We start from the raw sequence: 57,671 nt of genomic DNA, 5'->3' as shown, positions 1-57,671 counted from the left end.
CACAATTTCGTGGTCATTCATGACGGCTATTTCTCCGCCGCGCAGGAGCCGGAGATCATTGGCCGGATCGCGGCGCTGCGGCCCGATATGCTGCTGGTCGCCATGGGCGTGCCCCGCCAGGAACTGTGGATCGCCCGCCACATCGACGAACGCCACTGCACGATGCCGGTCGCGGTCGGCGCACTGCTCGATTTCCTGAGTGGCTCGGTGCCCCGCGCGCCGCTGTGGATGCGCCGCATGCGCCTGGAATGGCTGTTCCGGCTGGCGGTCGAGCCGGGCCGGCTCTGGCGCCGCTACGTCGTCGGCAATCCGGTGTTCCTGTGGCGGGTCGTCAAGCAGAGATGGTCGCGCGGCGCCGAAACGGCCGGAGAGCTCCGTTGAACAAAAGGTTCGTTCCAGACGCTCTCGTCGGCCCGGGCCTGTTGCCGGAGACGCCGACGGCGGCGGTGGTGACGGCGAGCTACGCGCCGGATTTCGAGCGCTGCCGCCTGTTGTGCGAAACGCTTGACCGGCATGTTTCCGGCGCCGCGCACCACTACATCCTGGTCGAACACCGCGACGTCGCGCTTTTCCGGCAGCTGGAGACCAACCGGCGCACAGTTGTCGACGAGCGTGACCTGCTGCCGCGCTGGCTGCGCGCTTTCGACGATCCGCTTAGCCTGTTCCGCCGGCGTGTCTGGTTCAGCCTGAAGACGCAGCCGCTGCGTGGCTGGCACGTGCAGCAGCTGCGCCGCATTGCCATCGCGGCGCATGCCCGGGAAGACGTTCTGGTCTTCTGCGATTCCGACGTCGCTTTCCTGAAGGCCTTCGACTGCGGCGCCTTCTGGCGCGACGGCAAGGCGCGGCTGTTCCGCCGCGACGGCGTGCTTGCCGATGACGGTCACGACGAGCATCGCATCTGGTCGCGCAATGCGGGTTCCGCGCTCGGCATCGACCCGTCGCGCGCGTCGGCCCACGACTATATCTCGACGCTGATCGCCTGGCGCCGCGACACCGTGCTTGCCATGTGCGGCCAGATCGAGAAGGCCCATGGCCGCGCCTGGGTCGAGGTGGTCGGCTCGGCGCGCAGATTCTCCGAATGCATGATCTATGGTCGCTATGTCGACGATCTGCAGGACGGTGCCGGCCACTTCCACGGTTCTGAGGAATTCTGCCGCGTCCACTGGACGGGAGAGGCCTTATCGGACGACGAGTTTCGCCGCTTCGTTGCCGGCATGGCGCCGCAGCAGGTGGCGATCGGCATGCAATCCTTCATCGGCACCGATATCGGCCGCATCCGTCGTCTGATCGGGCTGGGTTAGCCTGAGCAGGAATTCAGGTCAGGACGAGCCGAAAACAGTGGCTTCCGAGAACCGGAGCGGAGCGTACTACTGTACGTGAGCACCGGAAGCGCAGGGAGCCGCTGTTTGCAGGCCGGCCTCACCTGAATTCAGATTGCTTTCGCCGGCCTGCGCAGCGCCGAATAGGTCAGCAGCATCGAGGCGAGATAGAGCAGCAGGAAGACGATGTTGAGCGACAGCACCAGCGTTGACGTATCGGTGATGGTGGTTAGCACATAGGTCAAAAGCAGCGCCTTCAGGGCGGCTAACAAGCCGAGATTGAGCGCCCGCACCGCCGTCTGGCCGCGCGCGAACAGAAGCTCCGCCTGGTATTCGACCAGATTGCGCAATCCCGGAACGCAGATTGCCAGCGCCACCAGCGGCGCGGCCTCGGAGACGTTCCTGCCGAGGGCGTTGGGGAAGAAATGCAGCACGATGCCGAGCGCCAGCAGCGCCAGCGTCGAAACCAGGAACACGCCGCCTTCTATGCCGCTCTTGACCGCCAGCCGCGACAACAGGTCCGGCGCGCGCATCATGCGTTGTACCAGCATCATCGAGAAGGTGCGGATCGGGATCGCGGTCAGGTCGACCAGCCGCATGATGATGGCATAGATGCCGGCCAGATGCGGGCCGCCGATCGCCAGCACCAGCAGCTTGTCGAATTCCGATTGCAGGTAGAACAACACTTCCGCGCCGGCGACGTAGATGGAATCGGCAAGCCGCCTGAGATAGAGCTCGATGCGCAGCCGCAGTCTTTGGCGCGGATAGAACCAGCCGAAAGCCAGAACCAGCGAGGCGGCGTTGGCGCCGATATAGAACCACGACCAAGCCCAGATGCTGTGTTGCGCCGAGACCATGAACAGCACCGCGCCAAGCGCCCGCAGTGCCGTCGCCATGATCGCCAGGATCGCAGCGCGGCCGAACTTGCCCAACCCGTTGTTGACGATCAGCGCCACCTCGACCGGCCGCCACAACAGCGCTTCGGCAAACACGATCGCCGAAAACACCGACAGCGGCACGGTGCCGGCGAAGAAGATCAGGTAGACCCCGAACGAGGCCAGCGTCAGGAGCGGCAGCGAAACGACGCCGAGCAGCAGGAAGCCGGCCGTGAAGGTGCCGATCAGATTGGGGCGGATGGTGGCGGTGCGGTAGAGCGCCGAGATGAAACCGAAGGCCAGGATCCGCGACAGCATCACGCCGGCCGCCGAAGCGGTGGCGAACATGCCGAATTCGGAGATCGACAAAGTGTTGGCAAGGGCGATGAAATAGGCCAGCGAAAACACCAGTCGCCCGCCGGCGCCGCTGATCGCCGAAAAATAGTCGCGCACCAGCCCCCGTCGCTCGGCCACGAAAGTGCCGATCCGGGCGAAAGTGCGCCTTTGCGGTATGCCGCGAGCTTCGGTCATGTGCCGGGAAGCCATAGGCGGGAAAGCTTAACGTGCCGTTCTGAGGCCCGAAGGCGCTGAAATTCCGGCGCTTGAGGTTATGGAAAGCTTACACGCCGGCCTGCCGAAATTAACCTTTTGTTTCCTATGCTTGTTTAGCGTGGCTTAACGAATAGCCGACCGCCGCTGCCCAGCGGCCAAAGAGTGAAGCTCCAAGACAATGGTCGACAGGGAAAACCGTGAAGACTGGAGGCGCGAGCGTTCGTTGCTGGCGCTCGGCCAGGCCATGCGCGGTGAGGACGACGCATCCCTGGTCTCGATAGGCGATCGCGCGGATTCGGCATGGCGCGAGGATGCCGCCACGCGCCATCGCCTTGCCCGTTCACGGCGCGAAGCGCGGACGAACCCAACGCCGTCCGCCGCCGCCGGAACAGAACGCTTGCGGCCAGAGCGGGAAGCGGCTGCACAAGACGACGCCTGGCGCTCGCAAGAGGACGCCGACAATCTGCAGCCGGCCATGCCGGATTCAAGGCAGTCCGCTGAAGAACCTTCCGGCAGCACTCGCTCGCATGACACGGCCGGATCCCGCCAGGCAGGCGAGGCCAATGCATCCTTTGACGATCGCAGGGACGATCAACAGTGGAAGCCGCTGATCGATCCGATGCAGGTCGTGCGTGGCATTGCCAGATCGAAACTGCTGATCATCACCACCACCCTGATCGGTGCCGGGCTCGGCGTCGCGATCGCGCTGTCGACACCGAAGAAATACGAATCGATGACCGAATTGGTCGTCGATCCGCGCGACCTGAAACTTTCGGACCGTGACCTCACCCAGATGGCGGTTGTTCCTGACGCGACACTCGTCAATGTCGAAAACCAGATCAGGTTGCTGACCTCGGGCACGGTGCTGGGCAAGGTCGTCAACAAGCTCAATCTCGCCGACGATCCGGAGTTCAATGGCCAAGGCTCGGGCGGCCTGGGCGCCATGTCACTGATCCGCTCGATCCTGTTGCGCCACGACGGACCAGGCGGTGCCGATGAACCGCGTCGCCTGTCGCTTGCCGTCGGCAATCTGGCTGAAAGCCTTTCGGTCGAGCGCGCGGGCAAGACCTCCACGATCATGATCGGCGTCACCACCCAGAACGCCCAGAAATCGGCGCGCATCGCGGAAACGATGACGGATGTCTTTCTGCAGACCTCGGGTGAATTTCAATCCCTCACCGCCGGCCGGGCCAACAACGAATTGACGGCAAAACTCGAGGAGATGCGCAAAAGCGTCGAGGCGGCCGAGCGCAAGGTCGAGGATTTCAGAGCCACGCACGACCTTGTCGACGCGCAAGGCCACCTGATCAGCGATGATCAGATGCTCAAGGTCAACGAGCAACTGTCGGTTGCTCGCGCGCGTACGGCGGAACTGAACGCCCGCGCTGCCTCCGCCCGCTCGATCAATGTCAATTCGGTGCTTGGCGGTACTTTGCCGGAAGAAATCAATTCCAACACGATGAGCGATCTGCGCGCGCAATATGCCACGCTCAAGCAGGAGGCCGATCGTGCCGCGGTCCGGCTGGGTCCGCGCCATCCCGAACTCCAGGCGCTCAACGCGCAGCTGGCCGGCGCACGCGATCGCATTGCCGCGGAACTCAGCCGCATCGCCTCGTCGCTGCAGGTTGACCTGAAACGCTCGATCCAGGTCCAACAGGACCTTTCGTCCCAACTGGCGCAGATGAAGGTCCGCAGCGGCGACGTCAACAGCGACCTGGTCTCGATGCGCGAACTGGAACGCGACGCCGCGGCCAAGCGCTCGGTCTATGAACAATATCTTCTGCGCGCCAAGGAGATTGGCGAGCAGAAGGGCATCAATACCGCCAATATGACCGTCATCTCGCCGCCCTCCATTCCGCTCGAGCCGAACGGTCCATCGCGGGTCGTGATGGCGCTTGCCGGCCTGTTCCTGGGCTTTGCCTCCGGTGTTGGTCTCGGTGCCATGCGCGGCGCCTATGAAAGCCTGCGCGAGACCGCCACATCGCGCTCGCGCCGCGACCGCAAGGCGCCTGTCGAAGACCAGGCATTCCGGGCAGCACCGCCGCCCGCGTCGCCAATGCCGGCAGCGCCCGTGCCGCCGGTGCCACCCCCGCCACCAGCACCGCCACCGCCCTTGGCACACGCCGAAGCCGCTCCCGCCAAGCGGCCCGGGCGGGTCGCCGCGCTCATGGCGAAATTGCGCAATGCTCTGTCCCGCAAGCCATCCACTGAGGCGGACGATGACAGCGAATTCGCCGCCTTTGGCGACAAGGCGCGGCCGGCGGATGCTGCTATGCCCTCCGGCTTCCCGAATCCGGATGCCGCCTTCATGCCGCGGTCGTCGGACTACTCGCGGCCGCCTTTCCCGCCAGGCTTCGATGCCACCTATTCCCAGCCGATGGGACCGCCGTCACGGTCGCCCCTGATGCCGCCACTGCCGATCTATCCGGCTCCGCCGCCCTATCCCCCTGCATTACAGGCCGGCTCGATGCAGCCCTGGCAGGCGCCGCCGCCTGCAGGTTACCCCTATACCCAAGCCATGGCGCCCTATGCCGGGCACATGCCGTATCCGCCGCAGCCCGCGCCGCCGCAACCACCGGCCTATCCACCGCAGCCATCGGTGGAGCCTTCGCCGGTTGAGGAAGGCGCCGAACAGGCGCCGATCGAGGAAATTCGTGCCAGCCTGCGCGAATTCCGCGAGGCGGTCCGCGAACTCACCGAGAGCCGCGCCCGCCGCCGCTACTTCTGAGCCACAAGATACATCACCGAGGCCGAATAAAACCCTCCCGGTTTTCGCGTAAACGGCATTGGACGGCGCTTTGACGGGATTGCGTGCCGGAATTTTCGTGACAATGCCGCACTGCATGTTGCCGGCGCCGGGACATCGCGTCTCGAAAGCGGCGTTGCGCGAAACAGGGTTGAGGATGGTTCATGGCCGAAGTGATTGACGGAAAGAGCGTTGCCGAGGATGTGGTGCGGACGGTCAAGGCGTTGACCGCCGAGCTGGTCGCCAAGGGCAACGCCAAGCCTGGTCTGGCCGTGGTCATCGTCGGCGAGGATCCGGCCAGCCAGGTCTATGTCGCTTCCAAGTCGCGCACGGCCAAGGAATGCGGCTTTCATTCGCTCCAGCACACGCTGCCGGCCGAGACTTCCCAAGAGGCGTTGCTCAAGATCATCGCTGACCTCAACGCCGATCCGGCCATCAACGGCATCCTGGTGCAGCTGCCGCTGCCCGCCCATATCGACGCCGGCAAGATCATCCAGGCGATTGCGCCTCAGAAGGATGTCGACGGCTTCCATTTCATCAATGTCGGCAAGCTCGGCACGGGCGAGCTCGACACGGCCTTCGTTCCCTGCACGCCGGCCGGCTCTATGCTTCTGATCGAGCGCGTGCGCGGCAAGGACCTGTCCGGCCTCAACGCCGTCGTCGTCGGCCGCTCCAACATTGTCGGCAAGCCGATGGCCAATCTGCTGCTTGCCGCCAACTGCACCGTCACCATCGCCCACAGCCGCACCAAGGACCTGCCGGCGCTTGCCCGCACGGCAGACATCCTGGTCGCCGCCGTCGGCCGGCCGGAAATGATCAAGGGGGATTGGGTGAAGCCGGGCGCCACCGTCATCGATGTCGGTATCAACCGCATTCCCGCGCCGGAGAAGGGCGAGGGCAAGTCGCGCCTCGTCGGCGATGTCGCCTATGCCGAGGCGGCCAAGCAAGCCGGCGCCATCACGCCGGTGCCCGGCGGTGTCGGGCCGATGACCATTGCCATGCTGATGGCCAATACGTTAGCTTCTGCCTACCTTGCGGCCGGATTGAAGCGGCCCTCTTTCTGAGCCCGGGTTGACCCTGAAAGCGCCAGTTTTGCCGAACCCCACCATTTCCCCGGAACGGCCGGTCACGACTGATCCCGTTCAAGGTGGCCGGCAGTTCGCCTTCCTGCTGGTCGACAAGTTTTCCATGTTCTCGTTGGCCGCGGCGATCGACACGTTCCGGTCGGCGAACCGTCTGCTCGGCCGCGATTTCTATGGCTGGACCACGGTGTCGGCCGATGGCGATCCGGTGATGGCGTCCAACGGCCTGCCTCTCAAGATCGACTATGCCGTCGCCGACCTGCCGCCGGTCGACATCCTCTTCGTTTCGGTAGGGCTGACAACCGAATTTCCCGGCAAGAGCAAGGTTCTGGCGGCGTTGCGCAGCTGGGGCCGGCGCGGCAACGCGCTCGGAGCACTGTCGGTCGGGTCCTACCTATTGGCCGAGGCCGGCCAGCTCGACGGTTACCGCTGCACCATCCATTGGGAAAACCGCGCCGGCTTCATGGAGCGCTTCCCCGACATCAACTGCACCGGCAATGTCTTCGAGATCGACCGCAAGCGCTACACCTGCGCCGGCGGCACGACCTCGATCGATTTGATGCTGGAGATCGTGCGCGGCGATTTCGGCTCGAACCTCGCCAATGGCGTCGCCAACCAGTTCCAGCACGAGCGCATCCGCTCGGCCGGCGACCGCCAGCGCGTCGGGCCGGAACGCGATCTGACCGGCAAGTCGGAGAAGCTGAGGCGCATCGTCGAGCTGATGGCCGACCATCTCGACGAGCCGCTCTCGGCGGTGCAACTCGCCAAATCGGCCGGCCTTTCGGTGCGCCAGGTCGAGCGTCTGTTCCTGCGCCACCTCAACGTCACGCCGGGCCGCTACTACATGCGGTTGCGGCTGGAGCGGGCGCGCGAATTGCTGCGCCAGACCAACATGCCGATCCTCGACGTGGCGATCGCGACCGGCTTCACCTCGCACTCCTATTTCGCCCAGAGCTACCGGCTGCAGTTCGGCAGGCCGCCTTCGGAAGAGCGCCGCACCACCTACTGAGCCGGGGCTTCGGTCTGGCTCCAAGACGCCTGCTGCTCGGGCGATCCTGCCGCATGAACGCTTTTTTCCCCGCCCAGAGGCCTGAGCGACACGGCCGCGCCGGGCTTGTGTCCTGACGCCGCCTCAAATAGCTTCCCTGTGCGGATTAGGGGGCTAACTCAGGAGATTTCGATGGCGGTATTTGCGCGGAGCTTCGCTGCGGCGATCCTCCTTTTGTCGATGACGACGTTCGGCTTTGCCGCAAACAAGGTCATCATCATTCTTGATGCGTCCGGCTCGATGTGGGCGCAGATCGACGGCAAGCCCAAGCTCGAAATCGCCAGGGAATCTCTGAGGACCGTGCTTCAATCGGTTCCCGCCGACGACGAGATCGGCTTCATGGCCTACGGCCATCGCGAAAAAGGCAGCTGCGAGGACATTCAGCTGATCGTGCCGCCTCAGGCAGGCTCGGCAAGCGCCATCACGGATGCCGCCGACAGTCTGAAATTCCTTGGCAAGACGCCGTTGACGGCGGCCGTCAAGCAGGCGGCGGAAGCGCTGAAATACACCGAGGACAAGGCAACCGTCGTCCTGATCACCGATGGGCTCGAAACCTGCGGCGGCGACCCCTGTGCACTGGGCAAGGAACTCAAGGCATCCGGCGTCGACTTCACCGCCGATGTCGTCGGCTTCGGATTGACAGCCGACGAGGGCAAGCAGATCGCGTGCCTGGCTGAAAACACCGGCGGCAAATACATCCAGGCCTCCGATGAGAAGGCGTTGCAGGAAGCCTTGGTCGAAACCGTCGCTGCGCCGGCGCCGGCACCCGCGCCTGAACCGGCTCCCGCACTGGCGCCTGCGCCGAAAGCCGCCGAGGTCGACTACAACCTCATCCCGCAAGCGTTCTTGAAAGAGGGCGGCGAGGTGCCGAAGATCGACGTCTACTATGAAGTCTTTCCGGACGATGCCAAAGGTGTCGGTGGAGACCATGTCAATGACGGCTACAATGCTGTCAAATTCCACGTTCCCGCTGGCAACTACATCGTCGTCGCCTCGAGCGGCGGCGCCAAGGCCGAGCAGAAGGTCACGCTGACGGCGGACAAGGCAACAGAGCTTGCGCTCAATCTAAACGCCGCCGAGCTCTCCATCCACGCCCGGCCGGCGCCAGGCGCCGATGTCGACCGCAATGCGCAGATCAGCATCGCCTATCCCGGCGGCACGTCGGACAGCAACTATGGCGAGGTCAAGTTCGTCGTTCCGGCCGGCGAGACCAAGGTCACCGTGAAGCTGGGAGCCGGCGAGGCAAGCGAAACCATGCAGCTTGCCGCCGGCCAGGTCGTCGACAAGGACATGATCGTCGGCGTCGGCAAGGCCAAGGCAAACGCCTTCTACACAAAGGGCGGCGAGAAGGCCGAAACCGATGTGGGTTGGAAGGTGTACAAGGCGGCCAAGAAGCTTGATGGCAGCCGCGATCAGGTGACTTACGCCTACGGCCCCGACAGCCAGTTCGATCTGCCTCCGGGCGACTATGTGATCGGTGTCGACGTGCAGGCCGTGTCCACGGAACAGCCTTTCAGCGTGACGGTCGGGCAGATGACCGATGTCAACGTGACGCTGAACGCGGGCGTCCTGGCCGTCGACGCGCCAGGCGCGGATGGCTTCAAGATCTACGAGGCCAAGAAGAACATCCAGGGCGAACGCAAGCAGGTGACCTACGCCTATGGCGAAAAGATGCAGTCCACGCTGGCGGCGGGCGACTACGTGCTCGTGACCAACTTCACCACAGACAAGGCCGACAAGGAAACGCCCTTCACGGTCAAGGCCGGCGAGCGGAGTGAACTCAAAGTCGAGTAGCATCCGGCAGGACAAACAAAAAAGGGCGGCTCAAGGCCGCCCTTTTCTTTTGGAAGTCAGGAATATCAGGCGGTTCCGAAGGCGCTGGCGCCATGGTCGGCACGGCCCACCAGCTGCCGGAAGCCGGCGAAAAGCTCGCGGCCGAAGCCGAACTCGTTGCCGATGAGGTCGGCTTCGGCGGTGCGGCGCAGCGCGAACTCGGTTCCCGGCACCAGCACCTCCAGCGTTCCGGCATCGGCGTCGAGGCGGATGATGTCGCCGTCATGGATCCGGGCGATCGGCCCGTCCTCGACGGCTTCCGGCGTCACATGGATCGCCGCCGGGACCTTGCCGGAAGCGCCCGACATGCGCCCGTCTGTCACCAGCGCGACGCGCTGGCCTCGGTCCTGCAGGATGCCAAGCACGGTCGTCAGTTTGTGCAGTTCCGGCATGCCATTGGCCTTCGGACCCTGGAAGCGGATGACGGCGATGAAATCGCCAGTGAGCGTGCCGGCCTTGAACGCATCGTTCAGGCCCTGCTGGCTGTCGAACACCTTCGCCGGCGCCTCGATGAGGCGTCGTTCCGGCTTGACGGCGGAGGTCTTGATGACGGCATGGCCGAGATTGCCCGCCAGCACCTTCAGGCCGCCTGTCGGCTGGAACGCCTTGTGGAACGGCGCCAGCACCTTTTCGTCGCCGCTGGCCTGCGGCGAGGCCTCGCGCACCACAGAGCCGTCGGCACCGAGCTTTGCCTCGACCGCATAGGGCCGCAGTCCTTCGCCCCACACCGTCTGCACATCCTCGTGCAACACGCCTTCGTCAAGCAGTTCGCGGATCAGGAAGCCGAGCCCGCCGGCGGCATGGAAATGGTTCACGTCGGCAAGCCCGTTCGGATAGACGCGGGCCAGAAGCGGCACCGCTTCCGAGAGGTCGGAAATATCCTGCCAGGTCAGTGCGATGCCGGCTGCCGCCGCCATGGCGATCAGGTGGATGGTATGATTGGTCGAGCCGCCGGTGGCATGCAGGCCGACGACGCCGTTGACGATGGACCGCTCGTCGATCATCCGCCCGACCGGCGTATAGGCATTGCCGAGCGCGGTGATGGCGAGGGCCCGCTTCGTCGCTTCGCGGGTTAGCGCATCACGCAACGGCGTGCCGGGATTGACGAAGGAGGCGCCGGGCGTGTGCAGGCCCATGATCTCCATCAGCATCTGGTTGGAGTTCGCCGTGCCGTAGAAGGTGCAGGTGCCCGGCCCGTGGTAGGATTTGGACTCGGCTTCCAGCAGTTCGGCGCGCCCCGCCTTGCCCTCGGCATAAAGCTGGCGGACCTTGGCCTTCTCGTCGTTGGGAAGCCCGGTCGTCATCGGTCCGGCCGGGATGAACACCGCCGGCAGATGGCCGAAGGTCAGCGCCGCGATCACCAATCCCGGTACGATCTTGTCGCAGACGCCGAGAAAGACGGCGGCGTCGAACATGTTGTGCGACAGGCCGACCGCCGCCGACATGGCGATCACGTCGCGCGAGAACAGCGACAATTCCATGCCGGGCTGGCCCTGCGTGACGCCGTCGCACATCGCCGGCACGCCACCGGCCACCTGGGCGATGCCGCCGGCCTCGCGCGCGGCCTCCTTGATCAGGGCAGGGAAGGTTTCGAAGGGCTGATGCGCCGACAGCATGTCGTTGTAGGAGGTGATGATGCCGAGATTGGGCACCTTGTCGGCGCCGAGCGCCAGCTTCTCCGAGGGGCTGCACACCGCAAAGCCGTGGGCGAGGTTGCCGCAGGATAGAACCGACCGGTTGGCGGTCTGGTTCGACGCTTCGGCGATACGGCCGAGATAGCGCTCGCGGCCCGCCTTCGAACGTTGGCGGATGCGCTCCGTGATGGCTTCGATGTCGCGTCTTGCGGTCATGGCGGTCGGTCCTTTCAGGCGAGGTCCCGGAAACATCCTCCCGCCGTTGCCGGGACCACTAAATATAAGAAATCAAGGCGCCCAGAAAACCTCTACGGGCCTGGGCGCGGCGTCGAGCACGGCGCGGATCGGCTTTCGCGGCCCGGGCGCGACCGCGCCGTCGAAGGCGGCGCGCTTGTCCTCGCCCTCTATGTGCAGCGCGATGAAGCCGGCATCGATGATGCGCGCCAGCGTCAAGGTGAGCCGCGGCTCGCCCGCACTGGCCGCGTGGACCGGCAGGATGATCCGGTCCGAGGCCGGGTCGAGCAGCTTGGCCAGATCGTCGGCATCGGGAAAGAACGAGGCGGTGTGGCCGTCCGGCCCCATGCCGAGCACCACGACATCGAGCGGCCAGGGCAGGGAGCGCAGCGCCGCATCGTCGGATGCCGCTGCATCCTCGATGCCCGATGCCTCATGGTAGAGGGGCACGAAGCGCGCCGCCTTGGCCGCGTTCTGCAAGAGATTGGCGGCCACCAGCCCGGCATTGGAGCGCGGCGAGGAGGCGGGCACGAAACGCTCGTCGACCAGCGTCACGATCACCTTGTCCCAGGCGATCGGCATCGCCGAGAGGGCGGCGAAGAATTTTGCCGGCGTCGTGCCGCCGGAGACGGCCAGCACGGCCGTGCCGCGCACGGCGATCGCCTTGGTTAGCCGGTCGGCCACGCGGCCGGCCAGCGCCGCTGCCAGTTGCGGACGGTCGGGGAAAGCGTTCCAGTTGTAGCTGGCGCCGTTCAATTGCTCTCGTGCCATGTCCGCCCGTCACGTTCGATCAGCGCTATCGAGGCCGACGGCCCCCATGTGCCTGCCGTATAGCCCTGCGCCTCCTGCTTGGCGCCTTCCCAGGCATTCTGGATCGGGTCGATCCATTTCCACGCCGCCTCGACCTCGTCGCGGCGCATGAACAGCGTCTGGTTGCCGCGGATGACGTCCATGATCAGCCGTTCATAGGCATCGGGCGCGCGGCCGTCGAAGGACTGCGCGAAGCTCATGTCGAGCGAGATCTGGCGCAGCCGCATGCCGCCTGGGCCTGGATCCTTGATCATGATGAACTGCTTGACGCCCTCGTCGGGCTGCAGCCGGATGACCAGTTGGTTGGCGAAGATCGGCCCGGCGCTGTCGCCGAAGATCGAATGCGGGATCGGCTTGAACTCGATAACGATTTCCGAAACCCGGGTCGCCAGCCGCTTGCCGGTCCTGAGGTAGAACGGAACGCCAGCCCAGCGCCAGGTGCCGATCTCGGCCTTGATGGCCACGAAGGTTTCGGTGTTGCTGTCCTTGCCGAGCTCCTCGACATAGCCCTTTACCGGCCCGCCGGCCGATGCACCGGCGCGATACTGGCCGCGCACCGTGTGCTTCGGCGCCTCGTTGCCGTTGATGCGCTTCAGCGCCCGCAGCACCTTGAGCTTCTCGTCGCGCACGGCGTCGGCGTCCATCGACGACGGCGCCTCCATGGCGACGAGGCAGAGCAGCTGCAGCATGTGGTTCTGCACCATGTCGCGCAGCGCGCCGGCCTTGTCGTAGTAGGTGACGCGGTCTTCCAGGCCGACGGTCTCGGCCACGGTGATCTGTACGTGGTCGATATGCGCGGAATTCCACAGCGGCTCGTAAAGCGCGTTGGCAAAGCGCAGCGCCATCAGGTTCTGCACCGTCTCCTTGCCGAGATAATGGTCGATGCGGAAGATCTGGCTTTCGTGGAAGTCATCGCCGACCAGATCGTTGAGCGCCTGCGCCGAGGCAAGGTCGCGGCCGATCGGCTTCTCCAGCACGATGCGCGAGTTCGGCGTGATCAGCTTGTGCTCTTTGAGCTTGTGCGAGATATCGCCGAACAGCGCCGGCGCTACCGCCAGATAGAAGGCGCGGATGCTCTCGCTCTCGCCGATCGCTTTCTTAAGCTTGTCGAAGCCGGCGCCGCTCGTCGCATCGGCCGAGACATAGGAAAGCCGCGCCAGAAAGGTCTTCAACTCCTTGGCGTCGATATCGGCCGGCTTGACGTGGTCGGAGATCGCCTGGCTGGCGAAGGCCCGGAATTCCTCGTCGCTCATTTTCGAGCGCGATGTGCCGATGATGCGTGTCGGCTCGGAGAATTGGTGGTCGCGCTGGCGATAATAGAGCGACGGCAGAAGCTTGCGTTCCGACAGGTCGCCGGTGCCGCCGAAAATGATGAAGTCGAAAGGGTCGACGGGAATGATTTGGCTGGTCATGGTCTGTCCGCTTTGACGCCGGTCGCGAGTACGCGGCTGATATATTCTAATCGATTTAAATTTTCCAGTGCCATGGTGTCACATCGAGGACCAATCGCTGGATATTGATTGGATCCACATGTGCGCTTGACACTGGCGCTTGCCGGAGGCTTGTCGGTGAACGAAGACTCCGGAAGCTTTCGCAGTTGCAGCATAGAACGTGAATGTGACGAAAGCTAAGGGAGAAATAGCGCCTTGTCTGTCGCGGCATCGGCCGCGCCGGTCAGCCGCTCTATTGGTTCCAGGAAGACATCGATGAGCGGGAAAAGCATGCGTCTGGAAAACAAGGTCGCCATCATCACCGGCGCGGCATCAGGCTTCGGCGAAGGCATGGCCAAGCGCTTCGCGCAGGAAGGCGCCAGGGTCGTTGTGGCCGACCTCAACGCCAAGGGTGCGGAGCGCGTCGCCGGTGAGATCGGCGAGGCGGCGATCTGGACGCAGACCGATGTCTCGCTGCGCTCCGAATTCGACGAGATGGTCTATTCCGCCAAAAGCGCCTTCGGCCGCATCGACATCATGGTCAACAATGCCGGTTACACCCACCGCAACGGCGACATGCTGAAGGTCGACGAGGAAACCTTCGACCTGATCACCGCTGTCAATATGAAGGCTATCTATCACGCGGCCCTTGCCGTGGTGCCGATCATGGAGCGGCAAGGTGGCGGCGTTATCCTGACCACGGCCTCCACCGCTGGCCTCAGGCCTCGACCCGGCCTCACCTGGTACAATGCCTCGAAAGGTTGGGCGATCACCGCCACCAAGTCGATGGCGGTGGAACTCGCGCCGAAGAACATTCGCGTCAATTGCCTATGCCCGGTCGCCGGCGAAACCGGCATGCTGGAGAAATTCATGGGCGCCGATACGCCGCAGATTCGCGAGACTTTCCGCGCCTCGATCCCGCTCGGCCGGCTTTCGACGCCGCTCGACATCGCCAATGCCGCACTCTGGCTGGCGTCGGACGAAGCTGCCTTCATCACCGGCGTGGCGCTGGAGGTCGATGGCGGCCGCTGCATCTGAAGCGCATCGTCATTGTGGCGCAGGTCGGTTCGACCGAGCCTGTGACTTCAAGTTTGACTTGTACCGGCAGGGCGCAAATCGTGCGGTGGCGAGTCCGGCCTCAGCCGCAAATGCGCCGGTACATCAGCCGCCGGTCTTGATGTAGCTCTTGTAGACCCAGCCGGTCTTGCCGTTGTAGACGATCTGGCACCATTGCTTGCAGTTCATCACCTGCACCGAGGTTCTTGCCGGCACAGTGCCGATGGCGGCTGCGTTCTTCTTCGGGCCGCTGCGCATGGTCACCGGTCTCAGGATGCGCCCGTTGCCGGCCGCCGCCACCTTGCGTGGCTTGGCCTTGGCCTTGCTGCCATCATCACTCGCCGTCGGCTGCTGTTCGGGCGCTTGTGGCTGCACTTCAGGGATCGCGGCGGTCTTGGCTCCATCCGGATTGCTGCTTGCCGCTGGTGCCGGCGCGGCAACCTTGGCAAGTTCGCTGGCGGCATCGGTATCGGTCGCCGATGGCGCGAATGCCGCCGCGACGGCCGGCTTGTCTGGCGTCGGCTTGGCCTGATTGGCCGCCTGGCTGGGGGCAGCCGCCTGATCGGGTGCCGCCGAAGCGGCCTTCGGCTGCGCTCCAGTCCAGCGGGGATCATTGGCCGCTAGCGTTTGTATGGTTGCTTTCGCCGTCGCCATCGTCGGTGAGACCTGGTCGGACTTGCGGGCGGGCTGTGGCACGGTCGCCGCGGCCACCGTGGTTCCGGCCGGGACGATCTTCGTCGTTTTCACCGGAATGGTCGGAATGCTCTGTTCCTGGCTGGCGGCTGCTTGCCGCTCGCTCGTCGGCAATGCCAGCCAGAGCGCCACCGCGGCCACGCCGAGCAGTGCGGCGGTGCCGACCGCGGCAATCACCAGATGCGAGTTCGAACGGACTCCCTGCCAGAAGGACGGCCGCATGTCGTATCCAAACTGCATGGCAAAGCGCCGACGTTCCGGGACACCGAAACTGAAGGGCTCTCTCACTCTCGCCACCTCCATACGCGGGCCGATGTTCTTTCGATCGTTGCCGGAAGTCCGGCGTCTAATCGGCATCGGTCCCAAAAATCAACACGGGCAAGCCCGCAGCAATCCCCGAATAGTCGCCCAGAAGCGCGAACCTTTCGCCCCCGATTGTGGCATCAGTACGCCATTATAAGCGATTCTGCGCCTTTGCCGCCATTTCCGCAATGTGTCGCAAGGGCAATGAATATTACAATATTACATCAGATCGTGATGGCGATTGGATCCAGCACGAGGCGCGTCGCGTCGAAACGGGTCCATGCGACTCACTTCAGGCCTATATAGTTTCCCCTAAGCGGGGGGCATTTCTGGCCAATATGCCCCTAGATCCGGTCGCGTAGCGCGAACCAGTTGAGCGCCAGGAAAAGCAACGGTGTGCGGAAACGGCGGCCGCCGGGAAATGGCGGAATTTTCAAATCCTCGATCAGTTTCAGCCGGTCGCGATTGCCGGCAACGGTTTCGGCATAGAGCTTGCCGAAGAAGTTCGACAGCATGACACCGTGGCCGGAATAGCCCCCGGCCGAGATCACATTGGGCATCACTTCGCGCACGAATGGTTTCCTCGGCACGGTGATGCCGACATAGCCGCCCCAGCCATGGGTGATCTCGATGTCTTTCAGCGCCGGATAGAGCTCCACGATCTGGCGGCGGATATGGATGTGGATGTCCTTCGGGTCGTTGACGCCGTAGACCTCGCGTCCGCCGAACAGCAACCGGCCGTCCCGCGATTTGCGGAAATAGCGCACCACAAAGCGGGAATCGTCGACGGACTCGCCGCCGGGCAGCACTTTCGAATCTGCCCCCAAAGGCACGGTCGCACCGATGAAGGAGCCGATCGGCATGATGTGCGCGGCACTCACCGGCTCGAGCGTGCCGCCATAGGCGTTGACCGCGATCAGGCATTTCTGCGCCGTCACATTACCTCTCGGCGTGGAAACCCTGACCTTGCCGCCGGCGGAAACGATGCCGGTCGATGGCGTCCCTTCGAACAACTGCGCGCCGGCATGCGCCGCCACCCGCGCCGTGCCGATCACCAGCTTCATCGGATGGATATGGCCCGTGCCGGTGTCGCGGGTGCCGCCGAAATAGGCGGTCGAACCCAGCCGCTCCGCCGTCTCGGTCTTATCCATGAAGGAAATATGCGGATAGGAGAAACGGCTGGCCATGATCTCGGCATGCGCCTTATAGTCGTCGACATAGCGCGGCTTGTGCGCCACCGAGAGCTGACCCGGCATGTAGTCGATATCGATCTGGTTGGCGGCGGCGAATTCGATGAGATGCGCCTTCGCCTCTTCGGCGAGATCGAACAGCGCCTTGGCGCGGGACAGACCGTATTCGGCCTCCAGATCTTCTGCCCAGGCGCGCTGGCCGGTGCCGAGCTGGCCGCCATTGCGACCCGATGCGCCGTCACCGAAGCGATAGGCTTCGATCAAGACGACATTGGTCCCCGCCTCGGCTAGATGGACCGCCGCCGACAGCCCGGTAAAGCCGCCGCCGATGATGACGACATCGCAACTCCGGTCGCCATCGAGTGCCGGATATTCTGGTCTAGGTCCGGCCGTGTCCTCATACCACGAGCGGCCGGGAGAAATGGGGGATTGGTAAGGCATGGTGCTCACTGGGCAGTAGGGCAGTAGGGCAGTAGGGCAGTAGGGCAGTAGGGCAGTAGGGCAGTAGGTAGAACTATTCAGGGGACAATTTGCGGATGAGAGGCCGCAAGAGCGTTCCCACGCTCTCACTTCGGTTCATCAATGGTTCGGTTGCCTGATGGGAGGTGATTCCGACGCGCTGCGCGATCAGCAGATGGGTCTCCAACTCTTTGAGAGATCCCTGTGCAATTCTGAGAAACTGCTGATATGAAGCTCGGCTTTCTCGCCCATAACCCTCGGCAATGTTGGCGGGAACGGAGGTAGCTGCACGACGTACCTGAGCCGTCAGCCCGTAGCGCTCATCCTTTGGCCAGGCTCTGGCTGTTTCGTAGATCGAAACCGCCAGATCCATAGCTTGCTGCCAGACAATCAAATCTCTGTACGATTCAATCTTGGCCGCCATCCTTGCCCTACTGCCCTACTGCCTTACTCCCCTATTCCCCTAAACATTCAGCAGAAGATACTCCCGCTCCCACGGGCTGATCACTTCCATGAAGGTCTCGAATTCCGCCCGCTTGATCGCCGCATAGGTGGCGGCGAAGGATTTGCCCAGCAGCGCGCAGAGTTCCTCGTCGCCCTCGAACAGGTCGACGGCTTCGAGCAGACTGCGCGGCAGGTCGATCTCGTCCGCATTGGCGGTCGTCAGCACCGGCGGCTCGGCCTTGATCTTCCTGGTGATGCCGATCAGCCCGCAGGCAAGCGAAGCCGCCAGCGCCAGGTAGGGATTGGCATCGGAGGACGGGATGCGGTTTTCGACACGCCGCGCCGCCGGATCCGAACGCGGCACGCGGAACGCCGTGGTGCGGTTGTCATAGCCCCATTTGTTGTTGACCGGAGCCGAGGCCGCCTGCGTCAGCCGCCGGTAGGAATTGACATAGGGCGCGAACATCACCAGCGCGTTCGGCACGTGCTTCTGCATGCCGCCGATGAAATGGAAGAACGCCTCGGTCTCCGAGCCGTCCTCGGCCGAAAAAATGTTCTTGCCGGTCTTCTTGTCGATGATCGACTGGTGGATATGCATGGCCGAACCCGGCTGGCCCTGGATCGGCTTGGCCATGAAGGTGGCGTAGATCTCGTGCTTGAGCGCGGCTTCGCGGATGGTGCGCTTGAACATGAACACCTGGTCGGCGAGCTCGATCGGGTCGCCGTGGCGCAGATTGATCTCAAGCTGGCCGGCGCCCTCTTCATGGATGAGCGTGTCGATCTCCAGGCCCTGGCTTTCGGAGAAGTGGTAGATGTCGTCGATCAGTTCGTCGAACTCGTTGACGCCGGCGATCGAATAGCCGGCGCCGCCGCCGATTGCACGGCCCGAGCGACCGACGGGCGGGGTGAGCGGATAGTCCGGGTCCGGGTTCTTGCGCACCAGGTAGAACTCGATCTCGGGCGCCACCACCGGCCTCAGCCCGAGCTTGTCATAGGCGGCAAGCACGCGCTTCAACACATTGCGCGGCGTGAATTCGACCGAGCGGCCGTCCTGGTGAACGAGGTCGCAGATGACGGCGGCCGTCGGGTCTTCTTCCCAGGGCACGACTGTCAGCGTCGACAGGTCCGGCATCAGCTTGAGGTCGCCGTCGTCTTCCGGATAGTGGAAGCCGTTGCCGTCTTCGGGATAGCCGCCGGAAATCGTCGTCATGAAGACGGCCGAAGGCAGCGCCAGCGAGGTGTTGGAGGTGAATTTCTTCGACGGCATCATCTTGCCGCGCGCCACGCCCGCCTGATCAGGGGTGATGCATTCGATGTCCTCGATGCCGCGCCATTCCAGCCAGTCGCTGACTTCCTTCCAGTTCTTCACACCACGCAGGTTTTTCACGAAGGCAGGCGTACGCGCTCGTCCTCCGCGGCTCGACGGACGGACTTCCTTTTTTGCAGGCGGCATCATTCACCAGATTGGGTTGCGGATTTGCGAGTATAGCCGTGCCCCACTGTGTAAGGGAAGGGGAGGTGCCGCCGGCAGTCCTCGTTCCGGTTGAAAATCACGTCGGTCGGCCTAGGTTCGTACGGCTCCCAACCCGGAAGGCATCGATGCGAAACAACAACGAACTGACGACCATTGGCTTCGACGCCGACGACACGCTTTGGCAGAACGAACAGTTCTTCCGCATGACGGAGAAGCGTTTCGCCACCATGCTTGCCGATCATGGCGAGGAGAAACAGATTTCGGCGCGATTGCTCGAGGCCGAGCGGCGCAACCTTGCCGTCTATGGCTTCGGCATCAAGGGGTTCACCCTGTCGATGATCGAAACGGCGATCGAGGTCACCGACGGGCGTGTACCGGCTTCGGTCATAGCGGAGATCCTCGAGGCTGGCCGCGAGATGCTGAGCCACCCGATCGAGGTCTTGCCGCATGTGCGCGACACAGTGGAGAAACTTGCCGGCGCCTACCGCCTCGTGCTGATCACCAAGGGCGACCTCTTCGACCAGGAGCGCAAGCTGGCCGGGTCCGGCCTCGGCGACCTGTTCGACGCGGTCGAGATCGTCAGCGACAAGAATGCCGCGACCTATTCCCGCCTTTTCAGTCGCCACGGTGACGGCCCCGCAAAGAGCATGATGGTCGGCAATTCGCTGAAGTCGGACGTGGTGCCGGCCATCGAGGCCGGCGGTTGGGGCGTTCATGTGCCGCACGAACTCACCTGGGTGCTCGAGCATGTCGAGGCGCCGCTCGCCGAGCCGCGGTTTCGCCAGATATCCAACCTCGGGCAATTGCCCGAACTGGTCCAAACCATCGCCAGAGGGAGTTGATCGCGCTCTGCACGTCGCCCAAAAGTAACCTCGGTTTGGGGAGAACGATATGCATGGAACAACGACCCGAAGCGCGCCAGGTGACGCGCTTAGCGGCTTATCAGGCGATCGATCACCGGTTGCAGCCGCTCGGGCGTGATCGGCTTGGCGACGACGACGTCAATCACGTTCGACAGGCCCAGGCTCTCCGGCGTACCGGTCTTGGTCGAAAGCAGGATCACGGGAGGAAACGATTTTCCCGAAGCCCGTCGCAATGTTTCGATGCCGGACATCAGGATGTCGCAGTCCTTGTTGTCCGCGCCGCCATCCAGCACGATCACGCCTGGCACGAGTGTCCGCAAGGTCTTCGCCGCCATGTCGGGCGATTCCGAGATTGGCTTGAGCCCGGATCGCTCGACGATCTTCGACACCACCACGCGATTGATCGGCGATTTCCCGACAACAAGCACTTGCGAGGGACTGCGTATCGTCTCGGTGCTTGAATCCTGGGTCACCAGATTCGGATGTTTTGCGGTCTCGCCCTCGTTTCTCACTGGGCACCCAAGTCGGCCAAGAAGCTCGCCCCTATTTCAATGCAGAGTTGAATCTGGGCGACAATTGGCGTGAGATAGCAGCCCATGTCAAGTTGAAATAAAAGCCTTCCGAAAACGCTCCTGCGATAGTGGAGTCAAGCAACAGTACTGTACTGCCCTGTCCACGGATTGGTTGCGTAAAAATAAAATTCACCTGCGCATACGCTGCGCAGGTGAAGGGCCGGTTGCAACGATTTCCGGTCAGCCATGGCTCTGTTGTGTGACGATCACCGGGATCAGAAGGTCGCCCCAATTGCCGTCGCCGCCATGGTGCCTCGCCGAGCGCACCAGCTCCACCGAGACGCCGGCCTCGACCGCCTTCATCACCGACTGGTTGAGCCTGTGCAGATCGTTGGCCAGCATGCGGATCGTCGCCTGCTGGTCGACGCTCATCGTGGTCGATTGTTCTTCTGCCCGTTCCTTGACGCGGCTTATCGATGCCATTGGTCTTCTCCTGTGTGTGAAGCCCTGTTGGGCGTTTCCTCGGTGTTTCTGATCCGCTATTCGGCGGCCGGCCTGAACTGTGCGTGCTCGGTCGATTCATGCATGGCGGTGGTCGACGACTTGCCGCCGGTGATTGCCATCGACACGGCGTCGAAATAGCCGGTGCCGACCTCGCGCTGGTGCTTGGTCGCGGTGTAGCCATTGGCTTCCGCCGCGAATTCGGCCTCCTGCAATTCGGAATAGGCCGCCATCTGCCGTTCCTTGTAACCACGCGCCAGTTCGAACATGCCGTAGTTGAGCTGGTGGAAGCCGGCGAGCGTGATGAACTGGAACTTGTAGCCCATGGCGCCGAGTTCCCTCTGGAACTTGGCGATCGTCGCGTCGTCAAGATTCTTCTTCCAGTTGAAGGAGGGCGAGCAATTGTAGGCGAGCAGCTTGCCCGGATGGTGCTTGCGCACGCCCTCGGCGAATTTTTTGGCCTGTGCGAGGTCCGGCTTCGAGGTCTCGCACCAGATCAGGTCCGCGTGGGGGGCGTAGGCGATGGCCCGCGCGATGCAGGGCTCGATGCCGTTCCTGACCTGGTAGAAGCCTTCCACCGTGCGTCCGGCATCGTAGTCGACGAAGGGCTGGTCGCGCTCGTCGATGTCGGATGTCAGAAGCTTCGCGGCTTCGGCGTCGGTGCGTGCCACGACCAGGGTCGGCGTGCCCATCACATCCGCTGCCAGGCGCGCGGCGTTGAGGTTGCGGATATGCGCGGCGGTCGGGATCAGCACCTTGCCGCCGAGATGGCCGCACTTCTTTTCCGACGCCAACTGGTCCTCGTAGTGAACGCCGGCGGCGCCCGCTTCGATGAACGCCTTCATGATCTCGAAGGCGTTGAGCGGCCCGCCGAAGCCGGCTTCGGCGTCGGCGACAATCGGCGCGAACCAGGTCTCGACCGAAAGCCCGTTGCCCTCGGAGGTCTCGATCTGGTCGGCGCGCTGCAGCGTCCGGTTGATGCGCTTGACTAGCTCCGGCGCGGCATTGGCCGGATAAAGCGACTGGTCGGGGTACATCGCCGAGGCGGTGTTGGCGTCGGCGGCGACCTGCCAGCCCGACAAATAGATCGCCTTCAGTCCGGCGCGCACCTGCTGCATAGCCTGATTGCCGGACATGGCGCCGAGCGCGTTGACGAAATCCTCCTCGTGGATGAGCTTCCACAGCCGGTTGGCACCCATTTCGGCGAGACTCTGACGGATCTGCACCGAGCCGCGCAGCCGCTTCACATCCTGCGGCGAATAGGGACGTTCGATGCCGTCGAAGCGGCCTTCCGGCGCCGAGGGAACGAGATTGTAAAAATCGGTCATGAGTCACTCCGAAGGATTGCTGGATTTTGTCCGCGCGCCAATCTTTTGGCGCATCGGGATGTGACTGAATTTACATTGCGGCGCAAAATCGGCCAGAAAAATCAGGCGATACGGCCGAAGATTAGGGAAAACCTGTGTTGTGTTTGACAGAGACTTGCTGTAAATTTGTCATAGTTGTAAAACTCACTGGTAATGGGATACCGCGAGTGTCGTGTAAATTCCTGTCAAGAGCAGTCGATGGCTGAGCAGAAGATTTTCGCCGGGCCGCGCATCCGCCGCATTCGCAACGCCAAGGGCCTGACCCAGACGGCGATGGCCGAAGGGCTCGGCATCTCGCCGTCCTACCTCAATCTGATCGAGCGCAACCAGCGGCCGCTGACGGTGCAGCTGATCCTGAAACTGGCCTCAGTCTACAAGGTCGACCCGCATGAGCTGCAGGGCGAGGCGAGGGGGTCGGTCGCGGCCTTGAAGGAAGTGTTCACCGATCCGCTGCTGGTTGGCGAATTGCCGGGAGACCAGGAGTTGATCGAACTTGCCGAGGCAGCGCCCAATGCGTCCGCGGCGGTGATAAAACTGTTTCGCGCCTATCGCGAGCAGGCCGAGCGACTGTCAGACCTCAATGAACTCCTGGCGCGCGAAGGGCGGGCGACCGCGCTATCCGGTGCTCGCCTGCCAATCGACGAGGTGCATGAGACCTTCGAGCGGCGGCCGAACCATTTTACGGCACTTGAGGAAGAGGCCGAGGCGTTCACCGCGGTGCTCGATCCCGGCGACGATCTGTTCGGTGCGTTGAAGGCATGGCTGAAGCGCGAATACGGCATCGTGGTCAAAGTGCTGCCGGTCGCCACCATGCCGAACTGGCGCCGTCGCTACGACCGCCATTCGCAGCGCCTGTTCCTGTCCGAGAGGCTGTCGCCGTTCGACCAGCTACGCGAAGTGGCGATGGAGGCCTGCCTGATCCGCATGACGGTCGCGGTCGCCGGCGAGATCCAGGCGCTCAAGCTGACCACCGACGAAGCCCGCCGCCTCGCCCGTTTCGAGCTCGGCCGCTATGCCGCGCATGCGCTGATGATGCCCTACCAGGCCTTTCATGCCGCCGCCATCCGTGCCCGCTACGACATCGATGTCCTGCGCTCGCGCTTCGGCGTCTCTTTCGAGCAGGCCGCGAACCGGCTGACCATGCTGCAGCGGCAGGGCGCACCGGGCGTGCCGTTCTTCATGCTGGAGGTCGACAATGCGGGGAACCGCTTTCGCAGGGCCGGCAGCCAGGGCTTTCCGCACAGCCGCTTTGGCGGCGGTTGCCCCAAGCTGCCCGTGCATGCCGCCTTCACCCAGCCGGGTCAGGTTTTCGTCGAAGCGGTGGAAATGCCTGACGGCGCCGAGTTCCTGTGCATCGCCCGCACGCTGGAAGGGCCGCAGGGCGCGTTCGCCGAGCGCCCGCGCCGCACGGCGCTGCTGCTTGGTTGCGACATCGGCTTTCGCGACGACATCGTCTATGGCGCGGCGCTGCCCGGCGCCGTGGTCGGTGCAAGGGCTGGACAAGGCGCCGTCGCGGCGACGCCGGTCGGACCCGCCTGCCGGCTTTGCGAGCGCGTCGGCTGCCTAGCGCGGGCCGAACCGCCGGTGACGCGTCCGCTTGGCCTCGACGAGATGGTGACGGGCCTGAGCGCTTTCGACTTCCAGTAATGCGAGAACAAAGGTGCCACAATCGTCGCCGGTGTCTGGATCACCCGCGGCCTTAGTCTTTGCGTTACGCGAACAGAGCAGTTTTTTGTCGTCCCTTGCGCATCGTCCCGTCCACAAAAGCTCGACAATCGCGCCCATGACAGACGCAGCATCATCGCCGGGCCTTGTTGCATCGACCTCCTCGCCGCGCGAGGAACGTGTCGGCATGCTTCTGGTCTTCCTGTCGGCGCTGATGTGGAGTTTCGGCGGCACCATCGCCCGCTTCATCACCGTTGGCGACAGCTGGACGGTTATTTTCTGGCGCTCCGTCTGGGCCGCCGCCTTCCTGCTCCTGTTCATGACCTGGCGTGACGGCTGGCGCGGCATGCTGAAATCGTTTCGTGACATGGGCCTGCCTGGCCTTGCCGTCGGCTTCTGTTTCGCCATCGCATCGACCGCCTTCGTCGTGGCGCTCGCCTACACCACCGTCGCCAATATCCTTTTGATGCAAGCCGGTGTGCCGCTTCTGGCGGCGCTGTTGGCCTGGGCCTTGTTTCGCGAACGGGTCAGTGCCGTGACTTGGGTGGCGATTGCCGCCGTCATTGCCGGCGTTGCCATCATGGTGTCGGAATCACTCAATGGCGCCGTCTCGCCCATAGGCGACGGGCTGGCGCTGCTGATCGCGTTCATGTTCTCGATCGCGACCGTCATCACAAGGCGGTTCGCCAGTGTGCGGATGACGCCGGCGACCTGTCTCGGCACGTTCCTGGCCGCGGGCTTTGCCGCCTCGCAGGCGTCGACCTTCACGGTTTCAGCGGGCGACATGGGTTTTCTCTTCGCTTTCGGCGTGGTCAATCTCGGCATCGGTCTCGCCTTCTTCGCAACTGGCGCGCGGCTGATCCCGGCCGCCGTCGCGGCACTGCTCGGCACCTTCGAGCCGATCCTTGGGCCGATATGGGTCTGGCTCATCCATTCCGAGGTGCCGTCCGGCCGCACCATCATCGGCGGCGCCGTGGTGGTCACGGCGCTGCTCGTCCATATCGGGCTCGAATTCAAGCGCCAGGCACGGCCGCGGCGGGCAGGGGTCACCGGAGTGCCGTCGCCGAATTGATGCGGGCCGCTGAAGCTTTGCCATTGACAATGTTGCTGCCGCCCGGGCAGGCTGGGTCCACAGCAACAACAAGACAGGCGTATCTTGCCAAGTCTCCCCGGCGGCCCGATCGAGACCGCTCCATATTTCTGTATTTCTGTCCGCGCGGCGGCGAAAGCTTCTGACGGCACCGCGATTCCTTCCAGCCTCGGACGATTGCGCGGCCGCGGCCGTCGCGCCAATCGGCGCTTGTTGTCCCCTGGAAAGCTCAAAAAGTCTGAAACAAATGCCCGGTCGCGCACATGTCGCGACGAGCCGGCGATGGAACACTCACCAAAGGAGAATAGCATGATCCGCAAAGCGCTCTGGCTTTCGGCGACCTCGGTATTTCTGACATTGTTCACACCTGCCGGCCATGCCGAGGACCGTGTCGTCAACGTCTTTAACTGGTCGGATTACATCGACAGCTCCGTCATCGAGGACTTCACCAAGCAGACCGGCATCAAGGTCGTCTACGACACCTTCGATTCCAACGAGATCCTGGAAACGAAGCTGCTTGCCGGCGGTAGCGGCTACGACGTCGTCGTGCCCAGCGGCAATTTCCTTGCCCGCCAGATCCAGGCCGGCGTCTTCCAGAAGCTCGACAAGTCGAAGCTGCCGAACATCTCCAACATGTGGGACGTCATTTCGGAACGCACCGCCAAGTACGATCCCGGCAACGAATACTCGGTCAACTACATGTGGGGCACCGTCGGCATCGGCTATAACGTCAAGAAAGTGCAGGCCGCTCTCGGCACCGACAAGATCGACAGCTGGGATGTGTTCTTCAATCCCGAAAGTCTCGCCAAGCTGAAGGATTGCGGCGTCTATGTGCTGGATTCGCCGGCCGACATCATTCCGGCGGCGCTGAAATATGTCGGCCTCGACCCGAACAGCACCTCGCCCGACGATATCGCCAAGGCCGAGGAAGCCCTGATGAAGGTCCGCCCCTTTATCAGGAAATTCCACTCGTCCGAATATATCAACGCCTTGGCCAACGGCGACATCTGCCTGGCTATCGGCTTCTCTGGGGACGTCTTCCAGGCCCGCAACCGCGCCCAGGAGGCCAAGCAGGGTGTCGAGATCGGCTATTCCGTGCCGAAGGAAGGCGCCCAGATATGGTTCGACCAGATGGCGATCCCCGCTGATGCGCCGCATGTCGCCGAGGCGCATGAATTCATCAACTACATGATGAAGCCCGAAGTCATCGCCAAGTCTTCAAACTTCGTGCTCTACGCCAATGGCAACAAGGCTTCGCAGCAGTTCGTCGACAAGGCGATCCTGGACGATCCGTCAATCTATCCGGACGAAGCGACGGTGCAGAAGCTCTATACGGTCCAGCCGTACGATCCCAAGGCCCAGCGCGTCATCACGCGCACCTGGACCAAGATCGTCACCGGCCAATAAGCATCTGAAGCGACCTCGGCGGACAGCTGCCGGGGTCGCGTTTTTTTGGGGCACGAAGCAAGAAACAGAACGGAGTGGGGATATGAAATCGCTTGGCAGCATCCGCAGGGATTTCGCGCCATGGAACGACCCGAACGCCAAGCCATACATCCAGTTCGACAACGTCACCAAGAAGTTCGGTGACTTCACCGCCGTCAACAATCTGTCGCTGACCATCTTCGAGCGCGAGTTCTTCGCCCTGCTCGGCGCCTCGGGTTGCGGAAAGTCGACGCTGCTGCGGATGCTCGCCGGTTTCGAGGAACCGACGGCCGGCCGCATCCTGCTCGATGGCCAGGATCTGCGCGGCATCCCGCCCTATCGCCGGCCGGTCAACATGATGTTCCAGTCCTATGCGCTGTTCCCGCATATGACGGTGGAGAACAACATCGCCTTCGGCCTCAAGCAGGAAGGCATGCCCAAGCCCGATATCGAAAAGCGCGTCGCCGAGATGCTGAAGCTGGTCAAGCTCGAGCAGTTCGCCAAGCGCAAGCCGCACCAACTCTCCGGCGGCCAGCGCCAGCGCGTCGCTCTCGCCCGCTCGGTGGCCAAGCGGCCGAAGGTGCTGCTGCTCGACGAGCCGCTCGGCGCGCTCGACAAGAAGCTGCGCGAGGAGACCCAGTTCGAACTGATGGACCTGCAGCAGGAGCTTGGTCTCACCTTCGTCGTCGTCACCCACGACCAGGAAGAAGCGATGACCATGGCAGATCGCATCGCCATCATGGACAAGGGCGAGGTCATGCAGGTGGCGACGCCCGCGGAAGTCTACGAAGCCCCGGCCTCGCGCTTCGTCGCCCATTTCGTCGGCAATGTGAACATGTTCGAGGGCAAGGTCGCCGAGCGGTCGGCCAATACCACCCGCATAACCGGAGCGAGCGGAGCCCAGATCGTCGTCGAGAATGGCGGTGCCGTGGCCGCGCCCAATGCCGATATCGTCTTCGCCATCAGGCCGGAGAAGATCAAGGTCTCGTCGAAGAAGCCGGCCGATGCCGTCAACGCGATGGAAGGCGAGGTCTATGACGTTGCCTATCTCGGCGACATGACCGTCTACCACATCAGGCTCGACGATGGGCAGATCGTGCGGGCAAGCGCCTTGAACGCGGCGCGCGTGACCGAGGATCCGCTGACCTGGAACGATCGCGCCTGGGTGTCATTCCGGCCCGATGCCGGCGTCGTGCTGGCGCGGTAGGGGGCTGATATGTCCAACATCGCTGTCGCCGATGCCGCCGCGCCATCGACTGCCAAGCCTTTCCTGACGCGGCTGGGTGCCGGTTTCGTCAATCGGCTCGTCATCATCGTCCCCTACCTGTGGCTGCTGTTCTTCTTCCTCATCCCCTTCGTCATCGTCTTCAAGATTTCATTGTCGCAGACGGCGATCGCCATGCCGCCCTACACGCCGGTGCTCGACTTCAGCGACGGCGTCTCCGGCTTCTTCGCCGGGTTTCGCGACCTCAACTTCGACAACTATGTCTGGCTGACGCAGGACGCGCTCTATTTCAAGGCCTATGTGACGAGCGTCATCATTGCCGCGATCTCGACCGTGCTGACGCTGATCGTCGGCTACCCCATCGCCTATGGCATGTCACGCGCGCCGGCGACCATCCGCCCGACCTTGCTGATGCTGGTCATCCTGCCGTTCTGGACGTCGTTCCTGATCCGGGTCTATGCCTGGATCGGCATTCTGAAGCCCGAGGGCCTGCTCAATCAGCTGCTCTTGTCGCTGCACATCATCAACCAGCCGCTGGTCATCCTCAACACCTATACGGCGATCTTCATCGGCATCGTCTATTCCTACCTGCCCTTCATGGTGCTGCCGCTCTATTCGTCACTGGAAAAGATGGATTACTCGCTGATCGAGGCGGCCAAGGATCTGGGCTGCCCGCCGACCGCGGCTTTCTGGAAAATCACCTTCCCGCTGTCGCTGCCGGGCGTCATAGCCGGCTGCCTGTTGGTGTTCATCCCGGCCGTCGGCGAGTTCGTCATTCCCGACCTGCTCGGCGGATCGCAGACGCTGATGATCGGCAAGACGCTGTGGAACGAGTTCTTCGCCAACCGTGACTGGCCGGTCTCGTCGGCCGTCGCCGTCATCCTGCTTCTGCTGCTCACCGTGCCGATCATGCTTTTCCAGCAGGCACAGGCGCGTGCGCAGGAGCAGGGCAAATGAACGCGACCTGGAGCCGCTTCAACGTCACCTCGATCGTGCTTGGCTTTGCCTTCCTGTACCTGCCGATCGTGCTGCTCATCGTCTTCTCCTTCAACGAATCCAAGCTCGTCACCGTCTGGGGCGGCTTCTCGACCAAATGGTACGTGTCGCTGTTCCACAATCAGGGCTTGATGGACGCCACCTGGGTGACGGCGCGTGTCGGCGTCATTTCGGCCACCGTGGCGACCGTGCTGGGCACGCTGGCGGCGCTCACCCTGACGCGCTACACGCGGTTCCGGGGCAGGGTGCTGTTTTCCGGCATGGTCTTCGCACCGCTCGTCATGCCGGAAGTCATCACCGGCCTGTCACTGCTGCTGCTTTTCGTTGCCGTCGGCCTCGACCGCGGCTTCTTCACGGTGACGCTCGCCCACATCACGCTGACGATGTGCTTCGTGGCGGTCGTCGTGCAGTCGCGCCTGGTCTCCTTCGACCGGTCGCTGGAGGAGGCGGCGATGGATCTCGGCGCAACGCCGGCCAAGACCTTTTTCCAGATCACGCTGCCGGTCATCCTGCCGGCGATCGTATCCGGCTGGATGCTGGCCTTCACGCTGTCGCTCGACGATCTGGTCATCGCCTCCTTCACCTCGGGACCGGGCGCCACGACGCTGCCGATGAAGATCTACAGCCAGGTCCGTCTCGGCGTGACGCCGGAGATCAATGCCGCCTGCACCATCCTGATCGCCGTCGTCGCGGTCGGCGTCATCATCGCTTCGATCGCCAACAAGCGGCGTGAGGTGCAGCGCCAGCTCGACGAACAGGCGGCGCAACGCGGCTGAGCATGATCCCGAAAAGCACGCCCTCGGGCCTAACCCGAGGAAGCCGGTTTTCGGGCAAGATCATGCTCAACTGAACGGAAGCATGATCCCGAAAAGCATGCCCTCGGGCCTGACCCGAGGGTGAAGCCGGTTTGATGCCCAGCGAAACGTAAGCGCGCTTCTATTCGCCCGAAACGCCACGGCTTATCGGCGAAATGAACGGCGTGCTCCAGGTTCCGCCGACGAAGAAGGACGACTGGTTGGGGCCTTGCTGGCCGGTCTTCTGCGCCGCCGCCTGGTCCGGCTGGATAACGCCGCCGGACAGCGCCAGCCCGCGCCCCGCATAGGAGGCGATGCCGGAAAGCCAGATCTTGTATTTCGCCGAATTGGCCTCGGCCTTGTCCAGCCTCGCCACGCCGCGCGAAATGGTCGCTTTCACTTCGGCGCCGTCGATCGGCAGCGTGCCGTCCGAGACGTCGTCGAGCGCGAAGAAGCCGCCCTGTTCGGTATGCTTGAGAAAGGCCGGCAGGTTGAACTTGCTGAGTGCGCCGGGACCGAAGGTCGCCGAGACCGAGCCGTCGGCGTTTTCAAAGATCGAATCCCAGGTCCTGCCCGGTCCCTTGAGGATGACAGAAACGGTGCCTGTGCCGACCGGCACCAGCCGGGTCATGCCGGCCGCCGTGCCGAACGCGCCGCCATCGACATCGGACGCAAGCAGCCGGATCTCTACCTGTGTGCCCTCGGGCTTGCGGTCGAAACGAAGACTGGTCTGGATGTTGCCGCCAAAGGCCGAGGCGTCGGAGATATCGAAGACGGAAAGACCGTCCTTGACCTGGGCGGTGGCGGCGACATCGGCAAGCTGGATCGTGCCGGCCGTGGCGTGCGCCGCCGACAGCCTCAGATCCAGATTGACCCGGTCGGCGAAACTTGCCTCCACGTCACCTGGGCCGGTCCCGCTCGCCGGTCCGAGCGGGGTAAAGGCGGACAGAAACGATCTGAGGTCGAGCGTGTCGAAGGCGAGCGTGCCCGAGATCACGGGTTGGGCGTCGCCAAGCGACAGGTCGAGCGCGCCCATGCCCGGATTGTTGTCCAGCGTCAGCGCGGTGTTCTCGAACTTGACGCGTCCGGCTGACGCCGTGACCTTGCTCGAAATGCTGACCGAGCCGATCGCGGCACTCGGCGCGATGCCGGCCTGCGACCATTCCAGCATGCGGCGCAGCGAGGGGGCCGCGAACTTCACCTGGCCGTCGAAATAGGCGTTGTCGGCCATGCTGGCCGTGCCGTCGAATGAGAAGGTGGCGGGAGCTGCCTTGAAAGACAGGGTGAGCGGCGCCACACCGCCGGCAAACAGCACAAGCGGCTTCTGTGAGGCGGCGTCGAGGGCGACGCTTTCGCCGCGCCAGATCCCGGTTGCCGACAGCGTCGCATTGCTGTTCATCGCCGCCCAGGTCGCCTGACCGCTGAGGCTGCTCAGGATCTCCACGTCCTTGCCGTTGACGGAAGCCACCATGCGGCCGTCCCTGAATTCAACCGTGCCGAAGGCGTCTGTCGGCAGCTTGTCGAGGTTGGGCTTGGCAGGATCGGCACTGACCACGCCGCGTGCCGTGTCGATGGAGCGCGCGATACGCCCACCGGTCGGCGCGGTGGGCAGGAACAGGCCGTCCGCGGTCCGCTGGACCCGGATCGTCGGCCGCACCAGCCGCGCCGTGGAAAACACCACATCGCCCTGCAACGCCGCCATCGCCGATAGATCGATTTCGACGCGTTCGGCTTCGACGACCGGCGGCGCGTCGGCGTCCGTCCATTTCGAAAGCGTGACATCGGTCAGGATCGCCCGGAATTTCGGCCAGACCTCGATGCGCGGCGAGCCTTCGATGGCGACCCGGAAGCCGCTCCAGGCGCTCATTTCCCAGGCGATGCGATCGCGCACGATGCGCGTCGAGGCGATCAGCGGCAGGGCAGCGACCACCAGAGCGATGACGATCACGGCAGCGCCGATCGCCCATACTCCGCGGCGGATCAAGGATGATGGCATCTCGCCCTGCTTCCGTTCCGATTAATCGCCTGACGTAAAACCCCAGTCGTCACTACGACTTAGGACTGAGGCATTTCAAGTCTTTATGGCCCGGCGATGGCATTTGCGCACACCTGAGCGCTTCGGCCCAACAAAATCTTGCTCTGCTGCGCTGCAATATGCATAAGCGATGACGACCGTGGGAGGATCGATCATGGCTGCCGAAGTACCGCTCTGGACCCCGACGCAAGACCGGATCGACGCTTCGCCATTAACTGCTTTCCTGAAGGCGGCGGAGGCGGAAGCCGGCGCCACATTCGCTTCCTACGGCGACCTTCACCGCTGGTCGGTCGAGGATCGCGAAGGGTTCTGGAACCTGGTCTGGGACTTTTCCGGCATTGTCGGTGAAAAGGGCGAGCGCCTGCTGGCCGATGGCGACAGGATGCCCGGTGCCTCCTTCTTTCCCGACGCGACGTTGAATTTCGCCGAGAACCTGTTGAAGAAAGCCGGCGCGGGCGAGGCGATCGTCTTTCGCGGCGAGGACAAGGTGGAGCGACGGCTGTCCTGGAACCAGCTGCATGGCCTGGTCTCGCGCCTGCAGCAGCTTTTCCTGTCGCTCAAGGTCAAGAAGGGCGACCGCATCGCGGCGATGATGCCCAACATGCCCGAGACCGTCGCCGCCATGCTGGCCGCGGCCTCGATCGGCGCGGTGTGGTCGTCCTGCTCTCCCGATTTCGGCGAGCAAGGCGTGCTCGACCGGTTCGGCCAGATCGAGCCCGTCATCTTCATCGCGCCCGACGGCTATTGGTACAATGGCAAGGCGATCGAGGTCGCCGACAAGGTCGCCGCGGTCGCGGCCAAGCTCGGCAGTGTCCGCAAGGTGCTGCTTGTCGATTATCTCGGCACTTCGGCCGATGTGGCGGCAACCATCGACAAGGCGGTGGCGATGGAAGAGGCACTGTCGCCCTTCGCCGCCAAGCCAGTCAGCTTCGAGCCTCTGCCGTTTTCGCATCCACTCTACATCCTGTTTTCATCAGGAACCACCGGCATCCCCAAATGCATCGTCCATTCGGCCGGCGGGACGCTGATCCAGCATGTCAAGGAACATCGGCTGCATGCCGGTCTTGTCGACGGCGACCGCTTCTTCTACTTCACCACTTGCGGCTGGATGATGTGGAACTGGCTGGTGTCGGGCCTGGCTTCCGGGGCGACGCTGCTGCTCTATGACGGCTCGCCCTTCTACCCCGACGGCAATGTGCTGTTCGACTTCGCCGATGCCGAGAAGATGACCTTCTTCGGAACCTCGGCCAAGTTCATCGATTCCGTGCGCAAGGCCGGCCTCAAGCCGATCCGCAGCCATGACCTGTCGACAGTGCGGGCGATCTCCTCCACCGGTTCGCCGCTGTCGCCCGAGGATTTCCGCTTCGTCTATGACGGCATCAAGAAGGACGTGCATCTCGCCTCGGTTTCCGGGGGCACCGACATCGTCTCCTGCTTCGTGCTCGGCGTGCCGACGCAAGCTGTCTGGACCGGCGAGATCCAGGGACCTGGCCTTGGCCTGGCCGTCGATGTCTGGGACGACGACGGCAAGCCGATCCGGCAGGAGAAGGGCGAACTGGTCTGCACCAAGGCGTTTCCGTCGATGCCGATCGGCTTCTGGAACGACCCCGACGGCAAGAAATACCAGGCTGCCTATTTCGAGCGTTTCGACAATGTCTGGTGCCATGGCGATTTCGCTGAATGGACGGCGCATGGCGGCATGATCATCCATGGCCGCTCGGATGCCACGCTCAATCCGGGCGGGGTGCGCATCGGCACGGCGGAGATCTACAACCAGGTCGAACAGATGCCGGAAATCCTCGAAGCGCTGTGCATCGGCCAGGATTTCGACAATGACGTGCGTGTCGTGCTGTTCGTGCGGCTGGCCGCGGGCGCCGAACTGGACGAGGATCTGGAGAAACGCATCCGCGCCAAGATCCGCAGCGGGGCGAGCCCGCGTCACGTACCGGCCAGGATCGTCGCCGTCACCGACATTCCGCGCACCAAGTCGGGCAAGATCACCGAACTCGCCGTGCGCGACGTCGTGCATGGTCGCGCCATCAAGAACAAGGAAGCGCTCGCCAACCCGGAAGCGCTGGAGCAGTTCAGGAACCTGCCGCAGCTTGCCGAATGATCCCGACCGGCATGGTTAACGAAACATGTCGCGGGAATTTACCTAGATTTCACGAGTGGTACACATTCGTAAATTTTTCGGCGAGCCGGTAAGGACTTGTTAAGGCCCGGCCCCGATAGTCGCATGTAACTTGAGGGAGAAATCCCGTTCCTCAGCCCCCGGAGGATCTGAATTCGCTCAAGCCCCCGTTGTGACAGCAATCCCATCTCTTAAGGCGTCCTCCAGGGCGCCTTTTCTTTTGGGCTTGTTAGAGCGGTTCGCCATTTCACGGAAACGGCGAACCGCTCTAACTCATTGTTTTGACGCAATTCCCAAGGGAAAAGCGCTACGCGCTTCTCCCAGGAAAACCGCTCACACTTTTCTTGGAATTGCTCTACTCCGCCAGCACCCGGGTCGAGGGGAAAGCCACTTCCACCAGCGTGCCTTCGCCGGGCGTCGAATTGATGGTGAAGCGGGCGCGGTTTGCTTCCACCATCGCCTTGGTCAACGGCAGGCCAAGGCCGGTGCCGTCGCCGCGGCCGCGCTTCAGCGCGTTGATCTGCTTGAACGGCTTGAGCGCCTGTTCGATCTCGGCCTGGCTCATGCCGATGCCGGTGTCGCGCACCCGCATGACGACGTCGCCTGAAGTCTCATAGGCGGTCGAGACGATCACCTGGCCGCCGGCCTGGGTGTAGCGGATGGCGTTGGACAGGATGTTGAGCGCGATCTGGCGCACGCTGCGCAGGTCGGCCACCACCTCCGGCAGCCGCGAGGCGAAGCTGGAGCGGATGATGACGCGTTCGCGGTTGGCCTGCGGCTGCATCATCGCCACGGTCTCGGCCAGCGTGTCGTTGAGCGAGACCGCCTCATAGGCCATTTCCTGCTGGCCGGCCTCGATCTTCGAGATGTCGAGCAGGTCGTTGACCAGGTCGAGCACATGGTTGCCCGAGCGATTGATGTCGCGCAGATAGTCGCGGTAGCGGTCATTGGCGACCGGCCCGAACTTCTCGTCGACCATCAATTCGGAAAAGCCGATGATGGCATTGAGCGGCGTGCGGATCTCGTGGCTGATGCGGGCAAGGAAATCGGTCTTCTGCGAGGACGCCCGTTCGGCCACCGCGCGCGCCTGGGTGAGGTCTTCCTCGGCTCGCTTCCACTGCGTGATGTCGCGCACGACGGCACAAAAGCCGCTGTCATTGGGCAGCCGGCCGATGGTCATGAACAGCGGGATGAAGCGCCCCTGCGCCTCGCGCCCGATCACCTCGCGGCCGTCATTCATGACGCTCGCCACGCCGGGTTCGGAAAGCCCGGCGAGATAGTCGCGCGCCGCGCGCTGGCTTTCGATGGCAAACAGCGAGGCGAAGGGCTTGCCGGTCACCTCGTCGCTGTCGAAACCGAACAGCGCTTCGGCCGGGCGGCTGATCGAGCGGATGGTGCCGTCGCTGCCGATCAGCACGACGCCGTCGGTGGCGGTGTCGATGATGGTGCGCATCTCGGCGATGCGGGCCTTGAGCTCGGAAATGTCGGGTTGCGTCGGCTCTTCGCCGACCAAGTGCAGGGCTGCGGGCGCGTCATCATCACCGGAACGGCGCACGACCAGCATCAGCGCCTTGCCGTCGCGCCAGGGAACGGAGCGCAGGATGGCGTCGATCGGGAATTCCTGGCCATCGCGCGTTTTCAGCCGCAGTGCCCGGTCGCTGCCGTCGGAGGTGCCGTCATCGGCATAGGGATCGGCAAACAGCGCACCGAGGCCACCGGCATCCTCGAGGTCATCGAGCGTGTCGTAACCGGTCAGGTCGAGGAACTCCTCGTTGGCATAATGCAACTGATCGCCCGAATGGATGAGCAGCGGCACCGGCAGCTTGCCGAGCAGCGAAGTGTCTGGAGTCTTGCTTTCGTCACCGACGGAAAAGGCCGACGGCACGATCCCTTCGGTCTTGAGCGGCGGCACTTTCAGGCGCGGCCGTTCGGCCGGGCTCCCGACGGCGTTGGCCGCTTTGGCGGTTTCGCCGCCGAATGTTGCGGCCTGCTCATCGGCGGCAGCGGTTTTCGCGCCGTCGACCCAGTCCTCACTGTCCTCGGCATCGCGAAAATCGGCTGACGTCATGCTGTCATCGTCGTCGGTCCCGACATGTCCGGCCTCTGCAACTGCCGGTTCATCGTCGATTGCGGCGGGCTCGGCACTTTCCGATTCTGTGGGGACCGGTTCAGAGGCCGTGGGCTCGTCATTGTCCGCGACGGGGCTCGCCTCGGCATAGCTGAGCAGCGAGCCTGTCGCGCCGGCCGGCGTGTCACTATCCTCCTGGCGAACCACGTCGTCGGGATGAGCGCCGTCGAGCCGTGCGAGATCCGCCTCGTCCTCGGCGTCGGTCTCGAATGGCTCGGCCGGTACCGCGTCGCTCTCCGGTTCCGCCACCGGGATTTCGCCGGTCTCGGCCGGCGCCTGATCCGGGGCGGCGTCTGGCGTCGACGCAACATCGGAGACCGCCTCGATCGGAGTTTCCGTCTTGGCGGCCGGGGCCTCCACGGCTGTTTCAGCCGCTGGCTCAGCCGGTGTGCCGGGCTCCGGTTTCGGCGGGCTTTCGATGCCGGGCTTGTCGGCTTCCGGCGGCTCGGCCGGCGCACTGTCCTTCTTCAGCCGCTCGCCGATCTCACGGAAGGCGCTGCGTTCCAGCGTCGACAGCCCCTTGTCGTTGGCCGGCTGCCGGTGTTCGGCCAGGCGGATGACCTTGTCGGCAAAGCGCCGTTCCTGTTTCGGCACGATGGTCAGCGCGGGCACCTCGCCCTTGAACGGGTCCGCTGCATCTGGTTCCTCGGCCTTCGACTCGTCCGCCTTCGGCTCTTCAGCGGGAGGTTCGACGGCTTCCGGTTCCGGCGTAGCCGGCTGCTCGCCATTGGGCACCAGGGCCATGCCGATGGCTTCCGGATCGACGATCGCATCGCCGGTCCGGGCAACGCCGAAGCCGCGAAAACCTTCGAAGGCGCGGCTGCGGCCATAGACAGGCAAAGCCGCCAGGTCGACGGGGATCTTCAGGTCGGTGCCGACGACAGGCCACAGCACGGAGCGGCCGGACCATGTATCGCGCCGCTCCAGCAGGCCGGCGATCTCGCCGGATGCGTCAAGGCCGAAGGCCGCTGCGACATCCCTGAAGCGCCGGCCAATCACGTCGGCCGCCGGCTTGCCGACAATGTCGGCGAATTCCGGCGACAGTGCGCTGAACTTGCCTTCGGCGTCGGTGCGCCAGACGAAGCGCAGCGGCGCTGCCGAGCGGTCTATTGTCCGAACTGGGGGCATGGTCTGGGCTGCCGGGGAGGCGGGCTTGCTCTCCTTCGCGCTGTCCACGGGAGCCTCGGCGCCGGTCGCTTGGACCGCATTATTCGCTTCTGGCGCGGCAGGTGCGGGTCGCGCGTCATCCTCGCCGACATTGAAGTACCAGTGATCGTGCTGTGGCGGCGTGCCGCCCGCTGTCGGCTGATCGTTGTCGGCGGCAACCGGTGTTGGCCCGGTCGGCTCCGAAATCTCTTGCGTTGCCCGTTCCGGCCGATCTTCAGCGACCGGCTTGGAAGGGGCGGGCTCGGGCTCGATCTCGGCAGTGCCAGTTGACCGTTCGACGGCCTCCGCCTGCGAAACATCCGCCGTCGGTTGATTGTCCTGATGAGGATCGGGTTGTGCGGCGGTGCTTTCCGTTACCTTATGGGCGGCTTCTGCCGAAGCCTCTGAGATAGACGCATTGTCCTCGAGCTGATCCTCATCGATCACAACCAGGAGATGCCGCTCCGGCGTCAGCCGCGCGAGCCCGGCGGGGTAGGAGGTGTTGCCGCCCGGAACGAGGCGCTTGACGATGCGTTCGCCCTCGGCGGCCACATCGGCGACCAGGGCGGCCAGCGTCGCGGGCTGAATGCCGAGCTTCGAAAAGCCGTCCGACGCGGCCTCGACATTGCCCCCGGCGTCGATGAAGGCGATGAAATGGCCGTCTTCGGTGAAGCCGCTGATCGCCCGGCTGGCGATTTCGGCGGCTCCGCGCGAGCCTGTCTGCGCCGCCGGCACCGCCAGCATGATCGCCTTCTCGCCGTCGGGCAGCGTCACGGCACTTGCCTGGAAGCCGACGGTCCTGCTGGTCATGCCGGTCGCCAACCTGACGGTGATGCCGCGATCGCTGCCGATCTCGGGAAAGCCGCTGGTCGCCATGATCTGGCGGCGGGCGATCAGCGGCAGCTGTGCCGAGGCCCCGATGATCGCCTCGATGTCGGGATAGCCGAACACGGCGGCGCCCGGCCCATTGGCCCAGATTACCTGCTCCAGATCCACCGACAGGATCGCGATCGCGTCGCCGGCGGCAAAACGCTGGCGCACCGCGTCGAGCACGGCCACGTCGAGGAAGGAATATTCGGACGGCATGCGCTTGGCGAACCCTCACGGAGCGGCGAAATTTGCAGTTAACGCTTTGTTAATAAAAGCCGCAGCCGCGAAGGTCCACAAGCCAGAACGTGCAAAGGCTGGTTTCTGGGCTTTTGGTTAACGGCCGGAAAGAAATTTATGGTGCACTGCAACAAAGATATTGCAATGCACAAAATTTGCCTTTATATTGCCATCATAACTGAACGAGACGGCTTTCCGTCAAAGCCGCTGCCGCTGAAAAGGATGGAAAATGTCCAGGACCAAAACTGCCGAGACGATCGAAAACGTTGAATTCCCGAGCTTCGACGCTTCCAAGGCCACCGACCAGATCCGCGCCTTCGCCGAAAAGGGCGTTGAGCAGTCGAAAGAGGCCTATGCCAAGCTCAAGACCGGCGCCGAGGAGACCCAGAAGGCTCTGGAGTCGACCTACGAGACCGCCAAGACTGTTTCCAGCGACCTGTCGCTCAAGACCATCGCGGCGCTGCGCGCCAACGCCGAAGCCGGCTTCTCGCATCTCGAAGCCCTGATCGGCGCCAAGTCGCTGTCGGAAGTCGTCGAGCTGCAGACCGCCTTCCTGCGCAAGCGCGTCGAGTTGACGGTCGAGCAGGCCAAGGACTTCCAGGCTGTTGCCTCCAAGGCGGCGGAAGACGTCTCCAAGCCGATCAAGACCGCCTTCGAGAAGGCGATCAAGGACATCAAGGCTGCCTAATATTTGCGCATGATCTGAGGATGCAACAAAAGGTCGCATTTTCTTAAAAACGATCAGGCGTATGATGGTAGCCATCAAGAAATACCCGGCGAGTGGAACCTCCTCCCTCTGCTCCCCGGGGTGACCAGCCAGCTCCTCCTCCCGCTGGCTCGTAACAGGAAAAGGCCGGCACCTCCTCCCGCCGGCCTTTTTCTTTGCCCTGCGAAACCGCCGCCGTTGCGGCACATGTGGGGAAGTGGTCTTTGCTTCGCAAAAGCCTTGAATTAAAATCCATAAGCCCGTATGGACGCATCGCCGAACGACAGAGCGGATCGCTTAGGACGAGTTCCCGAAGAGATTCTGCTCAGGCAAATGTGCCGTTGTAGCTCAGCTGGTTAGAGCGCCGGATTGTGGATCCGGAGGTCGCTGGTTCGATCCCAGCCAACGGTACCATCGGCATCTCCGACAAGTTATTGGTTTTGCTGAAGGGTTTCCTGCAAGGCCGTGGAATGTAGCCTGCCTTGTGGGTGGGCGGACTTTCCTGGTGCAATGAAGGCCGGCGTTCGGTTCGGGCGCTTATCGGCGGCTGCGACCTGCAAATAGGGATGGCTCTCTGCTCGTGGGGGATGATGGCGGGAGAGCGCTACCGCCTTTCCCCCACCCATCGAACCACCAGTTCCGGCTTCGCTGCCATGGCTGGCCGAAGCGAATGACGGATTCAGTGAGCCCTGTGTGGAATAAACAGGTGATCCGAACCGGTGCCACTCGATACCGTCGAACAAGTCGTCTCTCGAAAAAACCGAAACCAACCGTGATCAATGCCGCTAGCAAGAAATATCCAAGAGCCGCGGCGAACAGAGGCTCGTAAACCCGAAAGGTCTGCGCGAACGAGGTTGGCCGCCCCCATAAGTTCGAAGACTGTGATCGTCGAGGCCAGGGCAGTTCCCTTCAACAGCAGGATGTTCTGACCGCCGATCGCCGGCAGCGCCGACCTGAAAGCCTGCGGGAGAAGGACGGAAATCATGATCCGTGTTTCGACAGGCCAAGCCATCCGGTCACGTAATCCCAAGGAAGCGGAAGCCGCAGCAAGGCGGGATGTCGAATCCGCTTGGCGAATTGCAAAAGAAAGCTCCGCGATGGCTGAGGGCAACCGAGATGCCGAAGGAGATCGTGTGGCCGCGCGGCGCGGTGAGAAATGCAGCGACGAGGCGCACGCAGTCGGCGAAGGAAAGGTACGACCAGCATGCGCCGGTCCGCCGGTTCGGGGAAAGCCCTGGCCAAACAACTCTGCTCTTCATCTCATCATACCAGTTGACATGATGATGGTTGCCGCTAAGGTTGGTCAGGGCTCGGCGGATGCGGGTACACGGTCAAGGGAGGAGACTATGCAGACATCGAGGAAACTTCGGCGCGTAGCGCTTTTTGGCGCCATCGCCATGGTGGTCGCCAGCGCGGCGTCCGCGCAAGAGGTCAAGGTCTGGACCCTGACCTTCGCCAATGATTCCGCCAACAAGGCATGGGCTGACATCGTCAAGGAATTCGAGGCTGCCAATCCTGGTGTCACCATCAAGGTGGAAGGCCGCGGCACCGATGAACACAAGTCGGCGCTGCGGGTCGCCTCAGGTTCCGACCAGGGACCGGACATCTATTTCATGTGGGGCGGCCTTGGCCTTGGCGGCGAATTCGTCAAGGCGGGACTCAGCCTGCCGCTCGACAAATTCTACGCCGAATACAAATGGGACGATGAACTGCTCTCACCGGCGCTTTCCTTCTCCAAGCAGTATGAGGGTGGCAGGCACGGCGTGCCCTACACATTCCACGGAGAGGCGCTCTATTACAACAAGGCGTTGTTCGAGAAGGCCGGCATCACCACGGCCCCCGCGACCTATGATGAACTTGTCGCGGACGCCGAGAAGCTGAAAGCCGCCGGCATCCCGGCAATCACCTTTGGCGGAACCGTCAACTGGCACGTCATGCGTCTCATGGACATGATCCTGGAAACCAAATGCGGGGTCGAGAAGCATGACCGTCTGATGGGGATGCAGGTGAGCTGGGCAGACGAGGCCTGCGCCACGGCCTCCTTCGAGGAGTTCCACAAATGGACATCGAATTACACGCTGAAGCCGTTCATGGGGATCGATCAGGCGCAGTCGTTCAATCTCTTCCTCGGCGGTCGAGCCGCCATGATGCTTGAAGGCGACTGGCTGGTGGGTCAGCTTAAGGGCGAAAACCGCACTGCGGATTTTGGTCTGTTCCCATTCCCGACCGGTACTGACCGCCTCTACGGCTTCGCCGAGTACAACTACATTTCGACCAAGAGCAAAGTTCCCGACATCGCCGCCAAGTTCCTGAACTATCTCGAATCCACCGACGTGCAGCAAAAGCACCTTGGCGATTTCGGTTCGATCTCGGTCAACAAGAACGTCAAGTACACGAGCGCCGAACCGCTCGACCAGAAATGGATCGAGATCTTCGGCAAGTTCCCGTCGACGTTCGTCAATGGCGACCAGGCCTTCCCGCTCGACGTCACCACCGAATATTTCCGGGTGATCAACGAGGTTGCTAGCGACACTCTCGATCCCAAGGCGGCAGCCGCCGAGCTGCAGAAATTCATCGGCAACCGCAGCTGATATTGAACCTCGCGATGGCCGGCCCCGACAAGCCGCAGGCCGGGGCCGGCCAGCCGATTCTCTTGCACCGCTCCTGGGACGATACATGGCCGTGAACATTTCCGCCGCCGATCGCCATGCGCGAATGCCTGCCCGGTCAGGCCAGCTTCGCCGAAAACTGCAGGATCCGACCCTGCAGGGATTGATGCTGTTGGCGCCCGCGGTGCTGGCCTACGCAGTCTTTGCCTTCTATCCGATGATCGACGTCATCCAGCTCAGCTTCATGAAATGGAATGGACTGAACGCGGACAAGCATTGGGTGGGGCTCGACAACTACCGCTACGTGCTGCACGACGATCCGGTGTTCTGGGTCGCCTTCAAGAACACGCTGATCTGGACTTTCCTGTCGGTCATCTTCCCGCCGCTGATCGGCTTTGGGCTGGCGCTTGGCCTGAACCAGAACATCCCTGGCCGCTCGCCGCTACGCGCCCTGTTCTACATGCCCGTGATCATAGCGCCGATCGCCGTGGCAACCATGTGGCGCTGGATGTTCGACCCTTTCTTCGGGTTGTTCAACAGTTTGCTCTCCGCGGCCGGATGGCCCAACCTGATCCAGGATTGGCTGGGCGACCGCAACGTCGCGCTCTATTCGGTCTTCATAGGCTATGTCTGGGAGGTCGCGGGCTTCTCGATGGTGTTGTTCCTGGCCGGGCTGCAAGGCGTCTCGCAGACGCTGGTCGAAGCCGCCCGCATCGATGGCGCAGGACGCTTCCAGCTGTTCCGCTATGTGACACTGCCGGCGCTGAGGCCCACCATAACCATCGTCCTGATCCTGTCGCTGATCAACTCGCTGAAAGCCTTCGACATCGTCTACGGGATGACCGGCGGCGGACCGGCGCAATCGACGCAGATGCTCGCCATGTGGGCCTATACGCAAGCCATGCAACTCGGTGACTTCGGCCGTGGCAGCGCCATCTCCGTCGTACTCTTGCTCATCACCGTTGCCATCGTCATCCCCTATCTGCGCTGGACGCTCAAGCGGCAGGAGGCCTATCAATGAGCGGCGTGGCCAGCCCCTTTCGCCAGGCCGGCGCGGAGCGGGTGGATCCGCTGCTGGTGGCATTGTGGATCGCGCTGATCATCGTCGCCGTGGTCTGGATCGCTCCGTTCATCTTCATCATCTTCACGTCGCTGAAATCGAACGCCACGGTGATGGGGACCGGCGCATTCTCTCCGCCCACCAGCCTCGCCTGGGAGAATTTCACCAATGCCTGGCGGCGCGGCGATTTCGGCACAACGGTCGTCAACAGCACCATCATCACCGTCATCAAGGTGCCGCTCGGGCTGATGATATCGGCCATGGCCGCCTATTCGCTGAGCCGCATCCAGGTCTGGGGACACAAGGTGGTCTTCCTTGCCATCGTGTTTGGCACGATGATCCCGTTCCAGGTGATGCTGGCGCCGATCTTCAAGCAGGTGAACAGCTTCGGGCTGATCAACACCTATGTCGGCATCATCCTGCCTTATCTCGCCTTCGGCGTCCCTTATCAGGTCTTCATCCTGCATGGCTTCTTCAAGGAGGTGCCCAAGGAGCTCAGCGAGGCGGCGCTTATCGACGGTGCGTCGCATTTCACCGTATTCCGGCGTATCTTCCTGCCGGTGTCGCTGCCGGTGCTTGCGGCGCTGCTGATCCTCGACTTCGTCGCCACCTGGAACGAGTTCGCCATGGCGCTGGTCATCCTGCAGGATCCGGATCGCTGGACGTTGCCGCTCGGCCTGATGTCGTTCCAGAGCCAGTTCGCCCGCGACTACGGCCAGCTCAACGCGGCGATCGTGATGACGGTGCTGCCGGCGGCGATCGTCTACCTCATCTTCCAGCGCTACTTCGTCTCGGGGCTGACCTCAGGCGCGGTCAAGGAATAGCAACGCAAGGAACCACGCATGGCCGACGGCACGACAGTCGAGAAATGGGACATATTCGAGATCGCACTGAAGGGCCCCGCGGATAGCAACCCCTTCGTCGAGATCGAGTTGTCCGCTAGCTTTTCGCAAGCGAACCGCAGCATCGCGGTTCCAGGCTTTTACGATGGCGACGGCACCTACCGCATCCGTTTCATGCCGGACAATGAAGGCAGCTGGAGCTATGTCACGCACTCCAACATCCCGTCGCTGGCGGGCAAGAGCGGCGCCTTCGAGGCAACCGCACCGTCCGCGGGCAACCACGGTCCGGTGCGCGTGCGCAACAAATTCCATTTCGCCTATGCCGACGGCACGCCCTACTTCCCGTTCGGCACCACTTGCTATGCCTGGACGCACCAGCCGCTCGACATGCAGGCCGAGACGCTGGCGACCTTGAAGAATGCGCGCTTCAACAAGCTGCGCATGGGTGTCTTCCCGAAAGACTATCCCTTCAACGTCAATGCGGCGCTGCACGCGATCTTCGAGGCCGGGCCGGACGGCAAGGAAGATTTCGACCGGCCGAACCCTTTGGCATTCCGCCATTTCGAGGCGCAGGTCGGCGCGTTGCGCGATCTCGGCATCGAGGCCGACATCATCATCTTCCATCCCTATGACCGTTGGGGCTACGCCAACATGAGCGCGGCCCAGGATTTCCGTTATGTCGCCTACCTCGCAGCACGGCTTGCCGCGTACCGCAACGTCTGGTGGTCGCTGGCCAACGAGTACGACTTCCTGCTTGACACCAAGCCGATGGCGCAGTGGGACCGCTACTTCCATATCCTCGAGGAAAACGACCCCTACCAACATCTGAAATCGATCCACAATGCCGAGCAGTCGATGAATTTCGACCACCGCAAACCGTGGGTCAGCCATGTCTGCATCCAGAACTGGGATGTGAAACGCACGCCCGAATGGCGCGACGCCTACGGCAAGCCGGTCGTAAACGACGAACCTGAATATGAAGGCAACATCGTCTTCCCATGGGGCAACATCAGTGCCGAAGAACTGGTGCACCGCTTCTGGCTCACCGTCATGCGCGGCGGCTATGCCGGGCATGGCGAAACCTACATGCACCCCCAGGATCTGATCTGGTGGGCCAAGGGCGGCCGGCTTCACGGCGAGGCGTGGAAGCGGATCGGCTTCCTGCGCGACCTCATCGAAGAGGACGTCAGCAATGGGTTGGAGCCGATGGGACACAACAGTGCCTGGCCGTGGAGCCGGGTCTCCGGCGCCAGCGAGGGCGATCTTCGCTACATCTATCTCGGCGAGCATCAGCCGGTCATCTGGTCTACCGGCCTACCGCTCGAAGATGGCGACTACGACGTCGATGTGATCGATGCCTGGAAGATGACCGTGACGCCCGCCACGAAAGTGGCGGCGCCAATTCCGCATCCAACACGCCATGGCTCGGTCGTGCGCGGGGGCAAGGCGGACGCTGCTTTCGGGGTCGAGTTACCCGGCAAGCCCTACCAAGCCATCCGCGTCAGGCCACGGCGCTAGTAAACGGGGTTACAAGATGTCTTCTGTCCAGATTGTCGAGGTGAAGAAGTCCTATGGTGCGACCCCCGTGATCCATGGGGTCAGCGTCGACATCGAGGACGGTGAATTTGTCATTCTGGTCGGCCCTTCGGGCTGTGGAAAATCGACGCTGCTGCGCATGATCGCCGGGCTCGAAACGATCTCGGGCGGAGAGATTTCGATCGGCGAGCGGGTGGTCAACCATCTCCAGCCAAAGGAACGGGACATCGCCATGGTGTTCCAGAACTATGCGCTCTATCCGCAGATGACCGTTGCGCAGAATATGGGTTTCGCCCTCGAACTCGCTGGCGCCAGGAAAGCCGAGATCAAGGAAAAGGTAGATACGGCGGCATCGATCCTGGGGCTGCAGCCGCTGCTCGCGCGTTATCCGCGCCAGTTATCCGGCGGCCAGCGCCAACGCGTCGCCATGGGCCGCGCCATCGTGCGCGATCCCAAGGTGTTCCTGTTCGACGAACCGCTGTCCAACCTCGACGCCAAGCTGCGCGTGCAGATGCGCACCGAGATCAAGGCGCTGCACCAGCGGCTCAAATCGACCATCGTCTATGTCACCCACGACCAGATCGAGGCCATGACGATGGCCGACAAGATCGTGGTGCTCAACGGCGGCAGGATCGAGCAGGTTGGAAGCCCGCTCCAACTCTATGACCGGCCGGTCAACATGTTCGTCGCCGGCTTCCTTGGATCGCCGGCGATGAATTTCATCGAAGGAACGGTGCGCGACGACCCGCATCCCGGCCTCGAACTGGACGACGGATCAATCATCCCGCTGTCAGCCATTCCCCCCGGCGCCTCCGGACGGCGCCTAGTGCTGGGCGTGCGTCCGGAGGACATTCATATCGACAGCGAAACCGGCGCCGCGGTGAAGGTGATCGTCGTCGAGCCGACGGGCGCCGAGACGCATCTTTCGGTCGAGATGGCGGGCCATGAACTCGTCTGCGTGCTGCGCGAACGCGTCACTTTGAAGCCGGATGAGACTGTCATGCTTTCCGTACGAAAGTCGGCCGTGCATTTCTTCGATCCGGCGTCGGGAAGCCGTATCTGATGATGTTTGGCGATAGGCCGTCCGGGATGTTCGAGGGGTGGTTCTGCCAGCGTCGCGGCGGCGTGCTCGTCGTAGCGACAGGGGGGCGTCGCGGGCTTCTGGGGTGAAGTGCTGACAGTGCGGTCGATGCCGCCAGTGTTGCCGGGCTAGTGATCAACGGCGGCGCTCGACATCGCGGTGCTGACCACGGCGCTTTCCCGTCTTTTGCCCCGGAACGCCGCGAGCCGCCGTGACGCTATTTGCCGCTAGGCAATCCCGTCAATCTCCGAGGCCGTCGCGAATTGCGCTAAAATAGCGATCGGATCCGACCTGGCCGCCCTTCAGCGCGATCTCGAGGCCGTCGACCTCGCCGCCGCCATGGGCAAGGCAAAGCGGCGAACCCGGTGATTGCGGCAATGGCATGCGCACGGTAAGTGCGTCGATGGACAACTGTCCCAGCGCATGGCTGGAGGTGTCTCCGCCGGCGATGACCGCGCGCCTGAGTTTCTGCTCGACGACCAGCTGGCGCAGAATGTCGCCCAGCGCCCGGCCGAGCCGGTTTCGCGCACCTTCAATATGGTCGATCTCGGCACTGCGATCGGCCTGGGGACCAAGGGCGGTGTAGAGGATGACGCTGCGCCCTGCCGTGAGACTCGCCAGGCCGCTCGCTACGGCACGTTCGATCGCCCCGCCGGCGCTGTCCGAGACCAACTGCATGGCATCGATCTGGATGCCGTCGAACCCATGGGCGAGCGCGAAGCGGATCTGCTTCTCTGTGGTTGGCGACACACTGCCCGAGACCACGGCGAGCCGGTCCACCGGACCGGGTGGCGCGAAGGACGCGTGCCCCGCGGCGATGCCCTTGCCGGCCCATTCGGCGAGCAGCGCATATTCGACGCCCGAGGATCCGACGACGAAACCATAGCCTTGTTCGCAAATCCGCCAGATCTGCTCGCCGACGCGTGCCTGCGTCTGGCGGCTTTCGACGTCGAACAGGACGATTTCCTTGTCCTGAAGAGCCTGGTCGACCGTCTGCGAAAGATCATCCGCCTGCAACGCCGTCAGGTCGACAAGGCCGGAACCGAGATCGGTCTGCCGATGGAGGTGGATGAGGAGATCAGCCTCCTTCATCGGCGTCACCGGATGCCGGCTCATGACCGGGTGGCGATCGATGCGGAAATAGCTACCGCGAAATGCCGCGAAGAGGTTGCCGAACGCCGTGTATCGCTTGAGCTGGGGAGCCCCGACAACCAACGGCACGCTCTTCTGGTTGAAGACACGCCGGCCGATCTCGATGGCGCGGCCAATGCTGCCGATCGCCGGGCTGGAATCGAAGGTCGAGCAGATCTTGTAATGGCAAACCGTCGCTTGCAGCCGGCTTAGCCATTCGAAGGCCGGCGCCAGATTTTCGTCCATCCATTGCGGCGTCTCGCTGCGGCTCGTACCGGCCAGCCCCATGGCACGGCAATGCGAAAACCGCCCTAGCAGCTGCTGGTCGGGTTGACGCATGAACAGCACGGTCGGCACGCCGCCGAGCTCGAGCGCTTCCATGACGTCGGTCGAGCCGGTGAGGTCGTCGCCATAGTAGCTGAGCAGGAGGTGCTGCATGACGTCAGGCCGCCTTGCCGTCGCCGAACTTTTCGATCGACCGTGCCAGCTCGGGATGCTTCAGGGCGAATTTCGCCAGCGGGATGCCGTCGACTGCCGCTTGCCAGGCTTGCTGGACGGCGCGCACGCCGGCGCCTGGCCCGTCCGGATGGCTGACGATGCCGCCGCCGCAGAGATAGAGCAGATCGACCGTGCGGCCGGTTCGTTGGTAGGTCTCGGGCGCCTGTCCGCCCCACTGGCCGGAACCTGCGACCGGCAGCGCGCAATCGTCAGGCGAAAAGATCGGCGTCGTCACTGCCTCGAAGGAGCGGATGAAGGAGTCGTCCGGCTCCCAGTATTTCGAGGCGATGCCGTTGATCTGGAACTGGTCGACGCCAAGCAGCCGCCAGAACTGCTGCCACACCTTGAAATCCATGCCGAGCCCCGGATGGCGGGTGAGGATGTCCCAGCCGTTGCGGTGGGCGTGCAGCACCAGGCTGGAGCGCTTTCTCAAGTAGGCCATGCCGCCGAAGCCGATGGAGTTGATGTTAACCACGGCGCAATTGCCGCCGGCCTTCGCCACCAGATCGTGGTTGCGCATCATCACGTCGGGGTCGGCATGCGAGATACCGAAGGCGTACATCACCTTTTTGCCGGTTTTCTGCTCGTAATCGAGGATGAGCGGCATGATCGCCTTCACCCGCTCGGCCAGCGGCGAATAGGTCGGGCTCATCAACTTCTCGTCGTCCTTGATGAAATCGACGCCGGCTGCAATCAGTTCACCCACCATCGCGGCCGTCTCATGCGGCCGCAAGCCCAGCGCCGGCTTGACGATGGTGCCGATGATCGGGCGTCCCTCAACGCCGGTCAGCTTGCGGCTGCCGGCAACGCCGAACTGCGGGCCGGGATGGGCGCCGCGATAGTCATCAGGCAGCTTCATGTCGACAATGCGGATGCCCGACAGGCCTTTGATCGAATAGGTGCCGCCGATGGCGATGGTCATTAGCGCTGACAGGTCCGTGCCGATAGCGTCGAAGGGAAAGCCGATGTCGACATCGGCGCGTTTAAACGGTCCATTGCCGGCTTCCGGAATGGAGGGCTGCAAGGCTTCGGGTAGATGCCGGATCGCCAGGACGCGCGCCGCCACCCGGGCCTTCAGTTCCTCGGTCTCGCCGGGCAGCGCGACGAAGGTGCCAGTCGACTGGTCGCTGGCGATCTTGGCTGCCAAGGCCTCGATGCTTTCGGACGTTTCGATGCGATAGGTGAGGGTGATCATAGTCTGCTGTCTCAAGCCCAGCCGTTCGAAAAAGGTTCACCGGTGTTCGAAATCTGGTATAATGAGTACATAAGTATTGCAAGACATATCCGGCTGGAAGGTTTGCGAGGTCGACAGCCGGCATTTCCGCGAATTGTGGCGGCAGTGTTAGATAGGGCCGGGTCAAGGGAGTGATTCGCGACGATGAACCGTTCGGAACCGATTGTCCGGCGCAAGCTTTCCGACGAGGTCTTCTTGCGGCTGAAGCGCCTGATCACCAGCGGCGAATTGATGCCGGGCGACGATATGCCGTCGGAGCGTGAATTGATGGAGCGTTTCGAGGTCGGCCGTCCGGCGATCCGCGAGGCGATGCAGGCGCTGAGCAATATGGGCCTCGTGGCGATCTCGCATGGCGAGCGCGCCAAGGTGCTGCAACTGACCGCCAAGTCGATCATCAAACAGGTCGATAGCGCGGCCAAGATCATCCTGTCGTCATCGAAGGACACGCTGGAGCATCTCAAGACCGCGCGCATCTTCTTCGAGCGTGGCATGGTCAGGGAAGCCGCCGAAAAGGCCACCGCCGAGAATATTAAGCTGCTGCGCGCAACCCTTGCCGAACAGCGCGGCTTCAGCGGCGACTCCGAAGCTTTTATATCGGCCGACATGAAGTTTCATACGCAGATCGCTGCGATCTCCGGCAACCCGATCTATGTCGCTGTCAGCGAGGCGATGCTGGGCTGGCTGAAGGAGTATCACACCGAAATGCTGATCTGGACCGGCAAGGAACAGTTCACGCTGACCGAGCACGAAGAGATCATCGGACGCATCGAGAAGAAAGATACCGATGGCGCCGAGAAGGCGATGATCAAGCATCTGGAGCGCTCGCGCGCCCTCTATGTGATGAATTCTGAAAAGTAATCTGATTCAGCCGATCCGCGCGATCGCGTAGGGTGTCATCACAATACGGTCGCGGCCAAACTCCGAAAGGTCGACCGCCACGTCGCTTGCCGTCAGGTTCGTCAGCCACACGACCGTCTTGCCCGAGGATGAGCGCCCGGCCAGCGCCAGTACCCGGGTCTCGTCGCTCGTTTTGGCCGCGACGTGTTTAAGGCCGGCCAGTTCGCAAAGCCCCTTGATGGCCTGGAAGATCGGCCGGGGTGACCTTTCCGCAACGGGTTCCCCGGATGCCGCCAGCACGCCGAATGGCCCGGTGAAGGCGGACAGCGTCAGCATCTCCAGACCGACCGGCGCGACACGCGCAGCATAGCCGATGGTCCAGGCGGCGGCGAACCGGCCATTCTGGCGCGGATCGCTGTTCGCCATGGCGATGCGTTGTCCCTGCGGATTGTCCTTGGTGGCGCCGCCATAAGGGTTCTGCCGCATGGCAATGGTCGACGGCCCGATCCGGTAGGGCTTGTCGCCGAAGATCGCCCGCACTGAGCGGGTAATGAACGGCAACGCCTCGAGCGACTGCATGACGCTGAGATCGTCGGCGGCGTGTACGATCGGGCAGGTGCAATGGGTCACGAAATCGAGCAGCCCGGCCGGAACGCGCTTGCGGTTCAGCTCAGTGAAATAGCTGAACATACCGCCGCCAAGACGGATATCCGGGAAGGCGCGGCGCGCTGCGGCGTAGACATCTTCCAGCGGCGGGCAGGGCGGCCAGGCACTGCCCGGCGGCGTCGATTGCCGATCGACAGAGGGCGAAACCGCGATGGCGTCGAGCCGCAGATTTGCCCGGCGCACCGTGTCGGCGACCTCTGCGAGTTCAGCATCGAGATCGCCGCTGCAGGCGACCACGCATTCGAGCGTTGTAAGGGCGGGATAGGCAGCGGCGACCCGGGCGAAGGAGCGCAAGGTATCGAGCCCATGGCCGCGCGTCGGATCGTAGTGAAACAGCAATTGTTGCGGGCCGAGCACGGACAGGGTGGCGAGGTTCGCCAGCGCCGTCTCGACATCGCCGGGGTGGATGATCATGCCGACATCCGGCAGCGCCGGACCGGGGTCGCCGAGCGTCACACGGATCGGACCGGATGCCTCGATGGTGGCCGGTGTGTTGTCGTCACTGGCAATGCGCAGGCTGATCGTCTGGCGGTTGGTCTCGCCGGCCGGCAGCACATAGGGCCACGGCAGCGCCAGCGGCCGCACATAGGTCTTGTAGGACGCATCGGACCAGTTGCGCTGGTCCTCCATTTCGAAGACGTCGCCTTCCATGCGGCATTGCGCGGTGACGCCGGGCCGCACTTCATGCGTGATGGCGCGCAAATCCTTGAAAGGCTGCCACGGGTCGATCAGGTCAGGCAGTTTCGTCGCCACAACGCTGCCATCCGTGTGCTCGACCGTCACGGGGCTGCCGGCGAGGCCGGCGATCGGATGCAGGATGCAGAAGCCGCAGCGGTTGGTCTCGAAGTCGCTGTCGGGCAGGGCGCTGACGTCGAAGACCAGCTGCCCATCAGAAGAGCCTTTGATGGTGGCGCGGAAGGCGAGCCGGCTTCCGCCAGGCCCGGTGCAGCTTGCCGCGTAGCTGACGGAGAAAGCATCGGCACCCTGGTCGATGGTCAAGTCCGTCAGCGCTGGCTCATAGGTGCCCCAGTCGCGGTCGCGCACGACATAGGCGATGGCGCGCAGCACCTCCGTGCCGCCGTGGCGGATCATGCGCAGATTGCCGTTGACGAAATCGGCGTTGAGCGGACCGGCGGTCAACCGGACCGGTTCGGTCTCCGCCGCGCTCGTGCCGCAAAGGAGGAAGCGATCCCAGGTCATTTCAGCAGGTCGTCGATGCGCACCGGTTCCCGGCTCGCGGCGCCGGCATAGGCGGCCTCGACCAGCGCGAATGTCTTGAGGTTATCGGCGCCCGCGGTCGCCGGCTCCTTGCCTGATGCAAGGCAGTCGACCCAGTGCCGCTGGATCGCCAGCACGCTTTCCTGGATGTTGTGCCATGGCCGCGAGGCCCAGGGCAGCAGCGGCGGCGAAATATTCCTGACCATCGTACCGCTCTTACCGGTGACGGTGAGCTGGTAGCCCTGCGCCAGCCGGAGCGTGCCGTCGCTTCCGTCGATCTCGATCAGCGTTTCGGGAAACGGCTCCGCCGCAAGTCGGGTGGCATAGCTGCAATCGACCACTGAAATGGCGCCGCTCTCGTGATCCATCAGCATGGTGGCGACATCCTCGCCGGCGATGGCCGGGTTGATGCGCGCGGTACGGGCAGTGAGGCTCGACACATCGCCGAGGAGAAAACGCGCAATGTCGAGGATGTGGATGCCGAGATCCTCGATGATGAAGCGCTTTCCCGTCGCCAGATAAGGCTGACCGGAAAACACGTCATAGGCGGAGCGGAAGGAGATGCGCCCGAAGAAGGGCGTGCCGATCTCACCGCTGTCGAGCACCGCGCGCACCGCCTGGATCGGTGACTGCCAGCGGAAGTTCTCATGCACCATCAGCGGCACACCGGCCTTGGCGCAGGCCGCGACCATCGCCTTGGCGTCGGCGAGCGTCGGCGCGAACGGTTTCTGGCAGATCACCGGGACGCGGTGGGCGGCCGCCATCTCGACCAGCGGCCGATGACTGCCGACGGTGGTGGCGATGTCGACGAAGTCGAGCGTCTCGGCCGAAAACAGCGCGGCTGCATCGGTGTAGCGCTTCGCCACGCCGAACTGGTCTCCGACGATCCTGAGCCGCTCCGGGTCGCGGTCGCAGATGGCGACGATCGAGGCGCCGTCGATGTCGCGCCAGGCATGCATCTGATTGACGGCGAAGAAGCCGCAACCGATCAGCGCTCCACTCAAAGTCGCCATGATCAACCCGCCTTTGCCATCTGCATCAGGGTCACACGCTGCTGAAGCCGGCGCTGCGCCTGGTCGACGACGACGGCGACGATGATGACCAGACCCTTGATCACCATCTGCCAGAAGGAGCTTACGCCCATCATCACCAGCCCGTCCGACAGGATGCCGATGACGAAGGCGCCGACGATGGTGCCGCCGATCGTGCCGCGGCCGCCCGACATCGAGGTGCCGCCAAGCACCGCCGCGGCGATGGCGTTCAACTCGAAGCTTTCGCCGGTCGCCGGATGCGAGGCCATCAGCTCCGACGAGATGATCAGGCCGACGATCGCCGCGCAGAAGCCGGAGAACATGTAGACGAACATCTTGACCATGTTGACGCGTACGCCCGAAATGCGCGCCGCGCGCTCGTTGCCGCCGACGGCGAAGATGTGGCGGCCGAGCGGCGTGTACCGGGCGAGATAGGCCGCGCCCAGCGCTACCACGATCAGGATCCAGATCGACACCGGCAGGCCGATGAGCCGGCCGGCGCCGAGGAAGCCGAAGCCGGTGGTGCCAAGTTCCGGTTTGCCGACCAGATTGGGGAAAGTGCGGCCGTCGGACGACAGCAGCGCCAGGCCGCGCGCTACATAAAGCACGCCGAGCGTGGCGATGAAGGGCGCGACGTTGAGCCTGGTGATCAGCAGTCCGTTGACGGCGCCGATCGCTATGCCGACCGCCAAGGTGATCAAGGCGATCTCGACCACGTTGAAGTAGATGGTGTAGCCGATCTGCAGATCGATGCCGTTGAGCACGAGATAGCCGGCCACCATGCCGCACAGGCCGACGATCGAGCCGACCGAAAGGTCGATGCCGCCGGTGATGATGACAAAGGTCATGCCCATGGCGAGGAAGGCATTGAGCGCCACATGCTTGGCCATCAGGATCAGATTGGCGGCCGATAGGAAATTCGGCGCCGCGATGGAGAAGAACACCAGCACGGCGATCAGCGCAATGAAGGTCCTGAGCTTCATCAGCGTCAGCAGCGCTGAGCCGCTGGAGACCGAAGAGGGGGCTGCCCTGGCCGGAATGTCAGTCATCAGTGTTGCTCTCCAAATTCTGGGGCAAGATGTGCGGGGCGGGGCCATGGCCGAACGCCGATGCGGCGACGATCGCGGCCTCGCTCGCCTCGGCGCGGTCGAACATGCCGGTCAGTCTGCCATTGCTCATCACCGCGATCCGGTCGGACAGCGCCATCACCTCGTCGAGATCGGAAGTGGCGAAGAGGATGCCCAGCCCATCGCGCGACAGCTTGCGCATGGTGCGGAAGACGTCGGCCTTGGCGCCGACATCGATGCCGCGGCTCGGCTCGTCCATCAAAAGCACCTTCGGTCCGGTGAGCAGCGCCTTGCCGATCACCACCTTCTGCTGGTTGCCGCCGGAAAGCGAAGAGACTTCCTGTGCCGGGTCTGCGACCTTGATCGAGAGCTCCCGCACCATCTGCGAGACAGCCTGCCGCTCGGCGCCGCCTCTTATGTGGAACAGGCGCACGAAGCGCGACAGGCTGGCCAGCGTCAGATTGCTGGCGACCGAGAGGATCGACACCAGGCCTTCGCGTTGGCGGTCTTCCGGGATCAGCGCCAGCCCGCGCCGTATGCGCCGCGTCGTGTCGCGTTCCCTGATCTGTTTTCCGTCGATGAAGATCTTGCCGCTGGCATGGCCGTGGCGGCCCATGATGCAGTCGAACAACTCACTGCGTCCGGCGCCCATCAGTCCGTAGATGCCCAGGATCTCGCCGGCGCGCAGCGACAGCGAGACGTGGTCGACCGCCAGTCCGCCGGTGACACGCGGCAGGCAGATGTCTTCGGCGCGGAACACCTCCTCGCCGGGAACATGGCCGTCGGCCTTGGCGAAATCCTTGGCGTCCGAGCCGATCATCTGCCGCACGATCCACTGCGTGTCGACGTCTCTCATCTCCTCCTGGCCGGTGATGCGGCCGTCGCGCAAAACGGTGATGTAGTCGCCGATGCGGATGAGCTCCTCCAACCGGTGCGAGATGTAGACGATCGCCACGCCGTGCGCCTTGAGGTCGGCGATCACCTTGAACAGGATCTCGACTTCCGCCGCGCTCAGCGCCGAGGTCGGCTCGTCCATGATCAGGATGCGCGCGTCGAGCGAGACAGCCTTGGCGATCTCGACCAGCTGCTGCTGGCCGATACGCAGATCCTCGACCAGCATGTCCGGCCGGATACCGGCTTCGAGCCGATCGAGAAATTCGCCAGCCCGCCGCTCCTGCGCCTTGCGGTCAATCTTGCGAAACCGGTTGGTGATCTCGCGCGTGGCGAAAATGTTCTCGGCGACCGTCATGTTGCCGAACAGGTTCAACTCCTGGAACACCATGCCGATGCCGCGGTTCACCGCGTCACCGGAGGATGAGAAGGAGACCTCGTTGCCGTCGAGCAGAATGCGGCCGGCCGTCGGCTGCTCGACCCCGGCGATGATCTTCATCAGCGTCGATTTGCCGGCGCCGTTTTCGCCGACGAGCACATTGACCGCGCCCTTGCGCACCTCGAAATTGGCCTGCTTGACCGCCACGGTGCCGGCATAGACTTTCGAGACGTCTTCCAGCTTCAGGATGACGTCGTCACTGGGCGCCGTGGTCATGGCTTAGGCCCGATCTCAGCCTCCGCCGGGGTCACCAATGGCAGATCCTGGCCGCCTTCGATCGTGTAGGCGCCAAGCACCTTGGCGGTGCGGCCCTCCAGCGCCTCGCGCGGCAGCTTGGACAGCACGGTCTTGTCGGCATAGGCATTGAACGCCTTGCCGAACTGGGCAAAGTCGATCTGGTTGGTGAAGTCGTTGAACTGGACGAAATCCAGGCTGTCGCGCAGCGCCGTGCCGCGCACCGCCGGCCCGATCTGCACGCGCGCATCCGCCTTGCCGTCGCCGTCGACGTCGATATCCATCGTGCCCGCGCGCGACTGTGTGTTGGCGGCGATGATCTTGCCTTCGACGCGGACCGCGAAAGTCCATGGCGAATTCGCCTGCTTCTTGGGATTGCCGTATTTGGCGCCGGCCGCCGCCGGATCGGTCTTCGCCAGAGCATGGACCTCGGCAAACGGCCCGGCCTTTTGCTGCAGATACGGGATGACCTTGGAGGCCCAGATCTCCTCGACCATCTTGTCTGGGTTGAAGCCTGACGCGTCGCCTGCACTGCCTTGCGCCGATGGCGTCGGCAGGATCTTGCAGGCGCTGAGGCCGATGCCGGCGGCCAGCGCAAGGATCGGCCAAGTCGACTTAATCGGCCAGATCGGCTTGTTCAACATTGCGGTCAAAGCATCCCGGTGAAATGAAGGCGAGGGACGAACCCTGAGTTCGCCCCCCGCTGTTTGCGTTGCACAGGTTCAGTTCTTCAGCGCGAAGGTTTCCAGTTTGGCGGCGTTGTCACCATTGACAAGCACGCAGTCCATCAACTGCTTTTCCTTCTCGGGCGACTTCTTGTTCTTGATGAAGTCGTTGGCCTGTTCAACTGCCATCTGCGCCTGGGCGAAGGCCGGCTGCAGCACCGTGGCCTTGATGCCGCCTGATGTGATGGAGTCGCGCACGTCGTTGGAGCCGTCGAAGCCGACGACAATGACGTCCTTGCGGTTCGCCGCGGCGAGCGCCGCATAGGCACCCATCGCCATCGTGTCGTTGCCGGAGATCACGCCCTTGATGTCGGGATTGGCCTGCAGGATCGATTCCATCTTGGCATAGGCCTCGGTCTGGCTCCAATTGGCCGATTGCTGCGCAACCATCTTCAGGTCTGGATAGTCGTTGATGACGTCGTGATAGCCCTTGGAGCGGATGCCGGCATTGGTGTCGGATTCCTTGCCGACCAGTTCGACGAAGTTACCCTTCTCGCCCATCAGCTTGACGAACTCCTGCGCGCCGAGCTGGGCGCCCTGGTAATTGTTGGAGACGATTTGCGCCACGGCGACGCCCGTGGCGTTGATCTCGCGGTCGATCAGGAAGGAGGGGATGCCGGCGTCCTTGGCCTTCTGCACAGCGGCGACGGTGGCGTCGGCGCCGGCATTGTCGAGGATGATCGCCTTGGCGCCACGGCCGATCGCCGTGTCGATGAGTTCGGACTGCTTGTTGGCGTCGTCGTCATGCACCAGCACCAGCGCTTCGTAGCCGAGCTCCTTGGCCTTTGCCTCGGCGCCGACGGCCTCCGCCTTGAAGAACGGATTGTCGTGCGAGGGGGTGATGATGGCGATCAGGTCGGCCGCGAAGGCCGGTGCCGCCGTGCCAAGTGCCAACACGCCGGCGAAAGCCGCAAGCGTCATTCTGCGAGTAAGTTTCATGAAGTCCTCCCTTTGAAAGCTCGTGCCTTGATCGAGCAAGGCTGATGCATTGAATTGGTCAGGCTGCGGATGGCGCCGGGTTCAAGAGCCGCGTGCCTGCTCCTCCTGAACGGATCGTTGCTCCCCGCCGTCCTCCACTCGTCCAGGTTTCCCAGCAAACCTTGTTTGATCCGAGTTCGCGGCCAGCTTAGCCAACTGGTATGATGAGTCAACCACTATTTCAGATGATCTGTATATGAGTGGTCGATGTTTCGTCCGTCTCCCGCAAGGGGAGAAGGGAAGGCGCGTTTCACGTGATCCGCTGGATGCTGGCAGCGATTTCTTCCGGTTCGAAGACGCGCTTCCAGTCGTCGCGCATCAGCACCGGCTTGCCGAACTCGATGGCCTTGTTGCAGGCATCCGAGAACACACCCTTGGTCTCGCCGAAGATGACGGCGCCGAGCACATTCATGTGGCCGAGCAGGAAATCGAGCGCGGCCTGCCGGTCAACGCCGCGCGCCACGACCTCGTCGAGGGCCTCCTTCATGACGACGAGCAGCGAGGCGCACACCGTTTCCGAAAGGCCTGGCTCGAGCAGGGCCATGTGCTCGACCGTGACGCGGTGCGAGCGCATCACCGGTGCCCAGATGATCTGGGCGATCCTCTCGCCCTTGGCGTAGTCTTCCTCCGGCCCTTGCATCAGCGCGCTGACGAAATGCTGCTTGGCCGCGACGCCTCCGAAGAAGTCCTTCTTGGCGGTCATCTCGGTCTCGTCGTTGAA

At 63.3% G+C, this 57,671-nt stretch carries 44 protein-coding genes and 1 tRNA gene (2 of these 45 running past the window's edge); 23 read left to right on the top strand and 22 right to left on the bottom strand.

Features of this window, described 5'->3' with window-relative positions; translation table 11 throughout:
- Together AB4Z43_RS26610 and AB4Z43_RS26605 are read left to right on the top strand one after the other, a co-directional pair.
- Positions 1-381, top strand: partial view of a WecB/TagA/CpsF family glycosyltransferase gene (locus AB4Z43_RS26610; RefSeq protein WP_441939587.1) — the 3' portion only. It extends 414 nt beyond the left edge of the window; the window shows 381 of its 795 coding nt (coding positions 415-795); its start codon lies off the left edge, out of view; it ends in the stop codon at positions 379-381.
- A complete protein-coding gene (locus tag AB4Z43_RS26605; protein WP_441939585.1) occupies positions 378-1,301 on the top strand; it encodes a DUF6492 family protein in 924 nt (307 codons plus the stop codon). Before AB4Z43_RS26610 ends, AB4Z43_RS26605 begins: the two co-directional genes overlap by 4 nt.
- 128 nt (positions 1,302-1,429) lie before the next feature.
- Here the strand turns inward: AB4Z43_RS26605 and AB4Z43_RS26600 are convergent, their stop codons facing one another.
- On the bottom strand, positions 1,430-2,725 hold the full coding sequence (locus tag AB4Z43_RS26600) for a lipopolysaccharide biosynthesis protein (protein WP_038644617.1): 1,296 nt from the start codon (positions 2,723-2,725) through the stop codon (positions 1,430-1,432).
- A 199-nt stretch (positions 2,726-2,924) separates the two neighbouring features.
- On the opposite strand from AB4Z43_RS26600, the gene AB4Z43_RS26595 reads away from it, so the two are divergent.
- The 4 genes from AB4Z43_RS26595 to AB4Z43_RS26580 all read left to right on the top strand — a co-directional run bounded on the left by AB4Z43_RS26595 (position 2,925) and on the right by AB4Z43_RS26580 (position 9,416).
- The gene (locus tag AB4Z43_RS26595) at positions 2,925-5,474 is read left to right on the top strand and encodes a GumC family protein (RefSeq protein WP_441939583.1); all 2,550 of its coding nucleotides are present in this window, start codon (positions 2,925-2,927) and stop codon (positions 5,472-5,474) included.
- Between the two features lie 182 nt (positions 5,475-5,656).
- A complete protein-coding gene (gene folD / locus AB4Z43_RS26590; RefSeq protein ID WP_038644621.1) occupies positions 5,657-6,556 on the top strand; it encodes a bifunctional methylenetetrahydrofolate dehydrogenase/methenyltetrahydrofolate cyclohydrolase FolD in 900 nt (299 codons plus the stop codon).
- Between the two features lie 28 nt (positions 6,557-6,584).
- On the top strand, positions 6,585-7,583 hold the full coding sequence (locus AB4Z43_RS26585; protein WP_032920700.1) for a GlxA family transcriptional regulator: 999 nt from the start codon (positions 6,585-6,587) through the stop codon (positions 7,581-7,583).
- A 171-nt stretch (positions 7,584-7,754) separates the two neighbouring features.
- Entirely contained in the window at positions 7,755-9,416 is a 1,662-nt protein-coding gene (locus AB4Z43_RS26580; RefSeq protein ID WP_019860339.1) for a vWA domain-containing protein, read from the top strand.
- 65 nt (positions 9,417-9,481) lie between these two features.
- Here the strand turns inward: AB4Z43_RS26580 and edd are convergent, their stop codons facing one another.
- The 3 genes from edd to zwf all read right to left on the bottom strand — a co-directional run bounded on the left by edd (position 9,482) and on the right by zwf (position 13,545).
- A complete protein-coding gene (gene edd, locus AB4Z43_RS26575; protein WP_019860338.1) occupies positions 9,482-11,305 on the bottom strand; it encodes a phosphogluconate dehydratase in 1,824 nt (607 codons plus the stop codon).
- A 72-nt stretch (positions 11,306-11,377) separates the two neighbouring features.
- The gene (pgl, locus tag AB4Z43_RS26570; protein ID WP_019860337.1) at positions 11,378-12,094 is read right to left on the bottom strand and encodes a 6-phosphogluconolactonase; all 717 of its coding nucleotides are present in this window, start codon (positions 12,092-12,094) and stop codon (positions 11,378-11,380) included.
- The gene (gene zwf / locus AB4Z43_RS26565; protein ID WP_019860336.1) at positions 12,076-13,545 is read right to left on the bottom strand and encodes a glucose-6-phosphate dehydrogenase; all 1,470 of its coding nucleotides are present in this window, start codon (positions 13,543-13,545) and stop codon (positions 12,076-12,078) included. The genes pgl and zwf overlap by 19 nt, the downstream gene beginning before the upstream one ends.
- A 309-nt stretch (positions 13,546-13,854) precedes the next feature.
- On the opposite strand from zwf, the gene AB4Z43_RS26560 reads away from it, so the two are divergent.
- Positions 13,855-14,601 (top strand): SDR family oxidoreductase, encoded by a 747-nt coding sequence (locus AB4Z43_RS26560; RefSeq protein WP_441939666.1) that lies wholly within the window; start codon positions 13,855-13,857, stop codon positions 14,599-14,601.
- A gap of 123 nt (positions 14,602-14,724) precedes the next feature.
- On the opposite strand, the gene AB4Z43_RS26555 is transcribed toward AB4Z43_RS26560, so the two are convergent.
- From AB4Z43_RS26555 to AB4Z43_RS26540, 4 genes are all read right to left on the bottom strand, one after another.
- Complete coding sequence (locus tag AB4Z43_RS26555; RefSeq protein ID WP_027047236.1) at positions 14,725-15,600, bottom strand: SH3 domain-containing protein; 876 nt, start codon at positions 15,598-15,600, stop codon at positions 14,725-14,727.
- A gap of 359 nt (positions 15,601-15,959) precedes the next feature.
- Positions 15,960-17,246, bottom strand: coding sequence for an NAD(P)/FAD-dependent oxidoreductase (locus AB4Z43_RS26550; protein ID WP_441939578.1), 1,287 nt, complete (start codon positions 17,244-17,246; stop codon positions 15,960-15,962).
- 73 nt (positions 17,247-17,319) lie between these two features.
- Positions 17,320-17,688, bottom strand: coding sequence for a four helix bundle protein (locus AB4Z43_RS26545; protein ID WP_441939576.1), 369 nt, complete (start codon positions 17,686-17,688; stop codon positions 17,320-17,322).
- A 39-nt stretch (positions 17,689-17,727) separates the two neighbouring features.
- Positions 17,728-19,164 carry a glutamine synthetase family protein gene (locus AB4Z43_RS26540; protein WP_019860333.1) on the bottom strand — a complete coding sequence of 479 codons (1,437 nt, stop codon included), beginning with the start codon at positions 19,162-19,164 and terminating at the stop codon, positions 17,728-17,730.
- A gap of 143 nt (positions 19,165-19,307) precedes the next feature.
- Here AB4Z43_RS26540 and AB4Z43_RS26535 point away from each other — a divergent pair, with 143 nt between their 5' ends.
- Positions 19,308-20,024, top strand: a complete 717-nt coding sequence (locus tag AB4Z43_RS26535; RefSeq protein WP_038644635.1) for an HAD family hydrolase — start codon at positions 19,308-19,310, stop codon at positions 20,022-20,024.
- A gap of 89 nt (positions 20,025-20,113) precedes the next feature.
- Here AB4Z43_RS26535 and AB4Z43_RS26530 read toward each other — a convergent pair whose 3' ends face one another.
- From AB4Z43_RS26530 to aceA, 3 genes are all read right to left on the bottom strand, one after another.
- A complete protein-coding gene (locus AB4Z43_RS26530) occupies positions 20,114-20,557 on the bottom strand; it encodes a response regulator (protein ID WP_038644637.1) in 444 nt (147 codons plus the stop codon).
- Positions 20,558-20,797: 240 nt separating this feature from the next.
- Positions 20,798-21,040: an SMc00767 family acetate metabolism repressor gene (locus AB4Z43_RS26525; RefSeq protein WP_006202762.1), complete on the bottom strand. Its 243-nt coding sequence runs from the start codon at positions 21,038-21,040 to the stop codon at positions 20,798-20,800.
- A 56-nt stretch (positions 21,041-21,096) separates the two neighbouring features.
- Positions 21,097-22,386 (bottom strand): isocitrate lyase, encoded by a 1,290-nt coding sequence (gene aceA, locus AB4Z43_RS26520; RefSeq protein ID WP_441939571.1) that lies wholly within the window; start codon positions 22,384-22,386, stop codon positions 21,097-21,099.
- Positions 22,387-22,623: 237 nt separating this feature from the next.
- Here aceA and AB4Z43_RS26515 point away from each other — a divergent pair, with 237 nt between their 5' ends.
- The 6 genes from AB4Z43_RS26515 (at position 22,624) to AB4Z43_RS26490 (ending at position 29,602) form a co-directional block, all read left to right on the top strand.
- Positions 22,624-24,072: a helix-turn-helix domain-containing protein gene (locus AB4Z43_RS26515; RefSeq protein ID WP_027047235.1), complete on the top strand. Its 1,449-nt coding sequence runs from the start codon at positions 22,624-22,626 to the stop codon at positions 24,070-24,072.
- A 136-nt stretch (positions 24,073-24,208) separates the two neighbouring features.
- On the top strand, positions 24,209-25,162 hold the full coding sequence (locus tag AB4Z43_RS26510; RefSeq protein ID WP_019860327.1) for a DMT family transporter: 954 nt from the start codon (positions 24,209-24,211) through the stop codon (positions 25,160-25,162).
- A gap of 327 nt (positions 25,163-25,489) precedes the next feature.
- Complete coding sequence (locus AB4Z43_RS26505; protein WP_019860326.1) at positions 25,490-26,587, top strand: polyamine ABC transporter substrate-binding protein; 1,098 nt, start codon at positions 25,490-25,492, stop codon at positions 26,585-26,587.
- An 82-nt stretch (positions 26,588-26,669) separates the two neighbouring features.
- A complete protein-coding gene (locus tag AB4Z43_RS26500) occupies positions 26,670-27,812 on the top strand; it encodes an ABC transporter ATP-binding protein (RefSeq protein ID WP_019860325.1) in 1,143 nt (380 codons plus the stop codon).
- 9 nt (positions 27,813-27,821) lie between these two features.
- The gene (locus tag AB4Z43_RS26495) at positions 27,822-28,787 is read left to right on the top strand and encodes an ABC transporter permease subunit (protein ID WP_019860324.1); all 966 of its coding nucleotides are present in this window, start codon (positions 27,822-27,824) and stop codon (positions 28,785-28,787) included.
- A complete protein-coding gene (locus AB4Z43_RS26490; protein WP_019860323.1) occupies positions 28,784-29,602 on the top strand; it encodes an ABC transporter permease in 819 nt (272 codons plus the stop codon). Before AB4Z43_RS26495 ends, AB4Z43_RS26490 begins: the two co-directional genes overlap by 4 nt.
- Before the next feature lie 160 nt (positions 29,603-29,762).
- On the opposite strand, the gene AB4Z43_RS26485 is transcribed toward AB4Z43_RS26490, so the two are convergent.
- On the bottom strand, positions 29,763-31,616 hold the full coding sequence (locus tag AB4Z43_RS26485) for an AsmA family protein (protein ID WP_441939567.1): 1,854 nt from the start codon (positions 31,614-31,616) through the stop codon (positions 29,763-29,765).
- A gap of 193 nt (positions 31,617-31,809) precedes the next feature.
- Here AB4Z43_RS26485 and AB4Z43_RS26480 point away from each other — a divergent pair, with 193 nt between their 5' ends.
- A complete protein-coding gene (locus tag AB4Z43_RS26480) occupies positions 31,810-33,768 on the top strand; it encodes an acetoacetate--CoA ligase (protein ID WP_441939565.1) in 1,959 nt (652 codons plus the stop codon).
- A 373-nt stretch (positions 33,769-34,141) separates the two neighbouring features.
- Here AB4Z43_RS26480 and AB4Z43_RS26475 read toward each other — a convergent pair whose 3' ends face one another.
- Complete coding sequence (locus AB4Z43_RS26475; RefSeq protein WP_441939563.1) at positions 34,142-38,146, bottom strand: PAS domain S-box protein; 4,005 nt, start codon at positions 38,144-38,146, stop codon at positions 34,142-34,144.
- A 250-nt stretch (positions 38,147-38,396) separates the two neighbouring features.
- Here AB4Z43_RS26475 and AB4Z43_RS26470 point away from each other — a divergent pair, with 250 nt between their 5' ends.
- The 7 genes from AB4Z43_RS26470 (at position 38,397) to AB4Z43_RS26440 (ending at position 45,983) form a co-directional block, all read left to right on the top strand.
- Positions 38,397-38,855: a phasin gene (locus AB4Z43_RS26470; RefSeq protein ID WP_019860319.1), complete on the top strand. Its 459-nt coding sequence runs from the start codon at positions 38,397-38,399 to the stop codon at positions 38,853-38,855.
- A gap of 355 nt (positions 38,856-39,210) precedes the next feature.
- A tRNA-His gene (locus AB4Z43_RS26465) sits at positions 39,211-39,287 on the top strand.
- Between the two features lie 932 nt (positions 39,288-40,219).
- Positions 40,220-41,464, top strand: a complete 1,245-nt coding sequence (locus AB4Z43_RS26460; RefSeq protein WP_064986191.1) for an ABC transporter substrate-binding protein — start codon at positions 40,220-40,222, stop codon at positions 41,462-41,464.
- An 85-nt stretch (positions 41,465-41,549) separates the two neighbouring features.
- Positions 41,550-42,503, top strand: a complete 954-nt coding sequence (locus AB4Z43_RS26455; protein WP_019860315.1) for a carbohydrate ABC transporter permease — start codon at positions 41,550-41,552, stop codon at positions 42,501-42,503.
- Positions 42,500-43,366, top strand: a complete 867-nt coding sequence (locus AB4Z43_RS26450; protein WP_019860314.1) for a carbohydrate ABC transporter permease — start codon at positions 42,500-42,502, stop codon at positions 43,364-43,366. Before AB4Z43_RS26455 ends, AB4Z43_RS26450 begins: the two co-directional genes overlap by 4 nt.
- Before the next feature lie 18 nt (positions 43,367-43,384).
- Positions 43,385-44,902, top strand: coding sequence for a DUF5060 domain-containing protein (locus AB4Z43_RS26445; protein WP_441939559.1), 1,518 nt, complete (start codon positions 43,385-43,387; stop codon positions 44,900-44,902).
- Between the two features lie 16 nt (positions 44,903-44,918).
- Entirely contained in the window at positions 44,919-45,983 is a 1,065-nt protein-coding gene (locus tag AB4Z43_RS26440; protein ID WP_441939557.1) for an ABC transporter ATP-binding protein, read from the top strand.
- A 258-nt stretch (positions 45,984-46,241) separates the two neighbouring features.
- On the opposite strand, the gene AB4Z43_RS26435 is transcribed toward AB4Z43_RS26440, so the two are convergent.
- Together AB4Z43_RS26435 and oiaX are read right to left on the bottom strand one after the other, a co-directional pair.
- Complete coding sequence (locus tag AB4Z43_RS26435) at positions 46,242-47,570, bottom strand: four-carbon acid sugar kinase family protein (protein ID WP_441939555.1); 1,329 nt, start codon at positions 47,568-47,570, stop codon at positions 46,242-46,244.
- Positions 47,571-47,574: 4 nt separating this feature from the next.
- The gene (gene oiaX / locus AB4Z43_RS26430) at positions 47,575-48,825 is read right to left on the bottom strand and encodes a 3-oxo-isoapionate-4-phosphate decarboxylase OiaX (RefSeq protein WP_441939553.1); all 1,251 of its coding nucleotides are present in this window, start codon (positions 48,823-48,825) and stop codon (positions 47,575-47,577) included.
- 183 nt (positions 48,826-49,008) lie between these two features.
- On the opposite strand from oiaX, the gene AB4Z43_RS26425 reads away from it, so the two are divergent.
- Positions 49,009-49,722 (top strand): transcriptional regulator NanR, encoded by a 714-nt coding sequence (locus AB4Z43_RS26425; protein WP_019860305.1) that lies wholly within the window; start codon positions 49,009-49,011, stop codon positions 49,720-49,722.
- Between the two features lie 6 nt (positions 49,723-49,728).
- Here the strand turns inward: AB4Z43_RS26425 and apnL are convergent, their stop codons facing one another.
- The 7 genes from apnL to AB4Z43_RS26390 form a co-directional block, all read right to left on the bottom strand.
- Positions 49,729-51,567, bottom strand: coding sequence for a D-apionate lactonase (apnL, locus tag AB4Z43_RS26420; RefSeq protein WP_441939550.1), 1,839 nt, complete (start codon positions 51,565-51,567; stop codon positions 49,729-49,731).
- Positions 51,564-52,598: a Gfo/Idh/MocA family protein gene (locus AB4Z43_RS26415; protein ID WP_441939548.1), complete on the bottom strand. Its 1,035-nt coding sequence runs from the start codon at positions 52,596-52,598 to the stop codon at positions 51,564-51,566. Before AB4Z43_RS26415 ends, apnL begins: the two co-directional genes overlap by 4 nt.
- A 2-nt stretch (positions 52,599-52,600) precedes the next feature.
- Positions 52,601-53,665 (bottom strand): ABC transporter permease, encoded by a 1,065-nt coding sequence (locus AB4Z43_RS26410; protein ID WP_038644660.1) that lies wholly within the window; start codon positions 53,663-53,665, stop codon positions 52,601-52,603.
- Positions 53,658-55,229: a sugar ABC transporter ATP-binding protein gene (locus tag AB4Z43_RS26405; protein WP_038644662.1), complete on the bottom strand. Its 1,572-nt coding sequence runs from the start codon at positions 55,227-55,229 to the stop codon at positions 53,658-53,660. The genes AB4Z43_RS26410 and AB4Z43_RS26405 overlap by 8 nt, the downstream gene beginning before the upstream one ends.
- Complete coding sequence (locus AB4Z43_RS26400; RefSeq protein ID WP_019860300.1) at positions 55,226-55,891, bottom strand: DUF2291 family protein; 666 nt, start codon at positions 55,889-55,891, stop codon at positions 55,226-55,228. The genes AB4Z43_RS26405 and AB4Z43_RS26400 overlap by 4 nt, the downstream gene beginning before the upstream one ends.
- A 78-nt stretch (positions 55,892-55,969) precedes the next feature.
- Positions 55,970-56,911 carry a D-ribose ABC transporter substrate-binding protein gene (locus tag AB4Z43_RS26395; RefSeq protein ID WP_019860299.1) on the bottom strand — a complete coding sequence of 314 codons (942 nt, stop codon included), beginning with the start codon at positions 56,909-56,911 and terminating at the stop codon, positions 55,970-55,972.
- Between the two features lie 289 nt (positions 56,912-57,200).
- Positions 57,201-57,671: the 3' portion of a phosphogluconate dehydrogenase C-terminal domain-containing protein gene (locus AB4Z43_RS26390; RefSeq protein WP_027047227.1), read on the bottom strand. It continues 357 nt past the right edge of the window; the window shows 471 of its 828 coding nt (coding positions 358-828); the start codon falls outside the window, past its right edge; the stop codon is at positions 57,201-57,203.

This window comes from Mesorhizobium sp. 2RAF45, from assembly GCF_052115225.1.
Lineage (GTDB): Bacteria > Pseudomonadota > Alphaproteobacteria > Rhizobiales > Rhizobiaceae > Mesorhizobium > Mesorhizobium jarvisii.
This window is presented reverse-complemented; position numbering and strand designations above follow the sequence as displayed.

Excerpts from the sequence above, each read along its gene's own strand:
- AB4Z43_RS26600 (WP_038644617.1), bottom strand. The coding sequence starts at position 2,725 with ATGACCGAAGCTCGCGGCATACCGCAAAGGCGCACTTTCGCCCGGATC.
- AB4Z43_RS26595 (WP_441939583.1), top strand. The coding sequence starts at position 2,925 with ATGGTCGACAGGGAAAACCGTGAAGACTGGAGGCGCGAGCGTTCGTTG.
- folD (WP_038644621.1), top strand. The coding sequence starts at position 5,657 with ATGGCCGAAGTGATTGACGGAAAGAGCGTTGCCGAGGATGTGGTGCGG.
- AB4Z43_RS26580 (WP_019860339.1), top strand. The coding sequence starts at position 7,755 with ATGGCGGTATTTGCGCGGAGCTTCGCTGCGGCGATCCTCCTTTTGTCG.
- edd (WP_019860338.1), bottom strand. The coding sequence starts at position 11,305 with ATGACCGCAAGACGCGACATCGAAGCCATCACGGAGCGCATCCGCCAA.
- pgl (WP_019860337.1), bottom strand. The coding sequence starts at position 12,094 with ATGGCACGAGAGCAATTGAACGGCGCCAGCTACAACTGGAACGCTTTC.
- zwf (WP_019860336.1), bottom strand. The coding sequence starts at position 13,545 with ATGACCAGCCAAATCATTCCCGTCGACCCTTTCGACTTCATCATTTTC.
- AB4Z43_RS26560 (WP_441939666.1), top strand. The coding sequence starts at position 13,855 with ATGCGTCTGGAAAACAAGGTCGCCATCATCACCGGCGCGGCATCAGGC.
- AB4Z43_RS26550 (WP_441939578.1), bottom strand. The coding sequence starts at position 17,246 with ATGCCTTACCAATCCCCCATTTCTCCCGGCCGCTCGTGGTATGAGGAC.
- AB4Z43_RS26545 (WP_441939576.1), bottom strand. The coding sequence starts at position 17,688 with ATGGCGGCCAAGATTGAATCGTACAGAGATTTGATTGTCTGGCAGCAA.
- AB4Z43_RS26540 (WP_019860333.1), bottom strand. The coding sequence starts at position 19,164 with ATGATGCCGCCTGCAAAAAAGGAAGTCCGTCCGTCGAGCCGCGGAGGA.
- AB4Z43_RS26535 (WP_038644635.1), top strand. The coding sequence starts at position 19,308 with ATGCGAAACAACAACGAACTGACGACCATTGGCTTCGACGCCGACGAC.
- AB4Z43_RS26525 (WP_006202762.1), bottom strand. The coding sequence starts at position 21,040 with ATGGCATCGATAAGCCGCGTCAAGGAACGGGCAGAAGAACAATCGACC.
- aceA (WP_441939571.1), bottom strand. The coding sequence starts at position 22,386 with ATGACCGATTTTTACAATCTCGTTCCCTCGGCGCCGGAAGGCCGCTTC.
- AB4Z43_RS26515 (WP_027047235.1), top strand. The coding sequence starts at position 22,624 with ATGGCTGAGCAGAAGATTTTCGCCGGGCCGCGCATCCGCCGCATTCGC.
- AB4Z43_RS26510 (WP_019860327.1), top strand. The coding sequence starts at position 24,209 with ATGACAGACGCAGCATCATCGCCGGGCCTTGTTGCATCGACCTCCTCG.
- AB4Z43_RS26505 (WP_019860326.1), top strand. The coding sequence starts at position 25,490 with ATGATCCGCAAAGCGCTCTGGCTTTCGGCGACCTCGGTATTTCTGACA.
- AB4Z43_RS26500 (WP_019860325.1), top strand. The coding sequence starts at position 26,670 with ATGAAATCGCTTGGCAGCATCCGCAGGGATTTCGCGCCATGGAACGAC.
- AB4Z43_RS26495 (WP_019860324.1), top strand. The coding sequence starts at position 27,822 with ATGTCCAACATCGCTGTCGCCGATGCCGCCGCGCCATCGACTGCCAAG.
- AB4Z43_RS26490 (WP_019860323.1), top strand. The coding sequence starts at position 28,784 with ATGAACGCGACCTGGAGCCGCTTCAACGTCACCTCGATCGTGCTTGGC.
- AB4Z43_RS26485 (WP_441939567.1), bottom strand. The coding sequence starts at position 31,616 with ATGCCATCATCCTTGATCCGCCGCGGAGTATGGGCGATCGGCGCTGCC.
- AB4Z43_RS26480 (WP_441939565.1), top strand. The coding sequence starts at position 31,810 with ATGGCTGCCGAAGTACCGCTCTGGACCCCGACGCAAGACCGGATCGAC.
- AB4Z43_RS26475 (WP_441939563.1), bottom strand. The coding sequence starts at position 38,146 with ATGCCGTCCGAATATTCCTTCCTCGACGTGGCCGTGCTCGACGCGGTG.
- AB4Z43_RS26470 (WP_019860319.1), top strand. The coding sequence starts at position 38,397 with ATGTCCAGGACCAAAACTGCCGAGACGATCGAAAACGTTGAATTCCCG.
- AB4Z43_RS26460 (WP_064986191.1), top strand. The coding sequence starts at position 40,220 with ATGCAGACATCGAGGAAACTTCGGCGCGTAGCGCTTTTTGGCGCCATC.
- AB4Z43_RS26455 (WP_019860315.1), top strand. The coding sequence starts at position 41,550 with ATGGCCGTGAACATTTCCGCCGCCGATCGCCATGCGCGAATGCCTGCC.
- AB4Z43_RS26450 (WP_019860314.1), top strand. The coding sequence starts at position 42,500 with ATGAGCGGCGTGGCCAGCCCCTTTCGCCAGGCCGGCGCGGAGCGGGTG.
- AB4Z43_RS26445 (WP_441939559.1), top strand. The coding sequence starts at position 43,385 with ATGGCCGACGGCACGACAGTCGAGAAATGGGACATATTCGAGATCGCA.
- AB4Z43_RS26440 (WP_441939557.1), top strand. The coding sequence starts at position 44,919 with ATGTCTTCTGTCCAGATTGTCGAGGTGAAGAAGTCCTATGGTGCGACC.
- AB4Z43_RS26435 (WP_441939555.1), bottom strand. The coding sequence starts at position 47,570 with ATGCAGCACCTCCTGCTCAGCTACTATGGCGACGACCTCACCGGCTCG.
- oiaX (WP_441939553.1), bottom strand. The coding sequence starts at position 48,825 with ATGATCACCCTCACCTATCGCATCGAAACGTCCGAAAGCATCGAGGCC.
- AB4Z43_RS26425 (WP_019860305.1), top strand. The coding sequence starts at position 49,009 with ATGAACCGTTCGGAACCGATTGTCCGGCGCAAGCTTTCCGACGAGGTC.
- apnL (WP_441939550.1), bottom strand. The coding sequence starts at position 51,567 with ATGACCTGGGATCGCTTCCTCCTTTGCGGCACGAGCGCGGCGGAGACC.
- AB4Z43_RS26415 (WP_441939548.1), bottom strand. The coding sequence starts at position 52,598 with ATGGCGACTTTGAGTGGAGCGCTGATCGGTTGCGGCTTCTTCGCCGTC.
- AB4Z43_RS26410 (WP_038644660.1), bottom strand. The coding sequence starts at position 53,665 with ATGACTGACATTCCGGCCAGGGCAGCCCCCTCTTCGGTCTCCAGCGGC.
- AB4Z43_RS26405 (WP_038644662.1), bottom strand. The coding sequence starts at position 55,229 with ATGACCACGGCGCCCAGTGACGACGTCATCCTGAAGCTGGAAGACGTC.
- AB4Z43_RS26400 (WP_019860300.1), bottom strand. The coding sequence starts at position 55,891 with ATGTTGAACAAGCCGATCTGGCCGATTAAGTCGACTTGGCCGATCCTT.
- AB4Z43_RS26395 (WP_019860299.1), bottom strand. The coding sequence starts at position 56,911 with ATGAAACTTACTCGCAGAATGACGCTTGCGGCTTTCGCCGGCGTGTTG.